The sequence below is a fragment of the Paragemmobacter kunshanensis genome, from assembly GCF_011059185.1.
Taxonomy (GTDB): Bacteria; Pseudomonadota; Alphaproteobacteria; order Rhodobacterales; family Rhodobacteraceae; genus Paragemmobacter; species Paragemmobacter kunshanensis.
Genome location: NZ_JAALFE010000002.1, coordinates 167212 through 221835, shown reverse-complemented (window position 1 = coordinate 221835; position 54624 = coordinate 167212). Strand labels below are relative to the sequence as shown.

Below are 54624 nucleotides of genomic sequence, written 5' to 3'. Positions count from 1 at the left end.
GTTTTCAGCGTGCGTTGCAAGGTCCGTTTATCCCGGTCTCGTTTCTTTGTCTGCCCGTCAGGCGCGGCCCCGAACGCATCCAGGATCAGGGCCAGTCTCGCGAAGTCTTAGCTAATTTGCTGCAGTTGCGAACTCAACTCACTCTTTGTGACGGAGTGTGACAAAGGCAGCATTTCGCCAAGCCATTGCTTTCAAAAGAAAAACCCGGCCATATCCGGCCGGGTTTCGCGAATTGTTTCAAGGCTTATCGTAAACCGTCAGTTCGCCTGGCGCCGCAGGAAGGCCGGAATCTCGATCCGTTCCTGATCCGCGCTCAGTTCGGGCTCGTCATCATAGCCCTGCACCTGCGGCTGCTGGCGCACCGCCGCGCCCTGGCTTTCGCCATGGCCGCCACCCGCCATCCGGTTGATCAGCGATCCGATCCCGAAGCGCGGACGCTGGGCCTCGGCGGGCTTGGGGGCCGGGGCATGCACGCGCGGCTGCGCGGCCATCGGGCGCGGCGCCTGCGCCGCGACGCCCGGGGCCTTGCTCACCGCCGCCTGAAGGCGGGCCAGCGCTTCCGGGGTCGGGGTTCCCGGCGCACGCGGACGCGGCGCGACAAAGGCCGCGGCATCCTGATCCATCGGCGGGGTCGGGCGGGCCTGCTGCACCGGCGCGGGCTGCGGGCGATAGGCCGGGGGCGGCAGGTCATCGGCCATGTCCTGCTCGGGCGCAGGCTCGAAGGCCGGGGCCGGATCGAACAGCGAAGGCTCCGGCGCGGCCTGCGGCTGCTGCATCACGGGCTCGGGCTGCGGCGCGGGCGCGGGGGCCGGCATCGGGGCCGGGGCCACATGCTGCACCGAAACCGGCACCTCGCGGCGCGGTTCCTGCGCGGGCTGCAACGGCGCGGCCATGCTGCGGCGGGCCACCGGGGCCTCCTGCTTGGCGGCCTTGCTCACATCGATGCCCGTGGCCACGACCGACACGCGGATCGCGCCTTCCATCGTCTCGTCCAGCGTGGACCCCACGATGATGTTCGCTTCCGGATCCACCTTCTCGCGGATGATATTGGCCGCCTCGTCCAGTTCGAACAGCGTCAGGTCATAGCCGCCGGTGATGTTGATCAGCACGCCCTTGGCGCCGTTCAGGCTGATCTCGTCCAGCAGCGGGTTGGCAATCGCCTTCTCGGCCGCCTGAACCGCGCGGTCATCGCCCTGCGCCTCGCCGGTGCCCATCATGGCCTTGCCCATCTCGTCCATCACCGCGCGCACGTCGGCGAAGTCGAGGTTGATCAGCCCCGGCCGCACCATCAGGTCCGTCACACCCTTCACGCCCTGATACAGCACGTCATCGGCCATGGCGAAGGCCTCGGTGAAGGTCGTCCGCTCATTGGCCAGGCGGAACAGGTTCTGGTTCGGGATGATGATCAGCGTATCGACAACCTTCTGAAGGGACTCGATCCCCTCTTCGGCCTGCTTCATCCGCTTGGAGCCTTCGAACTGGAAGGGCTTGGTGACCACGCCCACCGTCAGCACGCCCAGCTCCCGCGCCGCCTGCGCGATGATCGGGGCCGCACCGGTGCCGGTGCCGCCACCCATCCCTGCCGTGATGAAGCACATATGCGCCCCCGCCAGGTGGTCGACGATCTCCTCGATCGTCTCTTCCGCCGCCGCCGCGCCGACCTGCGGCCGCGCACCCGCGCCCAGCCCCTCGGTCACCTTCAGGCCCATCTGGATCCGCGCATGCGCCCGGCTGTGCTTCAGCGCCTGCGCATCGGTATTGGCCACCACGAACTCGACGCCCTCAAGCTGCTTGTCGATCATGTTGTTGACGGCGTTGCCACCCGCCCCGCCCACACCGAACACGGTGATCCGCGGCTTCAGCTCATCCTGCTGAGAGGTCATCATGAGATTCAGGGTCATCGCCACTCCGCCTGCTGTTCGTTGAGCCGCCGTCTTTTGCCGTCCGGCCATTGGTCGCGCCTGTCCCGGGCGCAGGAATCCGAATTTATCCACGATTCTATCCACAAGGGCGCATCAGGTCACGCGAAAAACGCAAAACTGCCACAAAATATGGGGCAGCGCCCGCAACTTTAAGCGGGATTTCGCCGTCAGCACTGCATCTCGGGTTTACCAGTTGTCCTTGAACCATTTGAACGCCCTCTTCAACGAACGCGCCGGGTAGCGCTCACTCGGAATCTCGAAGTCCCACCACTCGTCCTGCGGATGCGCCGCGAACAGGCACAGCCCCACCGCGCTGGCGAAGGCCGCGCCCGTGGCGGCCTGCGGCAGGCCCTGCACGCGCAGCGGACGGCCCAGCCGCACCTGCTGGCCCAGGATCCGCGCCGCGAGGCCATCCAGCCCCGGGATCTGGCTTGCGCCCCCCGTCAGCACGATCTGCTGGCTCGGCAGATATTCGAACCCCGCCGCATCCAGCCGCACCCGCGCCTCTTCCAGGATCTCTTCCACCCGCGGCCGCATGATCCCGATCAGTTCCGTCCGGCTGATCTGGCGGCGGTCCTTCTCCCAGTCGCCGCTTTCCCCGCCGATCTCGATCATCTCGCGGTCATCCATGCTGGTGGCATGAATGCCGCCATGCTTGGTCTTGATCTTCTCGGCCATGGCCAGCGGGATCTGTAGCCCCTTGGAAATGTCCGACGTCACATGATCCCCGCCCAGACGCACCGAATCCGCATAGATCATGTGCTTCTTCATGAAGATCGAGATGCCGGTCGATCCGCCGCCCATGTCCACACAGGCCGCCCCCAGTTCCTGCTCGTCCTCCACCAGGCTCGACACGCCCGACACATAGGCGGAAGAGGCAATCCCGGCCAGTTCCAGATCACAGCGCTTGATGCAGTACAGCAGGTTCTGCACCACCGCCCCGTCAACCGACAGAAGATGCATGTCACAGGCCAGCCGGTTGCCGATCTGCCCGCGCGGATCGCCAAGGCCCGTGCGATGGTCCAGCGCGAAATTCACCGGCTGCGCATGCAGCACCTCGCGCCCCGGCCCAAGGTCGGGCACATCGCAGGCCGCCAGCACCCGCGCCACATCCTGCTCGGTCACCACCGAATCCTGCAGATCCCACTCGCCCGCCAGCCCATAGCTGCGCGGCTCGGCGCCCGAGAAACAGGCGATCACATGATCCACCCGCACATTGGCCATCTTCTGCGCCGCCTGCACCGCCGTCCGGATCGCGCGCTCCGTCTCGTTCATCACGGCGATCTCGCCGAATTTCACACCGCGCGACCGCGTCGTCGCCGCCCCGATCACCCGGAACGAGGATTGCCCTGCCATCGGCCCCACGCCATCCACCTCGCGCAGCCGCTCCGGCCCGTCAAAGCGCAGGATCAGACAGGCGATCTTCGATGTCCCCACATCCAGCACCGCCACCACGCCGCGCTGCATGGCCGCCCGCCGCATGTGCCGCATCGCCCGCTGGGATTCGTAAAGGCCCGTCATAATTCGCTCCCGCTCACATCAATGCCCTGTGCCTTGCGATGCTCGTTCAGCGCGAATGGCGCCAGCCGCAGCACGGGTCTCTTCTCGTTTCTCAAATCCACACTCAGCACATCCCGCGCCAGCAGGTCCTCGGCCTTGTCCAGCGCCATCAGCCGCTCCACCGCCGCCACCGCGCCCGTCTCGGGCAAAAGCACGCGCTGGTTGCGGTCCAGCACCAGATCCCAGCGCCGCTCACCCATCCGCACCAGGCCCCGCACCCGCGGCAGGATCGCCTGCGCCGCGGCAAAGATCTCCAGCGCCTCGCCCGTCGCCGCCGCGGCACCCTCGCCCGCGATCAGCGGCAGGTCGGGCCGGTCCGTCCGCGCCGCCAGCCCCGCCACGCGATGGCCCGCCTCGTCCAGCATCTCCAGCCGCTCGTCCATGCGCCAAACCAGCACCGGCATCCGCTCGGTGATCAGCACCTGCAACACGCCCCCCGACCGCACGCGCAATTCCGCCCGCGCCACGGCATCCAGCCCCTCGACCCGCGCCCGCACGGCATCAAGGTCGATGTCAAAGGACGACAAGGGCAGCTTCAGCCCGATCCGGTCGCGGATCGCGTCGGTCAGTTCGGGCGACGCCCCCTCGACCGAGACCAGACCCACCATGAATTCCGGGCGGCTCTGGAAGGCCTCCTTCAGATCGCCATAGGCCCCCGCGATGGCCGCGCGCCGATCCGCATCGCTCGCAAACAGGCCCACCGCCGCCGCCAGCAGAAAGACCGGCAGCCCCACCCGCGCCAGCACCCGGAATTGCGGTGTCAGCCACAGCCGCTGCATCCGGTAAGCCCAGCGCGACGGCGCCGGATCGCGGCGCGGCTGGCGATGATAGACACGCGGCTCGGGCCTTATCGATTGCACGATGCATCCTCCACGATCCACCGGCACAGCTCCGGAAAGGACAGGCCCACATGCGCCGCCTGCTCCGGGCTCAGGGAAGTCGGCGTCATCCCCGGCTGGGTATTCGTCTCCAAAAGGATCAGCCCCGCCAACCCCCGCGCCTCGTCCCAGCGGAAATCCGTCCGGCTCAGCCCCCGGCAGCCCAGCGCCCGATGCGCCCGCAGCGCGTAATCGAGGCAGGCCGCCTCGATCTCGGCCGGAATGCGCGCGGGCAGCTCATGGCGGCTGCCGCCGGGCTTGTATTTCGCGTCATAGTCATACCAGCCATCGGTGATGATGTCGGTCACGCACAGCGCCCGGTCCCCCAGCACGCTCACCGTCATCTCGCGCCCCGGCGCATAGGTCTCCACCATCACCTGCGCGGGCATCTCCGCCGCCAGCCGCGGCGCGTTCGACCCCGGATGCACGATATAGACGCCGACCGAAGACCCCTCGTTCACCGGCTTCACGACATAAGGCGCGGCCAGCACATGCCCCGCCTCCACCGCCTCGCGCGGCACCACGACGCTTTCCACGCAAGGCAGCCCCGCCGCGCGATAGGCCTCCTTCGCGCGCTGCTTGTCCATTGCCAGCGCGGAGGCCAGCACCCCCGAATGCGTATAGGGAATGCGCAGCCATTCCAGCATCCCCTGCACGCAGCCATCCTCGCCCCAGCGGCCATGCAGGGCGTTGAAACAGACATCAGGAGAGATCTCGACAAGGCGCGCAGCCAGATCGAGGCCGCAATCGACCTCGACAACCTCATATCCCGCCTCACGCAGTGCCTTGGCGCATTCACGCCCCGTAGACAGAGAGACCTCCCGCTCTGCGGAAAGCCCACCCTTCAACACCGCCACAAGGGGGACGCTTCTGCCCGAACCGCCCGCCATTTACGCCTCAAACCCCGGGTCTTGCGCCCGATTTTCATCTATTCCGCCGCCGGTTCCCCGACGCGCATGATTTCCCATTCTAGCGTGATCCCGCTGTGTTGGAAAACCCTTTTTCGCACCTCTTCGCCCAATCCTTCCAGATCGGCGGCCGTCGCCCCGCCCGCATTGATCAGGAAGTTGGAATGCATCTCGCTCATCTGCGCGCCCCCCCGCCGCGCACCGCGCATTCCGGCCTCGTCGATCACCTTCCAGGCCTTCAATTCATGCGTGTCATCCGAGCGCCCGGTCGAAGACCGCCCCAGCGGATTGCGGAAGGTCGACCCCGCGCTGCGCTCCTTCGTCGGCTGGCTCGCATCGCGCTTGGCGATCTGCTCGGCCATCCGCGCCTCCAGCGCCTCAGGCGCGCCCCGCTCCGCGCGGAACACCGCCGCCACGATCACCCATCCCTCGGGCAGGGTCGATTGCCGATAGCGCAGATGCAGGTCCGCCGCCGGGATCGTCACCATATCCCCCGCCCGCGTCACCGCCCGCACTTCCAGCAGGTGATCGGCGACATAGCTGCCATAGCAGCCCGCATTCATCCGCACCGCGCCCCCGATGCTGCCGGGGATGGTGCGCAGGAAGGTCAGGTCCAGCCCCGCCTCGGCCGCCCGCCGCGCCACATGCGCATCCAGCGCCGCCGCCCCCGCCGTGACCCTGTCCCCCTCGACCGAAATCCCGTTGAACCCCCGCCCCAGCCGGATCACCACGGCGCGCAAGCCCCCGTCGCGCACGATCAGGTTCGATCCCACCCCCATGGGAAAGACCGTCACCCCGGGGTCGAGGTCGCGCAGGAAGGCGGCAAGATCGGCCTCATCGGCAGGCTGGAAGAGGGCATCCGCAGGCCCGCCCACGCGCAGCCATGTCAGATCGGCCAGCGGGCGCGCTTCGGTCAGGGTGCCACGGGGGATGGGATAGTTCTGTGCCATGCCGTCTCCTACCCGCGCCCTGCGCCCGAATGCAAGCCGCGCCAGGCCGGGATGTCCGGGAACCGGGGGGGTGCGGGGGGGGCCACTGGCCCCCCCCGCCCTGACCCGGCCGAGGGCGGGGGGGCATGCGCCCCCCCGCACCCCCCCTATTCCGCTGGCTCTGCGCCCTTCCGGCGCAGCCAGCGCACCAGATAGATCACCGGCCAGCGCAGCACGCTCGCCCCCGCCGCCAGCATCACCATCCCCCAGATCGGCCCGGCCATCCAGGTCACCCAGCCCAGGATCGGGATCCCCACCGCGATCAGCGCAAAGGCAAAGCGCCAGTGCTGGTCCCGGCTCGGCAGCATGGCGATCACATTCGCCACGATCAGCCAGAGAAACGCCGCCCCCAGCGCCCAGATCATGCCGCAGCCCCCATCAGCCGCGCGGGCAGCCCGTTGGCCCAGGCCGAAATCGTGCCCGCCCCAAGGCAGACCACCATATCCCCCGGCCGCGCCTGTTCCTTCACCAGCCGCGCCAGATCCACCTCATCCGTGATCCCCCGGGCATGACGATGCCCATGCGCGATCAGCCCCGATATCAGGTCATCGCGCGATGCCCCCGGAATGGGATCCTCGCCCGCCGCATAGACATCGGCAATCGCCACCACATCCGCCTCGTTGAAGCAGGTGCAGAACTCCTCGAAGAGGCTACTCAGCCGCGTATAGCGATGCGGCTGATGCACCGCGATGATCCGCGCGCCGGGCGTGCCCGCCACAGCCTGCCGCGCCGCCTTCAGCACGGCGGCAATCTCCACCGGGTGATGGCCGTAATCGTCGATGATGGTGACGCCCCCCACCTCGCCCACGCGGGTGAACCGCCGGTTCACCCCGCCAAAACCGGCCAAAGCCTCGCGGATCTCGTCCTTCTTCATCCCCAGATGCCGCGCCACGGCAATCGCCGACAGAGCGTTGGAGACATTGTGATCCCCCGGCATCGGCAGCGTGCACCCCTCGATCATCGCGCCCTCCCCTTCATTCTGAAGGAGAACGTCGAAATGGGCCTTTCCATTCCGATAGGACAGATTCACCGCCCGCACATCGGCCTGCGCGTTGAACCCGAAGGTCACGATCCGCCGATCCGTGACGCGGCCCACCAGCGCCTGCACCTCCGGATGATCCGTGCAGCAGACGGCCAGCCCGTAGAAGGGAATGTTCGACACGAAATCGAGGAAACCCTTCCTCAGCGCGTCGAAAGACCCCCAATGCTCCATATGTTCGGGGTCGATATTCGTGACGATCGCAATCGTCGCGGGCAGCTTGTTGAACGAGCCGTCAGACTCATCCGCCTCCACCACCATCCACTCGCCCGCACCGGCCCGCGCGTTCGATCCATAGGCATGGATCACCCCGCCATTGATCACCGTAGGGTCGAACCCGCCCTTGTCCAGCAGCGTCGCCACCATCGTCGTGGTGGTCGTCTTCCCATGCGTCCCGGCAATCGCGATGTTGGATTTCAGCCGCATCAGCTCGGCCAGCATCTCGGCCCGCCGCACCACCGGCAGCTTGCGCCGCCGCGCCTCTTCCAGCTCCGGGTTCCCCTTCTTGATGGCCGAGGAAATCACCACCACCGCCGCATCCCCGATATTCTCGGCCTTCTGCCCCTCGAAGAACCGCGCCCCCAGCGATACCAGCCGGTCGGTGATCTTCGATGCCTTGCTGTCCGATCCCTGCACCGGATAGCCCAGCGTCATCAGGACCTCGGCGATCCCCGACATCCCGATCCCGCCCATCCCTACGAAATGAATGGGGCCCAACTCCATGGGAAGCTTCGTCGCCGCGTTCATGTCGAAATTCCCTTCGCCAGTTCCTCGACCAGCGCCACCAGCCGCTCGGTCGCATCGGGGCGCCCCTGCCCCAGCGCATGCTGCGCCATGGCCACCGCCCGGTCGGGCGAGGCCAGAATGGCCCCCATCTGCGCGCAGAGCGTTTCGGGGTCAAGCAGCTTTTCCGCAATCAGAACCGCTGCCCCCGCGTCAACCAGCCCGCGCGCATTGGCCGTCTGATGGTCCCCCGTCGCCGCCGCAAAGGGGATCAGCACCGCAGGCCGCCCGATCACGCTGATATCCGCCACGGAAGAGGCGCCCGACCGGCTGATCACCAACTGCGCCTCCGAAAGCCTGCGCGGGATGTCGCGAAAGAACGGCTCCACTTCGGCCATGATGCCCGCCGCCTCATAGGCGGCCACGACGCGCGGCAGGTCTTCTTCCCGCGCCTGATGCGCCACGCGCAGGTACCGCCGGATGCCCTCGGGCAGGGCCGCCACCGCCGCAGGCACCACATCCGAAAGGATGCGCGCCCCCTGCGACCCGCCGATCACCAGAAGGCTCATCGGATAGTCACCGGGCGGAATATACCCCGCCGCTGCCCGCTCCAGCACCGCCGCGCGGACGGGGTTCCCGGTATGGATCCCCTCCACCCCCGCAGGCAAAGCCGTGGGCCATGTCCCGCAGGCAACCCGGTCCACCCGGCGCGCGAAAACCTGATTGACCCGCCCCAGAACCCCGTTCTGCTCATGGATCATCCGGGGCCGCCGCAGCACCCATGCGGCGGACAAAGCCGGGATCGTCGGATAGCCGCCAAACCCCACCACCACCGCAGGCCGGTCCCGCAGCATCCCCAGAACCGCCGACAGCACGCCCCCCGCGATGCGGAACGGCACCGCCAGCCTGGCCAGCGCGCCACCACGCGCAAAGGTGGCCGAAGCCACCTCTTCCACCTGCACCACATGGGGAAACCCGCCCGCATAGCGCGCGCCGCGCGCATCGGTGGACAGCTTCACCCGCCACCCCCGGCGCACCATCGCCTCGGCCAGCGCCTGCGCGGGGAACATGTGCCCCCCCGTTCCCCCTGCCGCGATCAGGAGAAGCGGCCCCGCCATCAGCGCCCGCCCCGCCCGAAGATATCGCCCATCTTGCCCTGCGGCCGCATCCGCGTCATCGCCAGCAGCGCGCCCGCCGTGATCCCGGCGGCAATCACCGAAGACCCGCCATAGCTGACAAAGGGCAGCGTCATCCCCTTGGCGGGCAGCAGCCGCACCGCCACCCCCATGTTGATCATCGCCTGTACGCCAAAGATGCAGGCCAGCCCCGTCCCCGCCAGCCGGATGAAGGGATCCCGCTCCTTCGTCAGCCGCATCAGCGACCGCACCACCACCGTGGTATAAAGCGCGATGATCACAAGGACGAGGATCAGCCCGTATTCCTCTGCCGCCACCGCGATGATGAAATCGGTATGCGCATCGGGCAGCGACCATTTCACCTGCCCCTCGCCCACGCCCACCCCGAAGAACCCGCCCTCCTGGATGGCATTGGTCGCATAGCCAAGCTGCGTGCGCGGGTCCAGATCGGGCGTCAGGAAGCCGTCGATCCGCCGCGCGAAATGCTCGCTGCTCTCATAGGCGGCGAACCCGCCCACCACGACCAGCCCCACCACGATGGCAATCAGCGTCATCGGCGCGCCCGCCACGAAATAGACGACACCCCAGCCGAACAGCACCAGCGCCGCCTGCCCGAAATCGGGCTGCATCGCCAGAAGCCCCACCACCACCATGGCGATGGCGAAACTCGCTGTCTTGCCGGGCGGCCCGTTCAGATCGAAACTCGCCGCCATCAGCCAGGCCACCACGATGATGAAGCCGGGCTTCAGGAATTCCGACGGCTGGACCGAGGCGAAGCCGAAACTGAACCAGCGCACCGCGCCCTTGCCGAAATCCGTGCCGATGAAAGGCAGCAGGCAGATCGCCACAAAGGCCAGCGCAAAGCCCATCACCCCCACCCGCCGCACCATCGCGGGCGTCATCATCGAAATCCCCAGCATCACCGCCATGGCGATGCCGCCAAAGAAGGCCTGCCGCTGCACGTAATAGAAAGGCTCCAGCCCGTTCCGGCTTGCCAGCGGCACGCTCGCGGCAAGGCCCAGAAGCAGCCCGATCCCGAACAGCACCATGATGCAGGTCATCGACCACTTGTCGATTGTCCGCCACCAGCGGGGAAGAACAGGCTCCGTCACCCGTGAGGGCATGGAGCCATAGACCATCTCAGTCATGGTTGATACGCCTGTCGCCTGCACTGCTCGATGCCCGTTTCGCCGGGCTTGTCGGAAACTCTAGCCCAAGTTTCCGAATCATGCCAGCGCAAAGCACCGCCGATTCCCCGCCGATTCGGCCGCGCCGCACGGCATCCGGACCGGGGCCGGAAAGGGGGCAGGAACGCAAACCGCCGCCCGAAGGCGGCGGTTCCGATCCCGTCTCACGCACGGCCCTTCAGCGGGCGACCAGCACCGAACAATGCGCCCGGCCCGACACATCCGCCGCGACCGATCCCAGCATCAGCCGCGACAGGCCGCGCTTGTCGCCGGTGCCCATCACGATGCAGTCATAATGCCCCGTCTCGGCATATTGCACGATCGACGGCCCCACCTCGCGCGCCACCAGCTGCACCATGTTCGGCGCCGCATGGCCCAGGCTTTTCGCCAGCGCCTCGGCATCGCCAAGGATCCCGGCCACCTGATCGTCGCTCCAATGATTGATGCGCGGGCTGCGCCCGGTGCCATGGGCCACATTGATCAGGCAGATGCTGAGCGAGGCCCCGTATTTGCCCGCCAGTTCGACAGCCCGCTCCAGCGCCAGCGTCGCATGTTCGGTCCCGTCCACCGGGCACAGGATTTTCTGGAACATGTCTCGATCCTCCGATTGTCCATGCAGGCAGCCTATCCGATCCCGCCGCCCCCCGCCTTGATGCAGGTCAGGCGGTTCCGCCAGAACCGACACCCAGGCGCCGCCATGTCCATCGTCACAAGACGCGCGGCAGAACCTCCCCGAATTCTCTTCATGCACACCTTCTTGCCGTCAGAAATAGGATGGCAAAACCGATAGAAACGGAGCCTCACAACGATCAAACACGCTGCCGCGACAGGGCTAGAAGCGGGCGGTGCGTTCCATGCCGTGGGCAACGTTCCCGACGCACCGATGCGATCAAGGCCTTTGACACATCAATGCACCACAACTATCACAAAAGCTTGACCAGCCCTTAACCCATGTGTGTTTTTATGCGGAAGTCCGCCGAACTCGTGCTCAGGTTCATCTTGGACATTGTCTTCGGTATCTTGGGCTTTATCGTTGTCGGGCTGGCTGCTCTGGCGCTCGGGAAGTTCGTGAAATGGATCGACTCCTTCGACGTCGTGCCAAGCTGGATCATCAAGACCATGATTGCGCTGGAATATGGTCTGTTTATTGCAGATGGGATCGCATTTGCGTTCCTCGCGTTCATGTCGACCGTCAAGTTCATCGCAGCCGTCTGGAGAGATCGGAATGAGCCGCATTAAAAAGCGTGTCGCACACGGCAAGAAGATCGCAAGACCCCCGACCAAGCCGAAACGGTACGCAAAGGCCGACGGGCCGAAGAAGGACGTCGGAACCTTTTTTTTCCGGGGGGTTGTGGCAGACGAGCTCGACTATGCAAAAGACATGTTCCTCATGCCATTTCTTACGGTCAAGAAGGCGGTGGTTTCAGGTCTGCAGAGAAACGCTCTCGAGATACAGAAGTACCGCAGGCGGGCTCCCAAGACGGGTGGTGACATGATGAACAAGTCAGGCAATTGACCTGCGGCTTATGCCTCGTGGCGCCGGTGTGAACACGGATCGAAGTTGATCCTCGGTCGCACGGCCTCACCCCGCCAAAAGCAGGCCCGACCAATGGTCAGTCCAGGTCTCGCTTTCCCGCGCGTGACGACGCTATCGGGCATACGAACAACAAGTCGCAATCGACTCCGATCAAAAGGAGCACCTTGCCAAGGCCCATTCCGGATGATCGGGCCTGGTTGTCTCTGACCATGCCCCAACGACCATGCCCCGACTCACCCGCCTGTTCTCAAAGCCCATTAACCTTAACGCGCCCTGACCAGCCCGCACGTCTGCACAGCCGTCTGCACTGGCTGTCTGCACCGGGCGCGGCACTGCCAAAAGCCGGAAATCCCGGAAATTTATCCTGCGTCCGCAGGGGGTTGGCCCAGAACCGCGGCCACCTGCGCCATGAAATCCTCGCCCCGTTTCTCGAAGTTCGGATACTGGTCGAAACTCGCCGCCGCGGGGGCCAGCAGCACCACCTCGCCCGGCCCCGCCTCCGCCGCCGCCCGCGCCACGGCGCGCGCCATGGTCTCGCAGATCTCGTGCGGCAAGTCCCCGATCTGCAAGGCAAAATCCCGCGCCGAATGGCCGATCAGATAGGCTTTCACCACCGAACCCAGCAGGGGCTGCAGGGCAGCGATGCCGCCCTCCTTGCCCATGCCCCCGGCAATCCAGCGGATTTTATCGAATGCCTGCAAGGCCTTGGCGGCCGAATCCACATTCGTGGCCTTGCTGTCATTGACGAAGCGCACGCCGCCCCGTTCGCCCACCAGCTGGCTGCGATGCGGCAGGCCCGCAAAAGACCGCAACCCCCCCTCGATCTCCTTCGGGCCAAGGCCCAGAGACCGGCAGGCCGCATAGGCCGCGCAGGCGTTCTGATGGTTGTGCGCCCCCGGCAAGCCCTTGATATCCCTCAGGTCTATCGCCGCCACCTGCCGCCCCTTGCGCCATTCCGCCAGAAAGCCCTTGCGCGCGAAAACCGCCCAGCCGAACCCTTCCAGCTTCGTCCCGGAAGACACCCGGATCACCCGGTCATCCGCCGCGCCCTCGCCCGTCTGATCGGCCAGGAACCGCCCCTCCACCTCATCCACCCCGATCACCGCGCGGTCCGGCCCGCCTTCCGAAAACAGCCGCCGCTTGGCCGCGAAATAGCCCCCCATCCCGCCATGACGATCCAGATGATCCGGAGAAAGGTTCGTGAAAACAGCAACATCCGGGGTCAGGGCGCGGGCAAGCTCCGTCTGGTATGAAGACAGTTCCAGCACCACCACCTCGCCATCCCGCGCCGGGTCAAGGTCCAGCACCCCCCGCCCGATATTGCCTGCCATCTGCACCGGCCGCCCCGCCTCGTCCAGGATGTGCCGGATCAGCGCGGTCGTGGTGGATTTCCCGTTCGACCCCGTCACCGCCACCACCCGCGGCGCCTGATCGAACCCGTCCCACGCCTTCGTGGCAAAGCTGCGGAAGAACAGCCCGATGTCATTGTCCACCGGCACCCCCGCCTCCATCGCCCGCGCGATCACCTTGTGCGGTGCGGGGTAAAGGTGCGGAATCCCTGGGGAAACCACCAGAAACGCCACCCCCTCCAGCGCGCCGTTCCGGGTCAGATCCGTCATCGCGAACCCTTCCGCCTCGGCCTTGGCACGGCTCTCCGGGCTGTCATCCCACAGCAGCGCCTCCGCCCCCCCGGCCAGCAAGGCCCGCGCCGTGGCAAGGCCCGACCGCCCCAATCCCAGCACCGCCACCTTCCGCCCCTGCACGCCCTGAACCGGGATCATCGCACCACCTCCGCCAAATCCGCCCCCATGGGATAGGAGAATCCGGTCCGAAGGAAAAGCCCACCCCGGACAAGCCCCCCCTTCGTCCCGGCCCAAATACCCCCTTCACCGGCCCGTCCCCCCCCCCGCCTCAGCCCCCCCGTCAGGGGTGAAACCCCGGCGGAGCCAAGCGGCGCAGGCCGCGCAGGCGACCCAAGGGACTTGCGCGCGCAGGCGCGCTCCGCAGGAAAACCGCCGCCCGCCTTGCGCGCCGCGCGAATAAGGTATCTCCTCCCCCCCATGCCCGATACCCTTCCCCCCTTCGCCCAGCGGATGGATCAGGTCCGTCCCTCCGCCATCCGCGACCTCCTCGCGCTCGGCGCGGATCCCGCCATCCTCTCCTTCGGCGGCGGCTATCCCGATGCCACGCTCTTCCCGAAGGCGCTGCTTCAGGATGTCTTCCGCGACGCCATCGCCGATCCCTCCGGCGATCCGCTGCAATACGCCCCTTCCGACGGCCTGCCGAAACTGCGCGCCCAGATCGCGGCCCTGATGACGGCCGACGGCACCCCCACGGCACCAGAAGACGTTCTCATCCTGCAGGGCTCCCAGCAGGGGCTTGATTTCGCGGCGAAAATGCTCGTCAACCCCGGCGACACGATCCTTGTCGAAGACCCCACCTTCCTCGGCGCGCTCATCGCCTTCGCCCCCGCCCAGCCCCGCTATGCCGCGATCCCGATGGATGCAGACGGCATGGATATGGATGCGCTGGAGGCCGCGCTGCGCGCCACGCCCTCCGCCCGCCTGCTCTACACCGTCCCCGATTTCCAGAACCCGACCGGCGCCACCCTCTCGCTCCCCCGCCGCCAGCGCCTGATCGACCTCGCCAACCGCCATGATCTCATCGTGCTGGAGGACACACCCTATCGCCACATCCGTTTTGCGGGCGACGCGCTCCCCACCCTGAAATCGCTCGATACCCAGGGCCGCGTGATCCATCTCGGCAGCTTCTCCAAGATCCTCGTCCCCGCGCTGCGCATCGGCTGGGCCGTGGCCGCGCCCCCGCTTCTTGAGAAACTCTCCCTCCTCAAGGTCGCGGCAGACACGCAAACCTCCACCCTCAACATGGCCGCGACCTCCCTCTTCCTCGAACGCCACGACCTCTGGGCGCATGTCGCCACCCTGCGCGCCGCCTATGCCCGCAAGAAAGAGGTGATGCTGCAGGCGATCCGCCAGCACTTCCCGCAAGAGGTGACCGTGACCGATCCGCAGGGCGGCCTCTTCACCTGGGCGCGCTTTCCGCAAGGCTTTGACGCGACTGCCTTCCTGCGCGACCATGCCCTTCCCAAGGCGCGCGTGGCCTATGTCCCCGGTGGCACGTTCTTTGCCACCTCCCCGCAACCGAACCACGCCCGCATCAACTTCTCCGCCCAATCCGAAGACCGCATCCGCACCGGGATCGCCGCCCTCGGCCACTGCCTGAAGGACCATCTCTCATGCCCGTGACCCTGCATGCCGAAACCCTCCCCGCCGCGCCGGACCTCTCAGGCTGGGCCACGATCCCCACAGCCATCGCCATCGACACCGTCCCCGGCGCGCGCCAGATCGACCCCGACATCCGCCCCCTGCGCCCCGCAGGGCAGCAACCCCGCCTGATGGGCCGCGCCATCACGGTGGATTGTCGCGCCCCCGATTTCGGCGCCGTCCTCCACGCGCTCGACCTCACGGGTCCCGGCCATGTCCTCGTCATCGCCGCGCGCGGCCACCGCGACCACGCGATGATCGGCGACATCCTCTCGGGCCACTTGCGCGACAAGGGCGCATCGGGCGTCATCGTCGATGGCGCGATCCGCGACACGGGCACCATCGGCCAATGGGACGATTTCGCCGCCTTCGCCCGCCACATCACCCCGCGCGGCCCCACCGGCGCCACCGAGGGCGGCGTCAACGGCCCCGTCACCTTCGCAGGCACGATCATCCATCCCGGCGACCTGATCCTCGGCGATGATGACGGCCTCGTCTGCCTCCCACCCGAAACATGGCAGGCAGGCCTCGCCCCCGCCCGCGCCAAACTCGCGCTCGAGGATACCTGGACCCGCGCCCTGCGCCAAGGTACGGCGGCACAGGCCTTCTCCCTCGCCGCCCCCTTCCGCCGCTGACGCCGTCAGCCCAATTTTTCGCAGAAAAATCGCCCCTACCGCTCCAACAAGAGCGCCGTGCCGATCCCCCCGGCGGCGGCAATCGCGCACAAAGCGAACCCCGCCTCCAGATCCTGGAAGGCCCGCACCGCCAGCACCGCGCCCGAGGCCCCGATGGGATGCCCCCGCGCCAGCGCGCCGCCCTTCCGGTTCACCTGCAAAGGGTCCAGCCCCGCCCCCTCCACACAGGCGATGGCCTGCACCGCATAGGCCTCCATCACCTCCGCCAGCGCCAGTTCCCCCGGCCCTGTCCCTGCCCGCCCCATCACCTCCCGCATCGCGACCAGTGGCGCCAATCCCGGCTCCCAGGGCACCGATCCCCGCGTCGCCCCAGCCGCCAGACGGCAGGCCCGCGCCGCCCCCGCCGCCACCCGCTCCGACACCACAAGGACGAAGGCCGCCGCATCCGCCGCCACCGCCGCCGTGGCCGCCGTCACATCGCCCGCCACCACCTTCGCCCGCGCCGCCAGCGCAGGCGTCAGATCGCGCGCAAAGGCATCCCGCCCCACACCCGCGACCGGCACGATCTCGCCACCCAACTCCGCGATGCGCGCCTTGCGATGGCTTTCCACCGCCCATGCCTCTGCCCGCGCCCGCGCAATCCCCAGACGGCGGCCCAGCGCATTCGCCGCCTCCGCCATGTCCGGGTCGCGCTCCGGCCAGGGGGTGAAGGGCGCGGCGTCATAGGGGACCTCCGCCCCCGGCATCCGCCGCTCGGGCCGTTGCGAATGGCTCTCCACCCCGCCCGCGATCACGACCTCCGCCATCCCCGCGCCGATCAGCGCCGCCGCCACCAGCACCGCATCCAGCCCCCCCGCGCATTGCCGGTCAAGGCTCAGCCCCGCCACCCGCTCGGGCAAGCCCGCCGCCAGCGCCACCCGCCGCGCCGGGTTCCCGCCCGGCCCTATGGCATTGGCCAGCACGATCTCATCCACCTGCCCCGGCGCAATCCCCGCAGCCTCCAGCAGGGCGCCCACGACGGGCGCGCCCAATTCCTCCAGCGACAGGTCCCGAAAGGCCCCGCCGCGCGGCACCACCGCCGTCCGCTTCCCCCCGATCAGAAAGACGCCCATCCCGCCCCCCGTCCCGAAGGCGCAATGAATGCCCCTTCATCTTGGCCCAAATACCCAAAAGACGCTGCCACGGGCGCGCGGCTCCGGCCTTCGGGAACAGAGGCCCTCACAACCCCGCCTCCGCCGCGATGCGTGTCAGGTCCGTCTTGCCGCTGGCCAGTTCCGGCCACTCCTCCCGCCAGATCACCGCCTTCGGCGCCTTCAGCGGCCCAAGCCGCTGCCGCGCCGCGCGCAGGATCTCCGCCTCGCGCCCCGCATCGCCCAGCATCACCGCCACCAGCACATGTCCCCGCATCAGGTCCGCCTTGGGCAGCACCGCCACCCGCCGCACCCCCGGCAGACCCGCCAGAAACACCTCGATCTCCTCGGGAAAGACATTCTGATCCGCCACCGTCACCATCCGGCCGACCCGCCCCGCCAGATACAGTTCCCCCCGCTCCATCCAGCCCATCTCGCCCACCGACAACCACCCCCCCTGCCGCAGCGCGGGCATCCCCCGCCCCCCGGCATAGCGGTCGCACAGATAGGGCGACTTCACCCAGATCTCCCCCACGCCGCCCCGCCCCAGCACCACGCCGCCCGGCGACCGGACGACCAGCCTCACACCGGGATAGGGCCGCCCCACGCTCCCCTCGGCACAACTCGCATCGGTCAGCGTCACGAAAGAGGCTTCCGCCGCGCCATAGAATTCCCGCACCTCCGCCCCTGGCGCGATGGACGCCAGGGCCGCGCGCAGCACGGCGTCCAGCTTCGATCCCCCCACGATCACCCGCCGCAGCGCAGGCAGCGACGCAGGCCCCGCCTCCACCATCAGCCGCAATTGCGCAGGCGTCGCATAAAGCACCGCCACCTCCCGCGCCCGCAAGGCCGCCACCTGCGCATCCGGGCGCAGCCCCGCCAGAAGATGCACCTCCGCCCCCAGACAGGCCCCCTCCAGCGCCCCGTACAACGACAGCGAATGCACCATGCGCCCCGGTACCGCGACCCGCACCCCCGGCCCGATCCCGAACAGCCCCGCATTCACCGCGAAACTCGCGCACCAGCTCCTCTGGCTGCGCCGGATGCGGCGCGGCAGCCCCGTCGATCCCGATGTCAGCGTCTCGAAGACAGGCCGCCGCCCCGCCTCCGGCGCGGGCATCTCTTCGGCCCCCACCCGGAACGGCAACCCCGCCGCCCCCCGCGCCAAGGCCGCCGCCACCGCCGCCCCACAAGGCGCAGGCGCGATCACCGCCGCATCCGCGACGGCAGCAGGCCGCACCTCCGCGCCATCCGGCCCGTAAAGGCGCGCATCGGGATGCCAGCGGAACCTGTCCGGTATCGCCACCCGCCGCGCCGCCCCCTGCACCATGGGCCGCTACTCCGGCCGGAACCGCGCCGAAAGCCCCCGCGCCGCCTGCGCCAGAAGCGAGATATCCATCCCCACCGCCGTGAAGGTTGTCCCCCAGTCCATGCAGCGCCGCGCAAAATCGGGGTCCGGGGTCAGGATGCCCGCAGGCTTGCCCGCCGCCACGATGGCCCTTATGGCCCCCTCGATGGCCGCCACCACTTCGGGATGGCTGCTATTGCCCGGATGGCCCATGCTGGCGGCAAGGTCGGCCGGCCCGATGAACAGCCCATCCACCCCATCCACCGCCGCAATCTCGGGGATGCGCGTCAGGGCCTCGGCGGTTTCCACCTGCACCAGCAGGCACAATTCCTCTTCCGCCCGCGCGTGATAGCCCGCCACCTGCCCAAAGACCGAAGCCCGCGTCATCCCGGCCACGCCCCTTATGCCGCGCGGGGCATAGCGCATCGCGGCCACCGCCGCCCGCGCCTCCTCGGCCGATTGCACATAGGGGATCAGCAGCGTCTGCGCGCCAAGGTCCAGAAGCCGCTTGATCAGCACCACGTCATTCGACGCAGGCCGCACCACCGCCTGCGTCCGATAGGGCGCCATCGCCTGCATCATCGGCAATGTGTCGGGCACATCGGTCACCGCATGTTCGGTATCGATCACCACCCAGTCATAACCGCAGGTCGCGAGCAACTCCGTCACCAGCGATCCGGGAATGGAATTCCACAACCCGATCTGCTGCCGCCCGTCCTTCAGCGCCCGCTTGAACCGGTTCTGCGGCAACATCATTTCGCCACCAGCGTCTTCATCCGCCGCAGCGCCAAGAGATAGCCCTCGACCCCACAGCCCGCAATGACGCCTTCGGCGCGGAGCGAGACATAGGAATGATGCCGGAAGGACTCGCGCTTGTGGATGTTCGAGATATGCACCTCGATCACCGGCCCGTCAAAGGCGTTCAGCGCATCCAGAATGGCAATCGACGTATGCGTCAGCGCGCCGGGATTGATGATCACCCCCGCCCCCTCGCCCCGCGCCTGATGGATCCAGTCGATGATCTGACCCTCGTGATTGGATTGGTGAAACCGGATGGTCATGCCCAGTTCCTCGGCGAGCGAGGCGCAATCCTCGGCCACATCCTCCAACGTCGCGCGGCCATAGATTTCAGGCTGTCGCAACCCCAGCAGGTTCAGATTGGGACCGTTCAGGATGTAGATGGGCTGTGCCACGGTTGCGGCTCCTTGGATGCGTTCGCGGGAACGTTAATCGCGCCCCGCCCCGCCCGCAACCTCTGCCCGTCAGCGCTCTCGGACGGCCGCCGAAATCCAGCGGCGCGGGCATGCGCCCGCACGGCTTTTGTCTCGCCTGCGCGCATGCGCGCTTCGGCTCGGCTGATGGGGGCGCTGCCCCCAAACCCCCGGAGTGTTTAGACCAGGATGAAAGGCCGCCCGCCCTTCGCCATCCTGAGCCTTGACAGAAAACAGCCTCTGCGCCCTCACTGGACCTGTGCAATCAGGAAAGGTGCCCGCCATGTCGGCCATGCAAGAGCTCTTGAACCTCTACCACAGCGTCGGACGGCCGGTTCCCGGCCAGGAACAAGCCGAACATGGACCCAGGGATGAGGGAGAATTCCGCCAGACCGTCCGCGCCATCGCAAGGACACTTCCGGATGACCAGCTTTCACAAGTGATCAAGGCCTATGGCGCTGTCCCGCCAAACGAAAGAACCTCGCTGCAACAGGACCTGCTCAAGGAACTTGGGGATGAACTTCACAGCCGCACTGTCCCCAATCCAAGCCCCAGCCCGTCCCCCGGCAATTGACCTGATGTCCTGCCGAAAGCGTGCAAGGGAAGGCCTGCAAAAATAGGCGCCCGCCCCCATCGCGATCCTTGGTCACCACCTGCGGGAGCCGTGCAGGTCGGCAATCGTGGATCAGGAACGGACGCCCAGTCAGCCACTCCTCTGGGGACAGAGAAGTTCCGTCAACCCCTTAGGCAACCTTCTCCAGCGCCACCTCCGGGGTGATCCCCAGCGCGCGCACCACCGCCTGCGTCAGATGCGGACGGTTCAGCGTGTAGAAATGCAGGTCCTCCACGCCCCCCTCGATCAGCCGCGCGCACAGCGTCGTGCATTGCGTCAGCGCCAGCAACTCCTCGCGCCCGTCGCGCGCCGCCACCCGGAACCCCTCATCCAGCGCCGCAGGCACCTGCGCCCCGCAGCGGGCGGCGAACTTCTTCGCCCCCTCCCAGCTGATGATCGGCAGGATGCCCGGAATGATCGGCACGTTGATCCCTGCCTTCACGCAGGCATCGCGGAAGCGGAAATAGGTATCGGCATTGAAGAAGAACTGCGTGATCGCGCTCGTCGCCCCCGCATCCACCTTGCGCTTCAGATGCTCCACATCCGCCCCCGCAAAGCCCGCATCGGGATGCGGCTCAGGGTATGCCCCGACGCGGATCTTGAACTTCCCCGTCCGCGCCAGCGCCTCCACCAGCTCGACGCTCGACGCAAACCCCTCCTGATGCGCCGTGAACCGCTCCGCCCCCTTGGGCGCATCGCCGCGCAGCGCCACGATCTCCGTCACGCCCGCCGCCGCATAGGCTTCGGCAATCTCCAACGTCTCGGCCTTCGTCGCATCGACGCAGGTCAGATGCGCCGCGACGTTCAGCCCGTAATTCCGCCCGATCGCCCCCACCGCCTCATGCGTCAGCTTCCGCGTCGTGCCACCGGCGCCATAGGTCACCGACACGAAGGACGGCTTCAGCGGCGCCAGCATCTGCACCGTCTCCCACAGCCGGAAAGACGCATCCAGCGTCTGTGGCGGAAAGAATTCGAAGCTGATGCGCGGGGTCGACATGGTCACTCTCCATCCTTGATGCCCCCTTGTCGCAAATCCCGTGATGTGAGACAAATTCATAATACTCATCATCAACATGAAATCCTCGCATAACCATGCATCTCGAATTCCGCCACCTCCGCACCATCCGCGCCATCCATCAGGCGGGTGGCCTCGCCCGTGCCGCCGAAATCCTGAACATGACGCAATCCGCCCTCTCCCATCAGGTGAAGGGGCTGGAAGATCAGGCGGGGATCGAGCTTTTCGTCCGCCGCTCCAAACCCATGCGCCTCTCCGCAGCGGGCCTACGCATGCTCAAACTCGCCGAACGCATCCTGCCGGAAATAGACGCGCTGGAAGAGGAATTCCGCGCCCTCAAATCCGGCAAGACGGGGCGGCTTCACATCGCCATCGAATGCCACGCCTGCTTCGACTGGCTCTTCCCCGTGCTGGAACAATTCCGCCACGCCTGGCCCGAAGTGGACGTGGACATCCGCGCGGGCCTCGCCTTCGACGCCATCCCCGCGCTGTTGCGCGAGGAGGTGGACCTCGTCATCTCCTCCGACCCCCTTCGCCTCGACGGGGTGGTCTACAACCCGCTCTTCGACTACCACCCCACCTTCGTCGCCTCCAAGGACCACCCGCTGGCCTCGAAAGACTGGATCGGGGCCGAGGATTTCCGCGACGAAATCCTCATCACCTACCCCGTCAGCCGCGACAAGCTGGACGTCTTCACCGAAATCCTGACACCCGCCAAGATCGAACCCCGCGGCCAGCGCCCGGTGGAACTGACCGCCGTCATCCTGATGCTGGTGGGATCGAACCGCGGCGTGGCCGTCCTGCCCGACTGGGTGCTGCGCGACATCCGCAGCAACGCCGATTACATCACGCGGCCGTTGGGCCCCAAGACGATCACCCGCCGCCTCTACGCCGCCACGCGCCAAGAGGATGCCGCCAAACCCTTCATGGCGCATTTCCTGCGACTGGGCCGCACCGAACCCGTCAAACTCCAACGCGGCTGAAGCGGTTTTTGACGCAAAAACCGCGCCGGAATTTGACACAAATTCCGGACCCCATACCTTCCGCATCCCCCCGATTTCTGCGTGCAGAAATCGTCGCGAAATCTGCGTCAGATTTCGCCTCCCCGACCCCGCTCCCGTGCCAAAGTCGCCGCCTCCACCTCCGCCAGCCGCCGCAAGGCCCCCTCCACCCCCGACCGCCGCACTTCCCGCTCCCAGACCCGCCGCGCGCTCACCGCCGACCACGGCAGCGCCGCCTTCTTCAGCCACAACCGCAGCGGCGCAGGCAAAGCGTCATGTGCCGCCATCGGACAACCCGCGCGCCACCGCGCCTTGGGCGACCGCAGGTTCCTCATGCCGCCCGCCACAGCGGGAAGGGATCCGCCATCCCCTCCCATTCCCATGGCGCGAAATCCTCCGCCGTGACCAAGGCCCCCTCCAGCGCCGCCACGATCGCCGCACGGTCCATCCCATGCCCGATGAAGACGATCTCCTGCCGCCGATCCCCCCAAGGCTCCGACCACACCGCCTGCACCGAGGCCAAGCCCTCGCCCCCCTTGGGCCAGCGCGCCTGCGGCACCGCCGCCCACCACCGCCCGAGGGGCGACACCGAACTCACCGCCCCGGCCAGCGAAAACTCCGCCGCCCAATCCGGCCGCGTCGCCAGCCAGAAATGCCCCTTCGCCCGGATCACCCCCGGCAAATCGCCATTCAAAACGCCATGCACCCGCGCCGGATCGAAGGGCCGCCGCGCGCGAAAGACGAAACTCTCGATCCCGTATTCCTCGCTCTCCGGCACATGGGAGGCAAAGCCGTAAAGCTCCTTCGCCCAGAGCGGATGCTCTGCCGCCCGGTCGAAATCGAACAGCCCCGTCCCCATCACCGCGCCCAAGGCCACCGCGCCGCGATCCACCTCGATCACCCGCGCATCCGGGTTCAGCGCCGCGATGATCTTGCGCGCCGCATCCACCCGCGCGGGTCCCGCATCGCTGACCTTGTTCAGCACGACCACGTTGGAAAACTCGATCTGCTCCACCAGCAGATTGACCAGCGTGCGCCCGTCCCCTTCCGGCACCTCCACCCGCACTGCCAGGAAATCGTGGCTGGAAAAGTCGCGCAGCAGGTTCACCGCATCGACCACCGTCACCATCGTATCCAGCCGCGCCACATCCGACAGGCTCACCCCCTCTGCATCGCGGAAATCGAAGGTGGCGGCCACCGGCAGCGGCTCCGAAATCCCGCTCGATTCGATCAGCAGATGGTCAAACCGCCCCGCCTCGGCCAGCTTGCGCACCTCCGACAGCAGGTCGTCGCGCAGCGTGCAGCAGATGCAGCCATTGGTCATCTCGACCAGCTTCTCCTCCGCCTGATGCAACTCCGCCCCCGCGCGGATCAGATCGGCATCGATATTCACCTCGGCCATGTCATTGACGATGACCGCCACCCGCAGCCCCTGCCGGTTGTTCAGTACATGGCTCAGAAGCGTGGTCTTTCCGGCGCCAAGGAAGCCCGAAAGCACGGTCACGGGCAGGCGGTTGTCTCTCTCGCGGGCAGCGGGCATGGGCGACTCCGTAATGTTATACTATTACATATCTGCCTCAAACCCTCCGCCCCGTCCAGCCCCAACCCGGACAGAATTCGGGGCGGCCCGAAGGACCGCCCCGTTAAACCGCTTGAAATCCGCGCCTGGAAGGCGCGCTCCCCCCGGATCAGAACAGGTCGAAATCCGCAGCTGTCAGGCTGGTCACCCCGGTCAGCGTCGCCACCCAGACGGCGGCCGCGCCGCCGGTCCCGTCGGCATCCCAGAACAGCCGGTCAGTGGCGTCGTTGAAGAAGAACCAGGACTGCCCGCTGCCACCCGCAGAGGTGCCGTTCTGGAACCGCAGCGTGCCATCCATCCCGGCGAAATCGCCAGTGGCAAAGGCCAGACGATCCACGCCCGAGACGAAATCCGTGATCGTGTCGCCAAAGGGGTTCGACCCGTCCCAGCTGTCAAAGACAAAGACATCCGCATCGGCACCGCCCACCAGCCGGTCACGCCCGGCCCCGCCATTCAGCGTGTCATCGCCCGCCCCGCCAGACAGCGTGTCGGCCCCCTGATCCCCGTAAAAGGAATTGTTCGCCGCATTGCCGGTGAAACTGTCGGCACGCCACGTGCCCCAGAGGTCTTCGATACTGCTCAGGGTTTCGATATTGCCGAAGCCGTCATTGCGCACCTGCCCGCTGGTCCGCGCCAGATTGACCACTGCCCCGCTTTCCACATTGTCCTGCCAGAAATCCACCGCATCCCGGCCCGCGCCGCCACGGATGTCATCCACCCCTTCGCCACCCGCAAAGGTATTGTCGGCCGCATTGCCGATCAGCACGTCATTCCCTGCCGTGCCGATGACCCCTTCGATATTGCTCAGCCGGTCGGTATTGCCCCAGCCATCGGTGGCAAGGCCAGTGGCCAGATTGACGTTGACCGCAAGCATCCCGCCCCATTCGTGATCCCTGTCATAGCGGACCCAGTCATCCCCCCCGCCGCCATTGATCGTGTCATTCCCGCGCAGACCCATGAACTGCTCATCCTCGGCCGATCCGGTGAACCGGTCCGCCATCCGCGATCCCTGAACCCGCTCGATGGACGAGATCGTATCCGTGCCCCCCCAACTGTCGGTCACCACGCCCGTGCCAAGGTTGACGATCGCCCCGCGATAGGCCGTGCCATCCCAGAAGGTTTCGGTCAGCGAATAGGTGTCGCGCCCGTCGCCGCCAAAGATCGTGTCATTGCCCGCGTCGGCCTTGATGTAATCCGATCCGCCCCCGGCATTGATCAGGTCATTGCCGGTATTGCGCCCACCGATGAGGTCATCGCCATTGTCCGACCCGTTGATCGTGTCATTCCCCGCAAGCAGCAGCGAAAACAGGTCAAACCCGTCTCCCGGACGATAGAACCCGTTCCTCATCCAGCCGAACACGAAATGATCCAGATCCGTCAGTTCCACCGTCAGGCCGGTCATCGTCATCCAGACTTGCCCGTTTACCTCCAGCGTCAGCGACTCGACGATCCCGGTCAGGGGCGGACCGCCACCTTCCACCGGGTCCTCATAGAACGTAAAGCCCGTGCCAGTGACCGTGATTGTCACCAATCCCGGGTCTCGCATCACGGACAGGGAAACCTGCGTTTCGGAGACGACCGGATCCACCTCCAGATTCGGATCCGAGAAATCGAACTCGAACAGATCCGGCAGGTAGTAAAGATCCGAATTCGCAGCGTTCGTATAGGTAACAACGGCCATGTTGCGCACTCCCAAACTCATTAACCACTGCAGCGCAAGCTACCCCTCGGCGCACCCACTGCCAAGCCTTTTCCCGCTTCCCCCTTCCCTTCCCCCCCGCCCGCGTGTAATGGCCCTTCCCTGATCCCAAAGCCCGGAGCCCCTGCAATGCAAGGCAGCGCGAACCTCAACCTGATGATCAAGGCCGCCCGCAAGGCTGGCCGTTCGCTCGTCAAGGATTTCCGCGAGGTGGAGAACCTTCAGGTCTCGACCAAGGGCCCCGGTGATTTCGTCTCCAGGGCCGACCGCGAGGCAGAGCGGATCATCAAGGAAGAACTCATGGGCGCCCGCCCCACCTATGGCTGGCTGGGCGAGGAAACCGGCGGCCAGGACGGGCAGGATCCCACCCGCCGCTGGATCGTCGATCCGCTGGACGGAACCACCAACTTCCTGCACGGCATGCCGCATTGGGCCGTCTCCATCGCGCTGGAACACAAGGGCGAGATTGTCTCTGCCGTCGTCTATGACGCAGCCAAGGACGAACTGTTCTGGGCCGAAAAGGGCGCAGGCGCCTGGATGAACGACCGCCGCATGCGCGTTTCCGGCCGGCGCGAGATGCATGAGGCGGTCTTCGCCACCGGCATTCCCTTCGGCGCGAAATCCACCCTGCCCGCCATGCTGCAGGATCTGGCCCGCCTGATGCCCGCCTGCGCAGGCGTCCGGCGCTGGGGCGCAGCGGCGCTCGATCTCGCCTATGTCGCGGCGGGCCGCTACGATGGCTTCTGGGAACGCGAACTCAGCGCCTGGGACATCGCCGCCGGGATCCTTCTGGTGCGCGAGGCGGGCGGCTTCGTCTCGGCCATCCGCGAGGGCGACGATCCGCTGGAGAAGGGCGCGCTGATCTGCGCCAACGAGCCGCTCTTCGAACCCTTCCGTCGCATCATCCGCGGCGCCTGATCCTATCCCCAGGGCCCCGGGCCGCCCCGCCGGACGCGCGGGATGGAACTGCGCGCCACGCGATAGACCGCTTCGGGATGCGGCGGCGCGCCCTGCGTGCGCGCCCAGAATCCCGGCCCCCCCCGGCGCAGCCACAGGGGCAGGCACAGCGCCAGCCCGGCGACGAACCCGCCGGCATGGGCCCAATAGGCCACCCCGCCCACATCGGCAGGCGTCATCGCCCCGTTGAAAAGCTGCAGGCCAAACCAGACCCCCAGCATGATCCAGGCCGGGATGGGGATGACGCGGAAGAAGATGACGAAAAAGAACAGCACATCCACCTTCGCCCGCGGAAACAGCAGCAGATAGCCCCCCATCACCCCGGCAATTGCGCCCGAAGCGCCCACCATCGGGATCGTTGAGGCAGGCTCCGCCGCGAATTGCAGCCCCGCCGCCGCCAGCCCCGACAGCACATAGAAGCCGAGAAAGCGGCCATGGCCCATCTCGTCTTCCAGATTGTCGCCGAAAACGTAAAGAAACAGCATGTTGCCCGCCAGATGCATCCAGCCGCCATGCAGGAACATCGAGGTGACAAAGGTGGCCATCCCCTCGCCCGCAGCGATCCGCGCCGGAACGAGGCCCCAGTCGAAGAAGAAGCGCGCAAGCGCCATCTCGGATGGCAGGGCGAACCAATAGGCCAGAAAGACCAGAACGTTCACGCCGATCAGCAGGCGCGTGACATGGGGCACCCGCCCGGAAGGATTGTGGTCGCGGATCGGAAACATGCGCGCAGCGTCCCGCAGCCCGCCGCCGCCGTCAAAGCGAAAATTCCCCTGCGAAGACTTTTCCCCCGATCTTTCTGCGAAAGATCACACCGGATCCTCGCAGAAGATCCTGCCCTGCCCGCCTATCCCGCCACCTCCATCAGAAGTTGCGCATTCCCGCCCGAGGCGGTGGTATCGATGCAGACATGTCGCTCCAGCCGGGCATGGCCCGCATCCGGCGCGCCGCCGATCAGCGGCAGGATCGGCCCCTTCCGCCCGGCCAGCGCCTGCGCATAGGCACGGCCCGGCCCGGCCTCGCCCCACCAGATCGCGCCCGAAATCCCGTCCATCCCAGCCAGATCCCCAGGGGCGAGCGAGGGCGCCTCGACCGCCTGCCCGCCCAGCGCCCGGATCGCCGCCGCCTGTGCCGCAGCAGCCGCCGCCGTCGGGCCAAGGCAGATCACCGGATCGCGCGCCAGCGTCGTCAGACGGTTCGATTCGCCCGTCGGCCCCGGCAGGTCGTGGCTTTGCGGGCCCGCCGCCGGGCCAAGCCGATGCAGCGCCAGCGCCACATCCTCGACCCTTGCCACCTGATCCGCCCCCGTCACCACCGGCATGTCGGCCCGCGTGAAGCGCGTCAGGTAATCCGGCCCCCCCGCCTTCGGCCCGGTGCCCGACAGGCCCTCGCCGCCAAAGGGCTGGCTGCCCACCACGGCCCCGATCTGGTTGCGGTTCACATAGGTGTTGCCCACGCGCAGACGCTCCACGATCCGCTGCACCCGGTCGTCGATCCGCGTATGCAGGCCGAAGGTCAGGCCATAGCCGGTTGCATTCACCGCCTCGACCACCGCGTCGATCTCGTCGGCGCGAAAGGTCGCCACATGCAGCACCGGGCCGAAGATCTCGCGCGTCATGGACGCGATCCCGGGCACGCGGATCACCGCGGGCCCGATGAAGGTGCCGCCCGCAGGCGCAGGCAGTTCCTTGATCACCCGCCCCTCGGCCCGCGCCGCCGCGACATGGGCGGCAATCCCCGCCGCCGCCTCGGCGTCAATCACCGGCCCCACATCGCAGGCCAGATCCCAGGGATTGCCCAGCACCAGTTCATCCATCGCGCCCGACAGCATGTCCAGAACCGTCCCGGCCACATCCTCCTGCACATAAAGGCAGCGCAGCGCCGAACACCGCTGCCCCGCCGACTGGAAGGAGGAAGCAAGGATATCCCGCACCGCCTGCTCGGGCAGGGCGGTGGAGTCGACCAGCATCGCATTCAACCCGCCCGTCTCCGCGATCAGCGGCGCGGTCGGATCCAGATGCTCGGCCATCGCGCGGCGGATCATCAGCGCGGTTTCCGTCGATCCGGTAAAGCACACGCCGCCCACCCGCGCATCCGACGTCAGCGCCCGCCCCACGACCGGCCCATCCCCCGGCAAGAGCTGCAGCGCGGTGACCGGAACCCCCGCCCGATGCATCAGCCCCACCGCAAAGCCCGCTATCAACGGCGTCTGCTCCGCCGGTTTCGCCAGCACCGCATTCCCCGCCGCCAAGGCCGCCGCAATCTGCCCGGTAAAGATCGCCAGCGGGAAATTCCAGGGCGAGATGCAGGTGAACACCCCCCGCGCCGGCGCCGTCAGCCCCGCCGCCCCATCGGCGTAATAGCGCAGGAAATCAACGGCCTCCCGCAACTCCGCCACCGCATCGGCCAGCGTCTTGCCCGCCTCCCGCGCCAGCAGCGCGAAGATCGGCCCGAACTCGGCTTCATATAGGTCTGCCACCTGCCGCAACACCGCCGCCCGTTCCGGCGCCGCCGCAGCCCAAGGCTCGGCCAGCCGCAGCGCCGTATCCACATCCGGCGCGCCCGCCTGCACCACATGGCCCACAAGATCGCCCGTCGCCGGGTTCCGCACCTCGACCCGCAGCCCCCCAACAGGCCGCCCCGCCAGCATCGGCCCCGCCTCGAACTGATGCGTCGCGTAAGGCGCGCGGCCTTCCTCGATCGCCGCCAGATGCCCCGCATCCGTCAGATCGAACCCGCGCGAATTCACCCGCGCCCCGAACAGCGCAGGCCCCGTCTTCAACGCCGGATTGGCAACCGCCGCCATCCCCTCCATCGCCGTCAGCGGACAGGCCGCCACCACCTCAGGCGGCACCTCGTCATTCACGATCTGATTGACGAAGGACGAATTCGCCCCATTCTCCAACAACCGCCGCACGAGATAGGCCAGCAAGTCCCGATGCGCCCCGACCGGCGCATAGATGCGGCACCGCGTCCCCTCATCCGTCAGCACCAGATCATGCAGCCGCTCGCCCATTCCGTGCAGCCGCTGGAACTCGAAGGCCCGCTTGTCGGTCGCCATCTCAAGGATCGCCGCGACCGTATGCGCGTTGTGCGTGGCAAATTGCGGATAGATGCGATCCGTCATGCCCAGCAGCTTCCGCGCATTGGCGATATAGGACACATCCGTCGCCTGCTTGCGGGTGAACACCGGGAAGCCATCCAGCCCCAGCACCTGCGCCCGCTTCACTTCCGCGTCCCAATAGGCGCCCTTCACCAGCCGCACCATGATCCGCCGGTCCAGCCGCTCGGCCAGCGCATGAAGCCAGTCGATCACCGCCCCCGCGCGACGGCCATAGGCCTGCACGACAACCCCGAAACCGTCCCATCCGGCCAGCGACGCATCCGACAGCACCGCCTCGATCACCTCCAGCGACAGCGCCAGACGGTCCGCCTCTTCGGCATCAATGTTGAAGCCCAGCCCCGCCGCCTTCGCCAGCCCTGCCAGCGCGCGGACCCGCGGCACCAGCTCCGCCATGACCCGCGCGCGCTTCGCGACCTCGTATCGCGGATGCAGCGCCGACAGCTTCACCGAAATCCCCGGATTGGCGCGGATATCCGCGCCCTTCGCCGCCGCCGCAATCGCCGTGATCGCCTTGGAATAGGCCAGATGATACCGCCGCGCGTCCCCTTCCGTCCGCGCAGCCTCCCCCAGCATGTCATAGCTGTAGGTATACCCCTTCGCCTCCAGCTCCTCCGCCCGCTTCATCGCGGCCTCGATCGTCTCGCCCAGAACGAACTGCCGCCCCATCTCCTTCATCGCCTGCGCCACCGCGCGGCGGATCACCGGCTCGCCCAACCGCTTCACGGCGGCGCGCAGATGCCCCACCACGCCGGGCTCCCGATCTTCAAGCACCTTCCCCGTCAGCATCAGCGCCCAGGTGGAGGCATTGACCAGCGAAGACGCCGACTTGCCCAGATGCCGCCCCCAATCGCTTGGCGCGATCTTGTCCTCGATCAGCGCATCCATCGTCTCGGCATCCGGCACGCGCAGCAGCGCCTCGGCCAGACACATGAGCGCGATCCCCTCCTCGGTGGACAGCCCGTATTCGGCAAGGAATACCTCCATCAGCCCCGGCTTCACCGACTCGCGGATGCGCCGCACCAGCCCCGCCCCCGCCGCCGTCACCCTTGCCCGCGCCGCCGCGTCCAACCCGGCCTCCGCGATCAGCGCGCTGAGCAGCGCCGCCTCGTCGGCAAGGCTCTCCAACTCGATCACGGTCCTTGGGTCGGCGGGAATGTCGCGGGGCATGGGCTTTTTCTCCTGTTTGGCCCATGATAACGCAAGACTTGCGGGCGGTTCTCCCGAACATGGCCCATCCCGCAATCCTTTCGCCCGCATTCAAGGGGGTTTTCATGGCAAACGACCGCATCCCGATCGACCGTTTCGACGAGGCGATCCTGCGCATCCTTTCCACTGACGGCCGCATCAGCGCCACCGAACTTGCCCGGCGCATCGGCCTGTCGAAATCCCCCACCCAGGCGCGCCTCAAACGGCTGGAGGAAACCGGCATCATCACCGGCTATCGCGCCCTGCTGGACCCGATCCGCATGGGTCAGGCCCATGTCGCCTTCGTCGAGGTGAAACTGTCCGACACCCGCGAAGCCGCGCTTCAGGCCTTCAACAGGGCGGTCCTTGCGGTGCCAGAGGTGGAACAGTGCCACATGATCGCCTCGCGCTTCGACTATCTGCTCAAGGTCCGCACGGGCGACATCCAGGAATATCGCCGCGTTCTGGCCGAACGCATCAGCGCCCTGCCCCATGTCGCCTCGACCTCCACCTATGTGGCGATGGAGGCGATAAAGGAATTCACCTGACGCGGCCCAACCGGCGCAAGCAGGCCGGAAAATACCCCTTGCGCCGCCCCGCCTGCCACACTATCACGCCGCTACGGAGTGCGGGCGTAGCTCAGGGGTAGAGCATAACCTTGCCAAGGTTAGGGTCGTGAGTTCGAATCTCATCGCCCGCTCCAGTTTCTCGAAAATCGGCATGACCACGTGGCCCGGGCCAGACGGCCCGAAGCGCGGCGGTTCATTCCAGCCGGAAAGCCGCGCTGCCCTTGCTGCCATCCGCGCGCGAAAAGATCAGCGCCGCGCGCTTGCCCTCGATCGACATCAGCGCCTTGCCCTTCACGTCATCCGAACAGGCCAGCGGAAAGCGCACGGCATCGCCCCGCTGTGCGGGATGGGCGAAAAGCCCCTCGCAATGCCAACCGAAGGCGCTGCTCACCCGCACCTCCACCTGATCCGAAGACACCGCCCGCGCCGAAACCGCATCGCCCGCAAGCGCCGCGCCCAGGCCCGCCACCGTCATCGCGATGCTGGCCATCAACACATTGGTCCGCTTCATCTTTCCGCCCCCGCCTCTGTCGCGCACCTTGCTGGCCGCCGATTATGGCACCAGCAGGGCACAGCCGGGGCAATCCGGTCAAGCAAGCCCGCGCCGCCTAGCCGCCGAAGGCGACTTTCCGCCCTGCCGCCTGCCGCGCCGCGCGGATTTCCGCCTCTGGCAGGCCCGTATCCGTGGTCGCCACCCGCTCGCGCGCCTGCTGGATCAGCCGCCGGGGATTGCCGCCGACAAAGGGCGCATGCACCGGCACCCCCACCACCAGATCGGGCGCAGGGATCCCCAGCAGACGATAGGCCTCCCACATCTGCCCCTGCGCCGCCTGCAGGGCCATCTGCAACTCCACCGGATCGGGCCTTTGCCCGCGATCCAGCACCGCCACGAAATCCCCGCTTCCGGCATAGGCCAGCCGGTAATGCGCGCCCGGACATTCCTCCAGGATCACCGAGGCCGCCTCGGACAGGAAATCGAAGTAATCCACCCGCTCCAGATTGGCATAGGCCCACAACGCATTGCGCAGCCGGAAGCACAGCACCACCGTCCCCGGCAGGCCTGACCAGCCCAGCGACATCAGGTGGTTTTCCAGCGCCAGGTAATCCACCACCCCATCCTCGGCATTGGGCAGCACCGCATCCTCGAAACGGAAACTGAATTCCGGCTGGGCCTGGATCGCGCGCATCTCGGATTCCAGCCGCTCGCTGCGTCGTCGCTCCTTCAGCACCCGCTCCACCATGGACAGCCGCGCCCCCAGTTCGACCGTCTCCAGCGGCTTGTTCAGGAAATCGTTCGCCCCCGCCGCCAGCGCCTCCTTCACCCGCCCGCGTTCCTTGACCGAGGACACCATGATGATCGGCGTGGCACCATGCGCCCCGGTCGCGCGCAGGGCCGCGCAAAGCTCCGCCCCGGTCATCCCCGGCATTTCCAGATCCAGCAGGAAGACATCCGCCTCGATCCGCCCCAGAACAGCCAGATCCGCAACCTTCACCGGATCGCCATAGGTCGTCACCTCGGTCCGGCCTTCCGCGCGCAGGAATTCCGTCAGGATCGACAGGAAGATCGGATCGTCGTCGACACAGACAATGCGCATGGGTCCTCCAGAACCCCGGGGGTCGGAACAGGGTCATCCACAAAGAGAGAACGGCAGCGCACCCACCCGTTAAAGTGGAGAATGCCGGGTTTTCCACAGATATTTCACCCCAGTTCCGCCGCTGATGGGGAACGAGGGCCACCAGCCGCTCACAGTTTTGCGAATGGTTCTCATTCCAATTGACTTTTGCGAAGCGTTCTCACATCTTCCATCCAAGGCGCGGGGCATCCGCAATCCCCCGCGCCGCCGCAGGACCATCGCCATACAATGGGAAACGCCCGCATCATGACGATCACCCGCCGCAGCCTTCTCGGTCTTCTCGCCGCCGCGCCTCTGGCGCGCAGCCCCGCCTTCGCCGCCGCCCCCGCTTCCATCACCGCCACCACCGGCATGATCGCCGATATCGCCCGCCGCCTGACCGGGGCCGAGGTGACCGCGCTTCTCGGCGCGGGGATGGATCCGCACAGCTACCGCCCGACGCGGTCTGACATCCTCGCCCTGTCGCGCGCCGATGTGATCCTCTGGCACGGCCTCAACCTCGAGGCGCAATTCGCCGACGTCCTGTCCGAACTGGCCAGCCGCCGCCGCGTCGTGGCCCTGGCCGACAGCCTGCCCGCCGACCGGCTGCTCTCCGACCCGCTCTATCCCGACCGCCCCGATCCCCATGTCTGGTTCGATCCGCGCCTGTGGTCCGATGTCACCCGCCACGCCGCAACGACCCTCGCCGAAGCCGGCTTCGCGACCGAAGAGCCCGCCCGCCTGTTCCTTGACGAAATCGCCGCCCTCGATGCCTATGCCGGGCAGGTGCTGCAGACCGTGCCGGAAGACCGCCGCATCCTTGTCACCGCGCATGACGCCTTCGCCTATTTCGGCCGCGCCTATGGCTGGCAGGTCGAAGGCATCCAGGGCATCTCGACCGACTCCGAGGCGGGCCTCGCCCGGATCGCGGAACTGGTGGATCTGCTGGTGTCCCGCCAAATCCCCGCCGTCTTTGTCGAAAGCTCGGTCTCCGACCGGGCCATCCGCGCCCTGATCGAAGGGGCCGAGGCGCAGGGCCACACCGTCCGCATCGGCGGAGAGCTGTTTTCCGATGCGATGGGGCCCGACGGCAGCTATGAAGGCACCTATCCCGGCATGATAGATCACAATGTCACCACCATCGCCACGGCCCTTGGCGGCACCGCCCCGCCCCGTGGCATGGCGGGCAGGCTCAGCGCGGGGCTTTGACCATGGCCCCAGCCGACAGCGCCACACCCCTGCCCGAAATCGCCCTCGCCCTTTCGGGCCTCAGCGTGGCCTATGGCGGCATGCCGGTGGTCGAGGCTGCGACGGCGCGCTTTCCGGCGGGCTCCATGACCGCGATCATCGGCCCAAATGGCGCGGGCAAGTCGACGCTCCTCAAGGCCGCGCTGGGCCTTGTGCCTGCCCTCGCGGGCGAGGTGCGCGCCTTCGGCCAGCCCGTCGCCCGCGCCCTGCCCCGCATCGCCTATGTCCCCCAGCGTGCTGCGGTGGACTGGGATTTCCCCGCCCGCGTCATCGACGTGGTGCAGATGGGCCTTTATCGCCAGACCGGCCCTCTGGGCCGCCTCACCCCCGACCTGCGCGCCCGCGCAGAGCAAAGCCTTGCCGATCTCGGCATGGCCGATTTCGCCCAGCGCCAGATCGGCGCGCTGTCCGGCGGCCAGCAACAGCGCGTCTTCCTTGCCCGCGCCCTGGCCCAGCAGGGCGATCTGATCGTGCTGGACGAACCCTTCGCCGGTGTCGATGCCGCGACCGAGGCCGCGATCATCGCCGTCCTGCATGGCCTGCGCGCCCGGGGCCGCACCGTCATCGCCGTGCATCACGACCTGTCCACCGTGCCCGCCTATTTCGACCGCGTCCTGCTGCTCAACCGCCGTGTCATCGCCGAAGGCCCCACCTCCACCACCTTCCACCGCGACCGCGTGGCCGAGGCTTATGGCAACCAGCTTCTCACCGCGATCCCCGCCTGACGATGCCCCAACCCGAATGACCGAAACCCTGCTTCAGGCCCTGTTCTTCCAGGCCGGCTACAATGCCGCGCTGGTCAGTCTGGGCGCGGCGCTGCTCGGCCTTGCCGCAGGCGCGGTCGGGGCCTTCACCACCCTGCGCCGGCGCGCGCTGGTTTCCGACGCGATGGCCCATGCCACCCTGCCCGGCATCGGGCTGGCCTTCCTGGCCATGGCCGCCCTCGGGGGCGATGGCCGTGCCCTGCCGGGCCTTCTGGCCGGGGCGGCGCTGTCGGCCGCACTCGGCCTGATCCTGCTGCAGGCCCTGTCCAGCCGCACCCGCCTGCCCGAGGATGCCGCAACCGGCGCCATCCTGTCGGCCTTCTACGGCGCAGGCATCGTCATCCTGACCGTGATCCAGAATGTCGGCATCGGCCGCCCCGCCGGGCTGGAAGGCTTCCTGCTCGGCTCCACCGCCGGGATGCTGCGCGCCGATGCCCTGCTGATCGCGCTGGGCGGGGCGCTGCTGCTGGGCCTGCTGGCCAGCCTGCGCCGCCCGCTGGCCATGACGGCCTTCGATCCGGTCCATGCCCGCATGATGGGCATCGACACCCGCAGCACCGACCTGATGCTGCTTCTGATGACGCTGGCCTGCGTCCTGCTGGGCCTGCGCGTCGTCGGGCTGATCCTGATCGTGGCCCTGCTGATCACCCCGGCCCTTGCCGCGCGGCTCTGGTCGGATCGCATCGGCATCGTGGCCCTCCTCGCCGGCCTGATCGGCGCGGCGGCGGGCCATGTCGGGGCGGCGCTCTCGCTCGCGCTGCCGGATCTGCCCACCGGCCCGGCCATCATCCTGCTGGCCTTCGCGGCCTTCGTGATGTCGGCACTGCTGGCCCCCGGGCGCGGCCTGCTGTCCCGCCTGCGCCGCGCGCATGCGCGACCCGGGGTCTGATCCATGCTGGCCGAGTTCCTCGCCCTCACCCTGCCGCCCATGCTGATCGCCACGCTGGCTTCGCTGGTCTGCGCGCTGCCCGGCAATGTCCTGCTCCTGCGGCGGCAGGCCATGCTGGGCGATGCCATGTCCCATGTCGTGCTGCCCGGGATCGTGGCGGCCTTCCTGCTGACGGGTTCCGCCTCCGGGCCGGTCATGCTGGGCGGTGCGCTGGCCGCCGCCGCCCTGTCCGCCCTGATGATCGAGGCAATCCGCCGCACCACCCGCGCCGATCCCGTCGCCGCCATGGGCGTGACCTTCACCACCCTCTTCGCCACCGGCGTCCTGTTGCTTGAGGTTTCGGGCGCATCGGCGGTGCATCTCGATGTCGAACACGCCCTTTACGGCAATCTCGAAGGACTGATCTGGCTCGATGGCACCGGCTGGGCCGCGCTGGCCGATCCCGCGGCGCTTGCCGGGCTGCCCGTGGAACTGCCCGCCCTCGCCGCGGCCCTGGCCGCCATGGCACTGGCCTTCGCGCTGATCTGGCGTCCCTTGGTGATCGCCACCTTCGACGAAGGCTTCGCCGCCAGCCTTGGCATTCCCACCCGCCTCATCTCTGCCGGGCTGACCGGACTGACCGCGCTGGCCGCCGTCTCGGCCTTCGCCGCCGTCGGCTCCATCCTGACCATCGCCATGCTGATCTGCCCGCCCGCCGCCGCCCGCCTGCTCACCGACAGCCTGCCCCGGCAGGTCGTGCTCTCGCTGGTCATCGCGGCAGCCTCGGCCATCCTCGGCACCCTCGCCGCGGGCTATCTGCCCCCCGCCCTCGGGCTTGGCTTCACCGTCTCGGCCGCGGGCAGCATCGCCACCCTGTCGGGCCTCTTCCTCGGCCTTGCCGCCACCTTCGGCCCCCGCCGCCACGCCCCCGGCCACCCAGCCGGGCGCCGGTCCGGGCCATCCGTCTGACAGCTTTGCAAAACCCGGCCAAGCCCCTATAAGGCGGCTCGAAATCCTACGGAGTTGGTGATGCGCCAGGTCGAAATCCACCGCAAGACCGCCGAGACGGAAGTCGCGGTCGTCCTCAACCTCGACGGCATGGGCCTTTACGACAACCATACCGGCGTCGGCTTCTTCGACCACATGCTCGACCAGCTGTCGCGCCATTCGCTGATCGACCTCACGGTCAAGGCCGATGGCGACCTGCATATCGACGATCACCACACGGTCGAGGATTGCGGCATCGCGCTCGGCCAGGCGCTGGCGCAGGCGCTGGGCGACAAGCGCGGCATCCGCCGCTATGGCCATTTCAACCTCGCCATGGATGATGCGCAGGTGGCCTGCGCGCTCGATCTGTCGGGGCGGCCCTTCCTTGTCTGGAACCTGCCCTTCCCCAGCCAGAAGATCGGCCGCTTCGATACCGAACTGGTGCGCGAATTCTTCCAGGCGCTGGCCACCCATTCCGGCATGACGCTGCATGTCGATCTGATCCATGGCGTGAACAGCCACCACATCGCCGAGGCCGCCTTCAAGGCCGTCGCCCGCGCCCTGCGCATGGCGGTCGAACCCGACCCCCGCGCCGCAGGCACCCTGCCCAGCACCAAGGGCGCGCTCTGATCCGATAAAACCCGGGGGGCGCAGGAATTTCCTTCGGAAACCTGCACCCCCTGACCCCGCCCGAAGCGCCCATGCACGAAAACCCCCGGCGGAGCCCGAGATGACCCTGACCGTCCTTGTCGACTATGACAGCGGCAACCTGCATTCCGCCGAAAAGGCCTTTCAGCGCATGGCGGCGGAAACCGGCGGCGGCACGGTGATCGTCACCTCGCGCCCCGAAGACGTGGCCCGCGCCGACAGGATCGTCCTGCCCGGCGACGGGGCCTTCCCCGCCTGCCGCAAGGCGCTGGGCAGCTATGGCGGCCTGTTCGAGGCGATCGCCGAAGGCGTGGCGCAGGGCAAGCCCTTCCTCGGCATCTGCGTGGGCATGCAGATGCTGGCCAGCTGGGGCCGCGAATACGAGGATACCCCCGGCTTCGGCTGGATCGCGGGCGAGGTGACGCGCATCACCCCCGCCGATCCCGCACTCAAGGTGCCGCATATGGGCTGGAACGATCTGGTCATCGACCAGGCCCATCCCGTGCTGGCGGGCATCGCGACCGGCGATCACGCCTATTTCGTGCATTCCTACCAGTTCCGCGTAGAGGATCCCGCGCATCGTCTGGCCCATGTCGATTATGCCGGGCCGATCACCGCCATCGTGGGCCGCGACAACATCATCGGCACCCAGTTCCACCCCGAGAAATCCCAGGCCACCGGCCTGCGCCTGATCGGCAACTTCCTGCGCTGGACGCCCTGAACCAGGGCCGCAGGCACCCCATTCCCCGCTTGCCGCGCCGCACCATCGCCCCCATCATGGCCCCGTTCCCGGTTGCCGATGGTTCCCCATGCCCTGTGCCCTGTTGCCGCCTGCCCGCCTCAGCCTTGCCGCCCTGATCCTGCTTGCGGCCTGCGGGGCCTCTCCCGCCCCCGCCTTCTTCGGCGCCACCCGCCATGACGTGCAGATCGACGGACGTGCCTTCACCGTCTTCCGCAAGGAAAACCGCGTCGAGGTGATCCGCCTCGGCTATGCCCGCCCGGCCGAACGCGAAGCCATCCCCGAACAGATGCTGCGCGCCGTGGCCAAGGCCACCGGCTGCACCCCGGTCGAGGCCAGCTTTCAGGGCGACAGCGGCGAAAGGCGCGGTCGCATCCGCTGCTGAGCGCCGGAACGCGAAAGGGGCGCCAGCCTGCGCCGCGCCCCTTCCCTGTTCTTCCCCCTGTCCGGGGCGGTTACTGCAACCGCTTCCAGGTGCCGCCATTTCGGCAGATGCCCAGCACGCAGCCCTTCACCGTCAGGCCATTGCCCTCAAGGATCATGTAGGAATTATAGGTCTTGTCCCGATCCGGCGACCAGACCTTGCCATCCTCGTAAGTGCCGTCGCCCTTGGCAACCATGTCCCAGACGATCTTGCGCCCCACATTCTCGCTTTCGATCTGCGCGCCGGCGCCATCGAAGGCCTTGATCAGCGTGCCGCAGAAGGCCGGGCCGCAGGGCTTCACCTCGATATGGCCGAAATTGCCATTGTCATCCGGCGCGGTCTGCCACACGCCCTCGACCGGGTCCGCCGCATGGGCCGCACCCGCCAGCGCAAGGCAGGCCGCCGCCGCCAAAGTCATCATCCGTTTCATGGGGCCGATCCTCCCTGATATCCCCGTCCTGCCGCCATCTTCTCCAAGCCCCGCCGCCGATCAAGCCTGACGTTGGGTCGCGCCCCCCTTGCCCTGCCTGTCGCCCCGTGCCAAAGGGCCGCAAGACGATGGGAGACCCGCCATGATCCTCTACCCCGCGATCGACCTGAAGGATGGCCAATGCGTCCGCCTCCTGCGCGGCGAGATGTCCGCCGCCACCGTCTTCGGCGATGATCCCGCCGCTCAGGCCGCGAAATTCGTGGCGGCAGGCTGCGAATGGCTGCATCTGGTGGACCTGAACGGCGCCTTCGCAGGCCAGCCCGTCAATGCGGCAGCCGTCGAGGCGATCCTCGCCCGCGTCACCGTTCCCGCCCAACTCGGCGGCGGCATCCGCGACATGGCCACCATCGCCATGTGGCTGGAAAAGGGCCTCTCGCGCGTGATCCTGGGCACCGTCGCCGTGGAAAACCCCACGCTGGTGCGCGAAGCCGCCCGCGCCTTCCCGGGCCGCGTTGCCGTCGGCATCGACGCCCGCAAGGGCCGCGTCGCCACCAAGGGCTGGGCCGAGGAAACCGACGTCATGGCCACCGACCTCGCCCAGAGCTTCGAGGATGCAGGCGTCGCCGCCCTGATCTACACCGACATCGACCGTGACGGCGCCATGGGCGGCCCGAACCTCGAGGCGACCGAGGCGCTCGCCCGCGCCGTCACCATCCCCGTCATCGCCTCCGGCGGCGTCTCCCGCATGGAAGACCTGATCGCCCTCCGCGACACCGGCATCATCGCCGGCGCCATCTCCGGCCGCGCCCTCTATGACGGTGCCATCGACCTCGCGGCGGCGCTCAAGGCCCTCAAGGCCTGAACAGCACCAACCCCACCCCGGCCCTGCGCCGGGGCCACGGCCAGACGATGGCAATGACAAAGGCATCCCCCCGCGCTGCCTCGCGCAGGACCGCTGCCGAGTTCAGCCCCGAACCCGATACCCCATACCCCACCCTTCCACCTGTCCTCGCGTCCAACCTTCCGCCGCCCAACCGCCCAACCGCCCAACGGCGCTCAAGGCCCTCAAGGCCTGAACAGCACCAACCCCACCCCGGCCCTGCGCCGGGGCCCCGGCCAGACGATGACAATGACAAGGGTATCCCCTCGCGCTGCCTCGCGCAGGACCGCTGCCGAGTTCAGCCCCGAACCTGATACCCCACCCTTCCACCTGTCCACGCGTCCACCTGTCCACGCGTTCAACCTTCCAGCTGCCCAGGAGCGGATCACCCTCCAACGCCCACCACAAGCGAAACGCGTTAACCTTAACACATCACACGTTAACCTTAAGGCCCCCCCCCTCCTTCATCTTGGCCCCAAATACCCCGGGGGTGCGGGGGCAGGCCCCCGCTCCGACGTATCCCCGAAGACAGCGTTCGAAAAACCCGCTACGTTGCACCAATGCGCACCGCCTATATCGTCCTCGGTTCCCTTCTGTTCCTCTGCCTGCTTCCGGTGCTGGTGGCCCTCGCCGCCCTGGCCCTCACCGGCCCCATGGGCTGTACCTCCGACGGCCCCGCCCTCAGCAATTGCACACTCTTCGGCACCGACTGGTCCGGCGCGATGACCATGGCGACGATGCTGCACTGGCTCGGCATCGTCACCCTCCCCTTCGCCGCCCTCTTCGCCCTCACCCTGCTCCTGCTGGCCCTCGTCCACCTGATCCGCACCCTGCGGCGGTGATTGCTGGTTTCACTGCCACGGCGCAGGCCCGGTCAATTCCATCTGACCGAATACATTCTCCCTGTGCCAGCGCAGGTTCTCCGGATGCGGGCGGTTGCGCTCTTCCGATGGCAGCAGGAGTTTGCCGCCTGGATGGATCAGCCGATCCACCACTTCGTGCGGAACCTTGTTGCGCGACACCAGCACCGACCCGTCATCCGCCACCGACAGAAGCCCCCGGTCGAACATCCAGTGCAGCGTCCCCGACAATGCCAACCCGTTACGCACCGAGTCGCTGCCCTGATGCTCTACAGGCCGGATATGCGCCGCCTGCACCTCCGGCCTCCCGCCACCATTGCGCAGCCGCAACCCGGACAGCGCGCAGCGGTAATCATAGGCCTCGCGCACCTTGCGCCGGAACGCCACGTCCCGATAGGGTCGGTTGGTCAGCCGCTCGATCACTGGCCTTTCAAAGGGCACCGCATCGCCACCCTCCAACACGCTGCGCGGCTCATAACGGCGTGCTTCAATGTCAATGAGGTCCTGCGGCAACCCCTGCGACACGATCGCCGCGAACTCACCATCAGGCAGTCGCCGCACGGCCAGTTGCTGCACACCGCCTGATTTCACGGTTCCATCATCGGCCATCAAGGCAGATTCCCAACTCCGCCCCTCCCGCAATCGTGGCACATCGCGGTCAAAAGGCAGATAGGACCCCGGTTCGATAAGCGCCAGAAACCGCCCCTCCACCCCCGGTTTGGGAATGACCTGCCGGATCCTTGCCACCGCGAAGTAGCCGCGCGGTCCCGCCTTGACGGGCTCATAATAGACCACCCAGTCGCCGACACCCTCCTGCACCGCCTTCAGATAGGCGCGAGGGAAGTCGTAGACCCGATCAGGCTCATCCTCGTAAATCGAGTCCGCCTTATGCAGAAGCACCAGCTTGACCATGGAACCAGGAAATCGCAAAGCGCGGAATTAGCAAGGGAAACTGTATCACCTACCCCCGCACCCCCCGCCACAAAAGCCACAGCCACAGGCCCAACCCGACCAGCCCGCTCCCCCAGGCAATCGGGACATTCACCCCCACCCCGCCGAACTGCGCCCAGGCCGGCACCACCAGCAGTGCCGTCACGACAGGGGCCAGCACAAGGGCCAGGGCCCGCCCCCAGGCCACAGGCGGCCCGAACAGATCGCCTCCGCCCGCGCCCAGCCGCCCCATCGTCCAGACCGTCGCCCCCACCATCACCGGCCAGAGCAGCCGCAATGGCGCAGGCGCAAGCACCCAGCCCACCAGCCAGAACGCCACTATTCCCCCCGGCGCCACCCACAGCCACCACCGCCCCCAGCGCAGTTCCGGCAGCCGCGACAGCACCCCCAGCGCCACCCCGGCCCCCAGCCCCGTCAGCGCGAGATAGGCCATCAGCCCTGCCACCCCCGCCAGAACCTTGCCCTCCAGCGGCCAGTAAAGCCCCCAGACCGCACCGAACAGGCCCAGCACCATGAGCCCCAGGCCCTGCCCCCAGACAGGCCCCCGCGCCAGCGCCAGACCGCCCCCCAGCGCGCAAAGCCCCGAAATCAGCGCGTGCCAGGCCAAGGGCGTCCAGACCAGTTGCAGCGGAAAGGCATCATACATCGTGCCCACCACCGCCCCCTCGATCCCGAACCCCAGAAGCGCCCCGCCCAGAAAGGCCGCCCGCCATCCCCGTAGCCCTGACCAGATCACCGCCGACAGCGCCGCCCCCGCCGCCAGCGAATAGACCAGCCAGGTGACCGCAAGCTCCACCATCCGAAGATCAGGCGCGGGCGTCGTCCAGAACATGTTCTCGCTGGCCCAGACCGCAATCCAGCCCAGACAAAGGCTCGCCACCAGATAGGCCAGACCGTCACGCATACCCTGCCCCTCGCTACCCACTGGCCCTTTGTGCAACGCAGCGCTAGAAGGCCGCAAGCTTTCCGGTGGCACCCATGCTCAAGACCCGCATCATCCCCTGCCTCGACGTGGCCGATGGCCGCGTGGTGAAAGGCGTGAATTTCGTCGATCTCCGCGATGCCGGCGATCCGGTCGAGGCCGCGCGCGCCTATGATGCCGCTGGCGCGGATGAGCTTTGCTTCCTCGACATCCATGCCACCCATGAAAACCGCGGCACGATGTTCGACCTCGTCACCCGCACCGCCGAACAGTGCTTCATGCCCCTCACCGTCGGCGGCGGCGTCCGCACGCCCGAAGACGTGCGCGCCCTCCTGCTGGCGGGGGCGGACAAGGTCAGCTTCAACTCCGCCGCCGTGGCCGATCCCGACGTCGTGGCCCGCAGCGCCGACCGGTTCGGCAGCCAATGCATCGTCGTGGCCATCGACGCCAAGACCGTGGCCCCCGGCAAATGGGAAATCTTCACCCATGGCGGGCGCAAGCCCACCGGCATCGACGCGGTCGCCTTCGCCCGCACGGTCGCCGCCAAGGGCGCGGGCGAAATCCTGCTCACCAGCATGGACCGCGACGGCACGCGCGCGGGCTTCAACCTTCCCCTTACCCGCGCCATCGTGGATGCCGTCCCCATCCCGGTCATCGCCAGCGGAGGCGTCGGCACCCTCGACCACCTCGTCGAAGGCGTCACCCTCGGCGGGGCCTCCGCCGTGCTGGCCGCCTCCATCTTCCATTTCGGCGATTTCACCATCGCCCAGGCCAAGGCCCATATGGCCGCCGCCGGCATCCCGATGAGGCTGACATGACCACGCTTTCCCGCCTCGCCGCCACGATCCAGGCCCGCAAGGGTGCCGACCCGGAGTCAAGCTGGACAGCCAAGCTCCTCTCCAAAGGCCCCGAGAAATGCGCCGAGAAATTCGGCGAAGAAGCGGTCGAGGCCATCATCGAGGCCGTGAAGGGCGACCGTGCGAAACTGACGGCAGAGGCGGCCGATGTCCTCTACCACCTCCTCGTCATGCTGGCCGCCCGCGACGTGACGCTGGATGAGGTGCTGGACGAGCTTGACCGCCGCGAAGGCACCTCCGGCCTTGCCGAAAAGGCGGCGCGCGGCTGACCCGCGCACCGCCCGCATCAGATCACAGCAGGAAATCCGCCCGGTCCAGTTGCGACAACTGGACATCCGCCAGCGTGATCGAGGCACCCGCCGACAGCGTCAGCACCACGTCATCCCCCACCTGCCGCGCGCCGTTCAGGATCGCCGTCAACTCGCGCCCCGAGAAGCCATCCAACTCGATCCGGTCCACCCCATCGGTGAAATCGGTGATCAGGTCGCGCCCGTCGCCACGCCGGAATTCGAACAGATCCGCCCCGCTGCCGCCGGTCAGCGTGTCATTGCCGCGCCCACCGACGAGGATGTCATCGCCCGCCCCGCCATCCAGCCGGTCACTGCCACGCCCGCCATCAATGTCGTCACGGCCATCCTCGCCCCAGAGGCTGTCATTGCCGTTGCCGCCATCCATGTCGTCATTGCCCGCGCCGCCGCGCATCTGGTCATTGCCCCCGCGCCCGTCCATGTCATCGGCAAAAGCCGTGCCGATCAGCACATCGGCGCGGCCCGTGCCGTCGATGTCGCGCCCAGGCCCCCCGGTGACGGGCGGCTCGCTCGGCGGCTCATTGGGCGGCACGGTGGGCGGCATCGGCCCCGACCCGCCCCCGAAACCACGGAAATCCGCAAGATCCAGATCCGCCAGACGGAAATTCTGCAAGGTGATCGACCGCCCCGCCCCGAGGTCAAGGACAGCATCCCCCCCCACCTGCCGCGCCGCGCCGATCAGCGCCTCCACGGCCGATCGCCCGAAGCCGTCGATCTCGATCCGGTCCACCCCATTGGTGAAGTCGGTGATCACGTCGCGCCCGCTGCCGGGATAGAATTCGAAGATATCCGCCCCGGCCCCCCCGGTCAGCACATCATCCCCCGCACCGCCATTCAGCAGATCGTTGCCCTCGCCGCCGAACAGGCTGTCATTGCCCGCCCCGCCGTCCAGATCATCCGCCCCGGCCCCGCCCTCCAGCAGGTCATCGCCGCGCCCGCCGTCGATCTCGTCATTCCCGGCCAGACCGAACAGCCGGTCATTGCCGATGCCTCCGTCGATTTCGTCATTGCGGGCCGTTCCCATGCGCACCATGCCACTCATACCGATACAGTCCTCTCTCCCGAAACACACAGATCAGACGATCCCCGCCTGCGCCCAAGGCGCCAAGGCCGCGACCGCAACGACAAAACCGCGCCGCGCCATGCCATCATCGGCTTGAACGGGGTCTTCGGGCAGGGTCCCGCCCCGCACCCGCCAGGCAGGCCCGCGCAAGGCCAACCCGCTCCGCCAACTCGCACCAATCACATGCGCAACACGCAGTCCGGCAGATCGGAATGCCCCGCCCCGCCCACAAGGCCGGGGCAGCGCGGCTGACGAAAATGTCAGAATGCCGCCTCAGGCCGTGATGATCCCCCCGCCGCAGGCAAAAGGCGCGGGGTTTCCCCCGCGCCTTCGCCCAGTGCCGGACCGTCCGGAAAAAGGATCAGAAGAAGCCCAGCTTGTTGGGGTTATAGCTGACCAGCATGTTCTTGGTCTGCTGATAGTGATCCAGCATCATCTTGTGCGTCTCGCGTCCGATGCCGGATTGCTTGTAGCCGCCAAAGGCCGCGTGCGCGGGGTAGGCGTGATAGTTGTTCACCCAGACGCGGCCCGCCTCGATGTTGCGGCCAAAGCGATAGGCGCGCGTCCCGTCGCGCGTCCAGACACCGGCACCAAGGCCGTACATCGTGTCATTGGCGATGGCCAGCGCCTCGGCCTCGTCCTTGAAGGTGGTCACGCTGACGACAGGCCCGAAGATTTCCTCCTGGAAGACCCGCATCTTGTTGTGGCCCTTCAGGATGGTGGGCTGGATGTAATAGCCCTGCGCGATATCGCCATTGAACCGCGCGGCATCGCCGCCCACCAGAACCTCGGCCCCTTCCTCGCGGCCGATGGTGAAATAGGACATGATCTTGTCATGCTGCTGCTTCGATGCCTGCGCGCCCACCATGGTGGCCATGTCGCGCGGATCGCCCTGCTTGATCGCCTTCACCCGCGCGATGCAGCGCGCGATGAATTCCTCATAGATGTCTTCCTGAATCAGCGCCCGCGACGGGCAGGTGCAGACTTCGCCCTGGTTGAAGGCGAACAGCACGAACCCCTCCACCGCCTTGTCGAGGAAGGCATCATCCGCCGCCATCACGTCCGAGAAGAAGATGTTGGGCGACTTGCCGCCCAGTTCCAGCGTGACCGGGATCAGGTTGACGGTGGCCGCCTCCATGATCTTGCGCCCCGTCGCCGTCGATCCGGTGAAGGCGATCTTGGCGATCCGGTTCGACCGCGCCAGCGCATTGCCTGCCTCCGCGCCCAGACCGTTGACGATGTTCAGAACCCCCGCAGGAAGCAGGTCGGCGATCAGTTCTGCAAGAACCATGATCGCCGCCGGGGTCTGTTCGGCGGGCTTCATCACGATGCAATTGCCCGCCGCCAGCGCCGGGGCCAGTTTCCACGCCGCCATCAGGATGGAAAAGTTCCACGGGATGATCTGCCCCACCACACCCAGCGGTTCGTGGAAATGATAGGCCACGGTGTCATGGTCGATTTCCGACATCGTGCCTTCCTGGCTGCGCAGGACACCGGCGAAATAGCGGAAATGGTCCACCGACAGCGGAATGTCTGCATTCACCGTCTCGCGGATCGGCTTGCCGTTGTCCCATGTCTCGGCCATGGCCAGAAGGTCGAGGTTCTCTTCCAGACGGTCGGCGATCTTCAGCAGGATATTCGACCGATGCGCCGCGCTGGTCTTTCCCCAGGCTTCCTTCGCGGCATGGGCGGCATCCAGCGCCTTCTCGATATCCTCGGGGCCAGAGCGGGCCACCTCGCAGACCTTCGCCCCGGTGATCGGGGTGATGTTGTCCATATAGCGCCCGGCCACCGGCGGCACGAAGGCCCCGCCGATGAAATTGTCATAGCGGGCGCGGAAAGGCGAACCGGCCGTCGTCTCGGACTGCGTCATCACGTTCATGGGATATCCTCCTCGGGGTTGGACCGCCTCCTCGCGGCCTTGCACCAACCCTGCGCCCACCGCCTGAGTCGCACATCCCGCCCCCGGGCGATGGCCCGCCCCACCTGTCGCAACCCTGCGACAGGTCAGCCCCGAAAAATGCCGCAGCCATCCCGGTCGCTTCCCGGCTCTGCCCGCGCCACCTGCCCCGCCGCCAGCAGGGTAAGGATCGCCAGCAGCGCAAGCACGGCCACCCGCAGCCGCCGCGGGCCGCTCCGGTCCCCCGTCTCCGACAGGCATTTCGCCACACGCCGCGCCATGAACATCCCCCCTGCGCCGGTTCGGACCTGGATCCCGCCCGACGCGACTCGATATATTCCACGAAATATATCGCAGCTTCACCCTGCACCGTCCAGCCGCCCCCGAACCGACACGGATATTCCCCACAGAAAATATCGCTTGCCAATCCTCGCCCCTCCGACTGATATATCCGTCAAACCATATCGACAGGAGGACCCATGCCCCGCCCGCTCATTTCCGCCCTCGCCTCCACCCTCGCCCTGGCCCTCGCCACCCCCGCCGCCGCGGATGAGGTGGTCGTCTTCGCCGCCGCCTCGATGAAGACCGCCCTCGATGCCGTCGCCGCCGATTTTCAGGCCGCAACCGGCCATCAGGTGACCATCAGCTATGGCGGCTCCAACGCACTGGCCAAGCAGATCATCGAAGGCGCGCCCGCCGATATCTTCCTCTCCGCCGCCGTGAACTGGATGGACGAGGTGGAAAAGGCCGGCCTCATCGCCGATGGCACGCGCCGCGATCTCTTTGGCAATACCCTTGTCCTGATCGCCCATGGCAAGGACGCCGCCCCGGTCGAGATCGGGCCCGGCCTCGATCTGGCGGGCCTGCTGGCCGGGGGACGGCTGTCCATGGCCATGGTCGATGCCGTGCCCGCCGGGCAATATGGCAAGGCCGCGCTGGAAAGCGTCGGCCTCTGGCCCTCGGTCGAAGCCTCGGTCGCACAATCCGAAAACGTCCGCGCGGCCCTGACGCTTGTGTCCACCGGCGAGGCCCCACTCGGCATCGTCTATGCCACCGATGCCGTCGCGGATGACAATGTCACCGTCATCGGCACCTTCCCGGCGGACAGCCACAAGCCGATCACCTATCCCGGCGCGCTGCTGACCAACGCCGCCGATACCGCCGACCGCGCCTTTCTTGACGCCTTGTCGTCGGATGCGGGCGATGCGAAATTCGCGGAACAGGGTTTCGCGATCCTGAACTGATCCCTCACCCAAGGCGGCCCCGAAACGGCATGACAGACTGGCTCACCCCCGATGAATGGCGCGCCGTGGCCCTGTCGCTGCGCGTCTCCTTCTGGGCCACGCTGATCAGCCTGCCGCTCGGCATCTTCATCGCCTATGCGCTGGCCCGCTGGAATTTCTGGGGCAAGCAGATCCTGAATGGCATCGTCCATCTGCCGCTGATCCTGCCGCCCGTGGTGACGGGCTACCTTCTGCTTGTCACCTTCGGGCGCAAGGGCAGCATCGGGCAGTATCTGGATCAATGGTTCGGCATCGTCTTCGCCTTCCGCTGGACGGGGGCCGCCCTGGCCGCCGGGGTCATGGCCTTTCCCCTGATGGTGCGCGCCATCCGCCTGGCGATCGAGGCCGTGGATCCCCGTCTCGAACAGGCCGCCGCCACGCTGGGGGCCTCGCGGACCTGGGTCTTTGCCACCGTCACCCTGCCGCTCATCCTGCCCGGCATCATCGCAGGCGCCATCCTCGCCTTCGCCAAGGCGATGGGGGAATTCGGGGCCACGATCACCTTCGTCTCCAACATCCCCGGCCAGACCCAGACCCTGCCCTCGGCGATCTATGCCTTCCTTCAGGTGCCCGGCGGCGAAGGCAATGCCGCCCGCCTTGTCTGGATCGCCATTGCCATCGCCATGCTGGCCCTGCTCGCCTCGGAATGGCTGGCCCGCCTGGTCGCGCGCAGGATCTCGGGCCAATGACGCTGCATCTGTCGCTGACCCACCATTTCCCGGGCTTCACCCTGCAGGTGGCCTTCGATGCCCCCCCTGGCGTGACCGCGCTTTTCGGGCGCTCCGGCTCTGGCAAGACCACGGTGATCAACGCCGTGGCGGGCCTCCTGCGCCCCGATCAGGGGCGCATAACCGCCAATGGCACCGTGCTTCTGGATACCGCAACCGGCCGCGACCTGCCCGCCCATCGCCGCCGCATCGGTTATGTCTTTCAGGATGCGCGCCTCTTTCCCCATCTGACCGTGCGGCAGAACCTGCTCTACGGTCGCTGGTTCGCCCCCCGGCAGGCCGCGCCCGGCAAGGCCGCCGATTTCGCCCGCATCGTCGACCTGCTCGACATCGCCCCCCTGCTCGACCGCCGCCCCGCCGCCCTTTCAGGCGGCGAGAAAAGCCGCGTCGCCATCGGCCGCGCCATCCTCTCCGACCCACGCCTTCTGGCCCTGGACGAACCGCTCGCCGCGCTGGACGAGGCGCGCAAGGCCGAAATCCTGCCCTATCTCGAACGCCTCCGCGATGAGCTGCACCTGCCCATCCTCTATGTCAGCCATGCCATGGCCGAGGTGGCCCGCCTCGCCAATACCATCGTCCTGATGGAGGCGGGCCGCGTCACCGCCGCAGGCCCCACCGCCGCGATCCTTTCTGATCCCGCCACCGCCCCCGGCCTTGGCCTGCGCGAGGCGGGCGCGCTGCTCGCCGCCCGGATCGACGCGCACGAGGCCGATGGCCTCACCCGCCTCTCCAGCGCGGCAGGCCCGCTCTGGCTGCCCCGCGTGGCCGCCCCGCCGGGAACCCCCCTGCGCATCCGCATCCTCGCGCAGGATGTCATGCTGGCCACCACCCGCCCGCAGGAGATCTCGGCGCTGAACATCCTGCCCGCCACCATCCGCGACATCCGCCCCGGCGATGGCCCCGGCGCGCTGGTGCGCCTCGATGCCGGGGGCGAGACGATCCTCGCCCGCATCACCCGCCGCTCGGCGGATGCGCTGGCCCTTGCCCCGGGCAAGCCGGTCTTTGCCATCCTCAAGGCCGTCTCCGTCGCGCAGGAAAGCGTGGGCCGCGACGGCTGAGCGGGTTCAACCCGGCAGCGTCACGATGATCGGCCCGCCCCGCGTCGCAACGACGGTATGTTCATACTGCACGACCGGCGCCCCGGGCGCGCTGAACAGCGTCCAGTCATCCGCCTCTCCCTGCACCGCCATATGCCCGCCCAGCGACAGGAAGGGCTCCACCGTCAGGACCATCCCGTCCCGCATCCGCCGCCCATCCCCCCGCGTCGGCCATGTCGCGATCTCTTCGGGATATTCATGCAGCGCCCGGCCCACGCCATGGCTCGCCAGATTGCGGATCAGCGTATAGCCCCGCGCCTCGGCAAAACGGCCGATGGCCTTGCCGATCCCCGCGATGGGCCGGTCATGGCCCACCTGCGCGATCCCGATCTGCATCGCCCGCCGCCCGTCCCGGCACAGCCGCTCCAGCGCGGGCGCCACCGCGCCCAGACGAAAGCTCGCCCCCGTATCGGCAAAGAACCCATCGCGCGAGGCCGACACGTCGATATTGACCAGATCCCCCGCCGCCAGCCTGCGCCCGCCCGGAATCCCATGCGCGATTTCCTCGTTCACGCTGATGCAGGTCGCGCCGGGAAAGCCATAGGTCGCACGCGGCGCCGGGATAGCCCCCGCGCGCTCCAGCAACTCCTGCCCGATGGCATCAAGCTCGCCCGTCGTCATGCCCGGCTCCATCGCCCGGGCCATGGCCTGCATCGTATTGGCCACGATCCGCCCGATCGCCCGCAGCCCCTCCAGCTCGTCCTGATGCGTGATCGTCATTCCGACCCCTTTCCGATGGCTCCCGCGCCCCAGCCAGGGCCGTCCTACAAGGGACACTGCCCGTCATCGCCCAGAAGGACAAGGCAAAGCCACCCCCCAGCCCCGGCCATCGCCTTTATCCCGGGAACAGCCCCGCCAGATATCTGTCCAGATGCTGCGCCCACAGGGCAGGCTTGAACAGCAGCGCATGCCCAGCCGGGGCGGAAACGAACACCCCCTGCCCGCCAGCCGCGCGAAAGCCGTCGAAATTGGCCCGGCAATGCCCGATGCTGTAATAGGGGTCATTCCGCCCGTGCAGCCAAAGCGTCGGGATGCCCGCCGCCCCGCCGCGCGCGAACAGGGGCGGGTTCACCGCCACATGCGCCGGGCAGGCCTGTCCAAGCCAGCCCCCGTTGAAATTGACGGCCCCGCCATAGACGCCTGGCCGCATCCCGGCATGGGCGATGGCAAGGATCCCACCGCGCGACACCCCGCCGACGACAAGGCGGCCCCGGTCGGCATCCGGCAGAAGCGGCAACGCGCCCAGCACGGCATCCAGATCCTCGACCGCCCGCTCGAACCCCGCCAGCGCCACCCCCGCCTCGCAGGAATAGCCCGAACCATCCGCCGCCAACCCCTCGCCATAGGCCCCGCCCGATCTGCCTCGCCCCCGGCGCTGCGGAAACAGCGTCATCCATCCCAGCCCCGCCAGATGCCCCGCGATCACCGCCGGGCTGATCGACCGCCGGAACATGGCGGGGTTCTGCCCTCGCCCGGTCGATCCATGGTGGAAGATCATCGTGGGAAAGGGCCCCTTTCCCGCGGGCCGCGCGATGACAATCTCCAGCAGCACCCCCGCCTCCAACGACGGCACGAAGACCCGCTCCAGCCCGGACCGCCGGCTCATGCCCGCCCCGGTCCCGCCCCGCCTTCGGGCGCCAGCGCCGGGCGCGGGCGTCCGGCCAGTTCCACCGCCGCATTGGCCCCGATCCCCGTCATGCACAACAGCCGCACGATGATCTGGTCCGAGGCACTTGCAGGCACCTGCCCGGTGGTGATCGCAAGGCCCGCCCCGATCAGCGCATGCGAGGTCAGCCGCCAGACCAGATCCGCATTCGATACTTCGAACCGCCCGGCCTGCGAGGCCAGCCGCAGGTCGCGGATCGCAAAGGGCCCCATCATCCGGAACAGCGCATCCGCGATCACCTCGGATCGGTGCAGCATCTGCGCCCAGCGCACATCCCCGGTTGCGGTATCCAGCACGGTGCGGATGCCATAGGCATAGACCTGGGCCGGATCCTCGAACCGGTCCGTCACCGCCTGGATGCGCAACGCCAGATCATGCATCAGCGTCTCCAGCACCGCGATGGCCAGCTCATCCTTCGACTTGAAATAGTTGTAGACGGTCCCCGCCCCGACATCGGCCCGGTCCGCGATTTCCAGCATCGTCGCGGCTTCCACGCCCTTTTCCGTCATGATGTCCCGCGCCGCCGCCACCAGAGCATCGCGATTGCGCCGCTGCCTGCGGGCCACGCGCCCCTCGGCCGGGGCCTGCTGATCACCATCTTCATTCATATCCGAATCATATTCACTTTCTCGCCCGACCTCAACACAGGGCCAGTTCCGCAACCCGACCCAGCCTTTTCAAGCACTTGCGCAACCTCCGGCAGGGTCCATCCGAAAACTTGACGACAGTTCATTTTTGATGAACGATCATAAAAGACTGATCGTCACACAACGAAGCGATCATTAGGACCGTCCGGCCACCGGCCCGACCCAGGGAGGAAAACCATGAACCGCATTCCGGGCGTCGACAGCATCGACGCCGATGTCGCCATCGTGGGCGCAGGCCCCGTCGGCACGCTGCTTGCCATCCTGCTCGCCCGGCGCGGCAAGCGCGTCACGCTGATCGAACGCTGGTCGCAGCACTACGCCCTGCCGCGCGCCGTGACCTATGATCACGAAATCGCCCGCATCCTTGCCACGCTGGGGATCGATTCCGAAAACGACCCGGCGATCAGCTTCCATGACGAGCTTTACTACTGGAAAACCCGCGACAGGCAGGATCTCCAGATCGTCGACTGGCAAAGCCAGTCCGCCTCGGGCTGGCGCGTGCGCTACTGGTTCAACCAGCCGATGATGGAACAGCGCCTCCTCGCCATCGCCGCCGGCCTGCCCGAAATCACCCTTCTGCGCGGCTGGCAGGGGATCGGCCTGCAACAGGATGCAACCGGCGTCACCCTCTCGCTGCAACGCAACCCCGAAGAATGCGGCCCCGATGCCGAAAGCCGCAGCCTGCGCGCGCGCTTCGTCGCCGGGACCGACGGCGCCAACAGCTTCGTCCGCGAGGCGCTGGGGATCGAGAACGAGGATCGCGGCTATTTCTTCGACTGGCTGATCCTCGACATGATCCCGCATTTCGACTACGTCGCCAGCCGTGGCGGCGAACCGGCGCAATGGCAGCTCTGCGATCCGGCCCGCCCCACCACCATCGTCCCCGGCGGCCCCGGCCCCGTTCCGGGCGGCCCCGCCCGGCGGCGGTGGGAGTTCATGGTGCTGCCCGGCGAATCCGCGCATGATCTGCAGAAACCCGAACGCGCCTGGGAATTGCTGGCGCCCTGGGGCCTGACGCCCGACAATGCCACCCTCGAACGCAGCGCCGTCTACCGCTTTCAGGCGCGCTGGGCGCGGCAATGGCACAAGGGACGCTGCCTGATCGGCGGCGATGCGGCCCATCTCATGCCGCCCTTCGCGGGTGAAGGCATGTGCGCGGGCATCCGCGATGCCGTGGCGATGGCCTGGCGGCTGAACGGCATCCTCGAAGGCCGCTTCGGCCTTGATGTGCTGGACAGCTACACCTCCGAACGCATCGCCCATGCCCGCCACTACATCGACTTCAGCCAGGAACTCGGCCAGATCATCTGCATCGCGGACGAGGCCACCGCCGCCGACCGTGACGCCCGCATGATCGCCGATCTTGCCGCGCGCGGCGGCACGCCCGTCCCCACCGATATCTGCCAGTTGGGCCAGGGGGCCTGGTGCGCCGACAGCCCCCACGCAGGGGAGCTTTCGGTCCAGGGCGTGGTGGAACGTGACGGCCGGAAGGGCCGCTTCGATCAGGTCGTGGGCCAGGGCTGGGTCCTGCTCGGGCATGGCGTCGATCCGCTTGCCGCCCTGACGGAAACCCAGCGCCGCCAACTCGCCGGGCTTGAGGGCACAGGCATCCGCCTTGCCGCCGCGGGCGACACCGGCGATGCCGTCGATGTCGAAGGCACGATGGGCCGCTGGCTGGATCGCATCGGCGCGCGCTACGTGCTGATCCGCCCCGATTTCTACGTGGCCCTCACCGCCGACAGCCCCGAAACGCTGCAATCCCGCTTCGCCCGGGTGATGCAGGCGCTCCATTTGCGCACGGATCAGGCCATCGCCGCGGAATGAACCACAGGCAGCCCGCCAACTATATACCCCAAAGGCATGTAGCGGCGGGTTCATGCGATCAAATGTGTCGGGATGGCATCGTAGCATCCCGGCAGTCGCCAAGGCCCGCCCGTCCGGAGGAGACGGACAAGCCACGGGCGGAACACCGCCGTCGTGACAGACATCACCCAAGGGAGGACAGGAATGATCACTCGTCGCAGACTGTTGAAATCCGGCGCTGCCTTTGCCGCCGCCACCTCGTCGGGCCTCGCGCTGCCCGCCTATGCGCAGGCGAGGAAACTGAAGATCGGCTATGTCAGCCCGCAGACCGGCCCGCTTTCGGCCTTCTCCGCCGCCGACAGTTTCATGGTGGAGAAATTCCTCGCCTCGGCCCCCGGCCTGGGTCTCGATGTCGAGGTGATCGTCAAGGACAGCCAGTCCAACCCCAACCGCGCCGCCGAAGTCGCCAAGGAACTGATCAGCCGCGATGAGGTGAACCTGATCCTTGTCGCCTCCACGCCCGAGACGACGAACCCCGTCTGCTCCATCGCCGAACAGGAAGAGATCCCCGTCATCTCCACCGTCGCCCCCTGGCAGCCCTGGTTCATCGGCCAGCAGGGCAATCCCGGCGACCCCTCCACCTGGCAGGAATTCGATTACGTCTACCACTTCTTCTGGGGGCTGGAGGACAACATCGCCACCTTCATGA

General features: G+C 67.5%; 57 protein-coding genes and 1 tRNA gene (2 of these 58 cut by a window edge). 25 read left to right on the top strand and 33 right to left on the bottom strand.

Going from position 1 to position 54624, the window contains the following annotated elements:
- From lpxC to G5V65_RS03455, 11 genes are all read right to left on the bottom strand, one after another.
- Nucleotides 1-20 carry the beginning of a UDP-3-O-acyl-N-acetylglucosamine deacetylase gene (gene lpxC / locus G5V65_RS03505; RefSeq protein WP_165047108.1) on the bottom strand. 901 nt of this gene lie to the left of the window's left edge, so the window shows 20 of its 921 coding nt (coding positions 1-20); its start codon is at nt 18-20; the stop codon falls past the left edge of the window.
- A 237-nt stretch (nt 21-257) separates the two neighbouring features.
- A complete protein-coding gene (gene ftsZ / locus G5V65_RS03500; RefSeq protein WP_165047107.1) occupies nt 258-1901 on the bottom strand; it encodes a cell division protein FtsZ in 1644 nt (547 codons plus the stop codon).
- 207 nt (nt 1902-2108) lie between these two features.
- A complete protein-coding gene (gene ftsA, locus G5V65_RS03495; protein WP_165047106.1) occupies nt 2109-3443 on the bottom strand; it encodes a cell division protein FtsA in 1335 nt (444 codons plus the stop codon).
- The gene (locus G5V65_RS03490; protein ID WP_343162812.1) at nt 3440-4342 is read right to left on the bottom strand and encodes a cell division protein FtsQ/DivIB; all 903 of its coding nucleotides are present in this window, start codon (nt 4340-4342) and stop codon (nt 3440-3442) included. The genes ftsA and G5V65_RS03490 overlap by 4 nt, the downstream gene beginning before the upstream one ends.
- Complete coding sequence (locus G5V65_RS03485) at nt 4330-5250, bottom strand: D-alanine--D-alanine ligase (RefSeq protein ID WP_165047105.1); 921 nt, start codon at nt 5248-5250, stop codon at nt 4330-4332. The genes G5V65_RS03490 and G5V65_RS03485 overlap by 13 nt, the downstream gene beginning before the upstream one ends.
- Nucleotides 5251-5288: 38 nt before the next feature.
- On the bottom strand, nt 5289-6218 hold the full coding sequence (gene murB, locus G5V65_RS03480; RefSeq protein WP_165047104.1) for a UDP-N-acetylmuramate dehydrogenase: 930 nt from the start codon (nt 6216-6218) through the stop codon (nt 5289-5291).
- Between the two features lie 146 nt (nt 6219-6364).
- Nucleotides 6365-6622 (bottom strand): DUF2484 family protein, encoded by a 258-nt coding sequence (locus tag G5V65_RS03475; protein WP_165047102.1) that lies wholly within the window; start codon nt 6620-6622, stop codon nt 6365-6367.
- Nucleotides 6619-8043: a UDP-N-acetylmuramate--L-alanine ligase gene (gene murC / locus G5V65_RS03470; RefSeq protein ID WP_165047101.1), complete on the bottom strand. Its 1425-nt coding sequence runs from the start codon at nt 8041-8043 to the stop codon at nt 6619-6621. Before murC ends, G5V65_RS03475 begins: the two co-directional genes overlap by 4 nt.
- Nucleotides 8040-9137 (bottom strand): UDP-N-acetylglucosamine--N-acetylmuramyl-(pentapeptide) pyrophosphoryl-undecaprenol N-acetylglucosamine transferase, encoded by a 1098-nt coding sequence (locus G5V65_RS03465; RefSeq protein ID WP_165047099.1) that lies wholly within the window; start codon nt 9135-9137, stop codon nt 8040-8042. Before G5V65_RS03465 ends, murC begins: the two co-directional genes overlap by 4 nt.
- Nucleotides 9137-10303, bottom strand: coding sequence for a peptidoglycan glycosyltransferase FtsW (locus G5V65_RS03460; RefSeq protein WP_165047097.1), 1167 nt, complete (start codon nt 10301-10303; stop codon nt 9137-9139). The genes G5V65_RS03465 and G5V65_RS03460 overlap by 1 nt, the downstream gene beginning before the upstream one ends.
- A gap of 217 nt (nt 10304-10520) precedes the next feature.
- Nucleotides 10521-10934, bottom strand: a complete 414-nt coding sequence (locus G5V65_RS03455) for a universal stress protein (RefSeq protein ID WP_165047096.1) — start codon at nt 10932-10934, stop codon at nt 10521-10523.
- A 371-nt stretch (nt 10935-11305) separates the two neighbouring features.
- Between G5V65_RS03455 and G5V65_RS03450 the strand changes: the two genes are divergently transcribed.
- Both G5V65_RS03450 and G5V65_RS03445 read left to right on the top strand, forming a co-directional pair.
- Nucleotides 11306-11581 carry a hypothetical protein gene (locus G5V65_RS03450; protein ID WP_165047094.1) on the top strand — a complete coding sequence of 92 codons (276 nt, stop codon included), beginning with the start codon at nt 11306-11308 and terminating at the stop codon, nt 11579-11581.
- Nucleotides 11568-11858 (top strand): hypothetical protein, encoded by a 291-nt coding sequence (locus G5V65_RS03445; protein ID WP_165047092.1) that lies wholly within the window; start codon nt 11568-11570, stop codon nt 11856-11858. Before G5V65_RS03450 ends, G5V65_RS03445 begins: the two co-directional genes overlap by 14 nt.
- Nucleotides 11859-12238: 380 nt before the next feature.
- On the opposite strand, the gene murD is transcribed toward G5V65_RS03445, so the two are convergent.
- Entirely contained in the window at nt 12239-13660 is a 1422-nt protein-coding gene (gene murD / locus G5V65_RS03440; protein WP_165047091.1) for a UDP-N-acetylmuramoyl-L-alanine--D-glutamate ligase, read from the bottom strand.
- A 279-nt stretch (nt 13661-13939) separates the two neighbouring features.
- Between murD and G5V65_RS03435 the strand changes: the two genes are divergently transcribed.
- On the top strand, nt 13940-15145 hold the full coding sequence (locus tag G5V65_RS03435) for an aminotransferase-like domain-containing protein (RefSeq protein WP_206526644.1): 1206 nt from the start codon (nt 13940-13942) through the stop codon (nt 15143-15145).
- Nucleotides 15136-15798: an RraA family protein gene (locus G5V65_RS03430; protein ID WP_165047089.1), complete on the top strand. Its 663-nt coding sequence runs from the start codon at nt 15136-15138 to the stop codon at nt 15796-15798. Before G5V65_RS03435 ends, G5V65_RS03430 begins: the two co-directional genes overlap by 10 nt.
- A 35-nt stretch (nt 15799-15833) precedes the next feature.
- Here G5V65_RS03430 and G5V65_RS03425 read toward each other — a convergent pair whose 3' ends face one another.
- The 4 genes from G5V65_RS03425 to aroQ all read right to left on the bottom strand — a co-directional run bounded on the left by G5V65_RS03425 (nt 15834) and on the right by aroQ (nt 19469).
- Nucleotides 15834-16910, bottom strand: a complete 1077-nt coding sequence (locus G5V65_RS03425; protein ID WP_165047088.1) for a thiolase family protein — start codon at nt 16908-16910, stop codon at nt 15834-15836.
- Nucleotides 16911-17016: 106 nt separating this feature from the next.
- Entirely contained in the window at nt 17017-18258 is a 1242-nt protein-coding gene (locus tag G5V65_RS22615) for an AMP-binding protein (RefSeq protein WP_165047086.1), read from the bottom strand.
- Between the two features lie 6 nt (nt 18259-18264).
- The gene (locus G5V65_RS03415; protein ID WP_165047084.1) at nt 18265-19032 is read right to left on the bottom strand and encodes an aldolase/citrate lyase family protein; all 768 of its coding nucleotides are present in this window, start codon (nt 19030-19032) and stop codon (nt 18265-18267) included.
- Nucleotides 19029-19469: a type II 3-dehydroquinate dehydratase gene (aroQ, locus tag G5V65_RS03410; RefSeq protein ID WP_165047082.1), complete on the bottom strand. Its 441-nt coding sequence runs from the start codon at nt 19467-19469 to the stop codon at nt 19029-19031. Before aroQ ends, G5V65_RS03415 begins: the two co-directional genes overlap by 4 nt.
- Nucleotides 19470-19770: 301 nt before the next feature.
- Between aroQ and G5V65_RS03405 the strand changes: the two genes are divergently transcribed.
- Nucleotides 19771-20061: a hypothetical protein gene (locus tag G5V65_RS03405; protein WP_165047080.1), complete on the top strand. Its 291-nt coding sequence runs from the start codon at nt 19771-19773 to the stop codon at nt 20059-20061.
- Nucleotides 20062-20230: 169 nt separating this feature from the next.
- Here G5V65_RS03405 and metF read toward each other — a convergent pair whose 3' ends face one another.
- The gene (gene metF / locus G5V65_RS03400; protein ID WP_165047079.1) at nt 20231-21097 is read right to left on the bottom strand and encodes a methylenetetrahydrofolate reductase [NAD(P)H]; all 867 of its coding nucleotides are present in this window, start codon (nt 21095-21097) and stop codon (nt 20231-20233) included.
- Between the two features lie 95 nt (nt 21098-21192).
- Between metF and G5V65_RS03395 the strand changes: the two genes are divergently transcribed.
- Nucleotides 21193-22098, top strand: a complete 906-nt coding sequence (locus G5V65_RS03395) for a LysR family transcriptional regulator (RefSeq protein WP_165047077.1) — start codon at nt 21193-21195, stop codon at nt 22096-22098.
- 107 nt (nt 22099-22205) lie between these two features.
- On the opposite strand, the gene G5V65_RS03390 is transcribed toward G5V65_RS03395, so the two are convergent.
- The 3 genes from G5V65_RS03390 to G5V65_RS03380 all read right to left on the bottom strand — a co-directional run bounded on the left by G5V65_RS03390 (nt 22206) and on the right by G5V65_RS03380 (nt 25376).
- Nucleotides 22206-22403 carry a DUF6525 family protein gene (locus G5V65_RS03390; RefSeq protein ID WP_165047075.1) on the bottom strand — a complete coding sequence of 66 codons (198 nt, stop codon included), beginning with the start codon at nt 22401-22403 and terminating at the stop codon, nt 22206-22208.
- A gap of 44 nt (nt 22404-22447) precedes the next feature.
- A complete protein-coding gene (locus tag G5V65_RS03385) occupies nt 22448-23656 on the bottom strand; it encodes a GTP-binding protein (RefSeq protein WP_165047073.1) in 1209 nt (402 codons plus the stop codon).
- A gap of 148 nt (nt 23657-23804) precedes the next feature.
- Complete coding sequence (locus tag G5V65_RS03380) at nt 23805-25376, bottom strand: calcium-binding protein (RefSeq protein ID WP_165047072.1); 1572 nt, start codon at nt 25374-25376, stop codon at nt 23805-23807.
- A 147-nt stretch (nt 25377-25523) separates the two neighbouring features.
- Here G5V65_RS03380 and G5V65_RS03375 point away from each other — a divergent pair, with 147 nt between their 5' ends.
- Nucleotides 25524-26312: an inositol monophosphatase family protein gene (locus tag G5V65_RS03375; RefSeq protein ID WP_165047070.1), complete on the top strand. Its 789-nt coding sequence runs from the start codon at nt 25524-25526 to the stop codon at nt 26310-26312.
- 2 nt (nt 26313-26314) lie between these two features.
- On the opposite strand, the gene G5V65_RS03370 is transcribed toward G5V65_RS03375, so the two are convergent.
- Both G5V65_RS03370 and putA read right to left on the bottom strand, forming a co-directional pair.
- Complete coding sequence (locus G5V65_RS03370) at nt 26315-27076, bottom strand: rhomboid family intramembrane serine protease (RefSeq protein WP_165047068.1); 762 nt, start codon at nt 27074-27076, stop codon at nt 26315-26317.
- Between the two features lie 122 nt (nt 27077-27198).
- Nucleotides 27199-30642: a bifunctional proline dehydrogenase/L-glutamate gamma-semialdehyde dehydrogenase PutA gene (putA, locus tag G5V65_RS03365; RefSeq protein ID WP_165047067.1), complete on the bottom strand. Its 3444-nt coding sequence runs from the start codon at nt 30640-30642 to the stop codon at nt 27199-27201.
- Between the two features lie 104 nt (nt 30643-30746).
- Here putA and G5V65_RS03360 point away from each other — a divergent pair, with 104 nt between their 5' ends.
- A complete protein-coding gene (locus G5V65_RS03360) occupies nt 30747-31208 on the top strand; it encodes an Lrp/AsnC family transcriptional regulator (protein WP_165047065.1) in 462 nt (153 codons plus the stop codon).
- A gap of 80 nt (nt 31209-31288) precedes the next feature.
- Nucleotides 31289-31363 (top strand) — tRNA-Gly (locus G5V65_RS03355).
- A 59-nt stretch (nt 31364-31422) separates the two neighbouring features.
- Here the strand turns inward: G5V65_RS03355 and G5V65_RS03350 are convergent.
- Together G5V65_RS03350 and G5V65_RS03345 are read right to left on the bottom strand one after the other, a co-directional pair.
- Entirely contained in the window at nt 31423-31740 is a 318-nt protein-coding gene (locus G5V65_RS03350) for a hypothetical protein (protein ID WP_165047064.1), read from the bottom strand.
- A gap of 97 nt (nt 31741-31837) precedes the next feature.
- Nucleotides 31838-32824, bottom strand: a complete 987-nt coding sequence (locus G5V65_RS03345; RefSeq protein ID WP_165047062.1) for a response regulator — start codon at nt 32822-32824, stop codon at nt 31838-31840.
- Nucleotides 32825-33109: 285 nt separating this feature from the next.
- Between G5V65_RS03345 and G5V65_RS03340 the strand changes: the two genes are divergently transcribed.
- From G5V65_RS03340 to G5V65_RS03310, 7 genes are all read left to right on the top strand, one after another.
- Nucleotides 33110-34051, top strand: a complete 942-nt coding sequence (locus G5V65_RS03340; protein ID WP_165047061.1) for a metal ABC transporter solute-binding protein, Zn/Mn family — start codon at nt 33110-33112, stop codon at nt 34049-34051.
- A gap of 2 nt (nt 34052-34053) precedes the next feature.
- A complete protein-coding gene (locus G5V65_RS03335) occupies nt 34054-34815 on the top strand; it encodes a metal ABC transporter ATP-binding protein (protein ID WP_165047059.1) in 762 nt (253 codons plus the stop codon).
- A 16-nt stretch (nt 34816-34831) separates the two neighbouring features.
- Nucleotides 34832-35743, top strand: a complete 912-nt coding sequence (locus tag G5V65_RS03330; RefSeq protein WP_165047057.1) for a metal ABC transporter permease — start codon at nt 34832-34834, stop codon at nt 35741-35743.
- 3 nt (nt 35744-35746) lie between these two features.
- A complete protein-coding gene (locus G5V65_RS03325) occupies nt 35747-36691 on the top strand; it encodes a metal ABC transporter permease (RefSeq protein ID WP_165047056.1) in 945 nt (314 codons plus the stop codon).
- A gap of 60 nt (nt 36692-36751) precedes the next feature.
- Entirely contained in the window at nt 36752-37339 is a 588-nt protein-coding gene (hisB, locus tag G5V65_RS03320; RefSeq protein WP_165047054.1) for an imidazoleglycerol-phosphate dehydratase HisB, read from the top strand.
- A gap of 100 nt (nt 37340-37439) precedes the next feature.
- Nucleotides 37440-38078 (top strand): imidazole glycerol phosphate synthase subunit HisH, encoded by a 639-nt coding sequence (hisH, locus tag G5V65_RS03315; RefSeq protein ID WP_165047052.1) that lies wholly within the window; start codon nt 37440-37442, stop codon nt 38076-38078.
- Nucleotides 38079-38166: 88 nt separating this feature from the next.
- Nucleotides 38167-38481, top strand: coding sequence for a hypothetical protein (locus G5V65_RS03310; RefSeq protein WP_165047051.1), 315 nt, complete (start codon nt 38167-38169; stop codon nt 38479-38481).
- Nucleotides 38482-38551: 70 nt separating this feature from the next.
- On the opposite strand, the gene G5V65_RS03305 is transcribed toward G5V65_RS03310, so the two are convergent.
- A complete protein-coding gene (locus G5V65_RS03305; RefSeq protein WP_165047049.1) occupies nt 38552-38950 on the bottom strand; it encodes a DUF2147 domain-containing protein in 399 nt (132 codons plus the stop codon).
- Between the two features lie 142 nt (nt 38951-39092).
- Between G5V65_RS03305 and hisA the strand changes: the two genes are divergently transcribed.
- Together hisA and G5V65_RS03295 are read left to right on the top strand one after the other, a co-directional pair.
- The gene (hisA, locus tag G5V65_RS03300; protein ID WP_165047047.1) at nt 39093-39812 is read left to right on the top strand and encodes a 1-(5-phosphoribosyl)-5-[(5-phosphoribosylamino)methylideneamino]imidazole-4-carboxamide isomerase; all 720 of its coding nucleotides are present in this window, start codon (nt 39093-39095) and stop codon (nt 39810-39812) included.
- Between the two features lie 578 nt (nt 39813-40390).
- Nucleotides 40391-40672, top strand: a complete 282-nt coding sequence (locus G5V65_RS03295; protein WP_165047046.1) for a hypothetical protein — start codon at nt 40391-40393, stop codon at nt 40670-40672.
- A gap of 9 nt (nt 40673-40681) precedes the next feature.
- Here the strand turns inward: G5V65_RS03295 and G5V65_RS03290 are convergent, their stop codons facing one another.
- The gene (locus G5V65_RS03290; RefSeq protein ID WP_165047044.1) at nt 40682-41602 is read right to left on the bottom strand and encodes an HNH endonuclease; all 921 of its coding nucleotides are present in this window, start codon (nt 41600-41602) and stop codon (nt 40682-40684) included.
- Nucleotides 41603-41651: 49 nt separating this feature from the next.
- Entirely contained in the window at nt 41652-42545 is an 894-nt protein-coding gene (locus G5V65_RS03285; RefSeq protein ID WP_165047043.1) for a hypothetical protein, read from the bottom strand.
- 74 nt (nt 42546-42619) lie between these two features.
- On the opposite strand from G5V65_RS03285, the gene hisF reads away from it, so the two are divergent.
- Nucleotides 42620-43381: an imidazole glycerol phosphate synthase subunit HisF gene (gene hisF / locus G5V65_RS03280; protein WP_165047041.1), complete on the top strand. Its 762-nt coding sequence runs from the start codon at nt 42620-42622 to the stop codon at nt 43379-43381.
- Nucleotides 43378-43689 (top strand): phosphoribosyl-ATP diphosphatase, encoded by a 312-nt coding sequence (locus G5V65_RS03275; RefSeq protein ID WP_165047039.1) that lies wholly within the window; start codon nt 43378-43380, stop codon nt 43687-43689. The genes hisF and G5V65_RS03275 overlap by 4 nt, the downstream gene beginning before the upstream one ends.
- 22 nt (nt 43690-43711) lie before the next feature.
- On the opposite strand, the gene G5V65_RS03270 is transcribed toward G5V65_RS03275, so the two are convergent.
- From G5V65_RS03270 to G5V65_RS03260, 3 genes are all read right to left on the bottom strand, one after another.
- Nucleotides 43712-44770 (bottom strand): calcium-binding protein, encoded by a 1059-nt coding sequence (locus G5V65_RS03270; RefSeq protein WP_165047038.1) that lies wholly within the window; start codon nt 44768-44770, stop codon nt 43712-43714.
- Between the two features lie 382 nt (nt 44771-45152).
- Nucleotides 45153-46673, bottom strand: coding sequence for an aldehyde dehydrogenase (gene adh / locus G5V65_RS03265; RefSeq protein ID WP_165047036.1), 1521 nt, complete (start codon nt 46671-46673; stop codon nt 45153-45155).
- A gap of 125 nt (nt 46674-46798) precedes the next feature.
- Nucleotides 46799-46972 carry a hypothetical protein gene (locus G5V65_RS03260; RefSeq protein WP_165047035.1) on the bottom strand — a complete coding sequence of 58 codons (174 nt, stop codon included), beginning with the start codon at nt 46970-46972 and terminating at the stop codon, nt 46799-46801.
- Between the two features lie 198 nt (nt 46973-47170).
- On the opposite strand from G5V65_RS03260, the gene modA reads away from it, so the two are divergent.
- From modA to modC, 3 genes are read left to right on the top strand one after another with little or no spacing between them, the layout of a single operon-like run.
- Nucleotides 47171-47935, top strand: a complete 765-nt coding sequence (gene modA / locus G5V65_RS03255) for a molybdate ABC transporter substrate-binding protein (RefSeq protein WP_165047033.1) — start codon at nt 47171-47173, stop codon at nt 47933-47935.
- Between the two features lie 29 nt (nt 47936-47964).
- A complete protein-coding gene (modB, locus tag G5V65_RS03250; RefSeq protein WP_165047031.1) occupies nt 47965-48663 on the top strand; it encodes a molybdate ABC transporter permease subunit in 699 nt (232 codons plus the stop codon).
- Complete coding sequence (modC, locus tag G5V65_RS03245; RefSeq protein WP_165047030.1) at nt 48660-49760, top strand: molybdenum ABC transporter ATP-binding protein; 1101 nt, start codon at nt 48660-48662, stop codon at nt 49758-49760. The genes modB and modC overlap by 4 nt, the downstream gene beginning before the upstream one ends.
- Before the next feature lie 6 nt (nt 49761-49766).
- Here modC and map read toward each other — a convergent pair whose 3' ends face one another.
- From map to G5V65_RS03230, 3 genes are all read right to left on the bottom strand, one after another.
- Complete coding sequence (gene map, locus G5V65_RS03240; protein ID WP_165047028.1) at nt 49767-50519, bottom strand: type I methionyl aminopeptidase; 753 nt, start codon at nt 50517-50519, stop codon at nt 49767-49769.
- Between the two features lie 115 nt (nt 50520-50634).
- Entirely contained in the window at nt 50635-51405 is a 771-nt protein-coding gene (locus tag G5V65_RS03235; protein WP_165047026.1) for a dienelactone hydrolase family protein, read from the bottom strand.
- Nucleotides 51402-52073 carry a TetR/AcrR family transcriptional regulator gene (locus G5V65_RS03230; RefSeq protein WP_165047025.1) on the bottom strand — a complete coding sequence of 224 codons (672 nt, stop codon included), beginning with the start codon at nt 52071-52073 and terminating at the stop codon, nt 51402-51404. The genes G5V65_RS03235 and G5V65_RS03230 overlap by 4 nt, the downstream gene beginning before the upstream one ends.
- Nucleotides 52074-52289: 216 nt before the next feature.
- On the opposite strand from G5V65_RS03230, the gene mhpA reads away from it, so the two are divergent.
- Together mhpA and G5V65_RS03220 are read left to right on the top strand one after the other, a co-directional pair.
- Nucleotides 52290-53936 (top strand): bifunctional 3-(3-hydroxy-phenyl)propionate/3-hydroxycinnamic acid hydroxylase MhpA, encoded by a 1647-nt coding sequence (mhpA, locus tag G5V65_RS03225; protein ID WP_165047023.1) that lies wholly within the window; start codon nt 52290-52292, stop codon nt 53934-53936.
- Nucleotides 53937-54119: 183 nt separating this feature from the next.
- Nucleotides 54120-54624, top strand: partial view of an ABC transporter substrate-binding protein gene (locus G5V65_RS03220; protein ID WP_165047022.1) — the start only. Its footprint extends 773 nt past the window's final position; 505 of the gene's 1278 nt are visible here — the first part of the coding sequence; it begins with the start codon at nt 54120-54122; its stop codon lies off the right edge, out of view.

What these genes read in the sequence shown, in the direction of transcription:
- G5V65_RS03380 (WP_165047072.1), bottom strand. Translation starts at nt 25,376, where the DNA reads ATGGCCGTTGTTACCTATACGAACGCTGCGAATTCGGATCTTTACTAC.
- G5V65_RS03270 (WP_165047038.1), bottom strand. Translation starts at nt 44,770, where the DNA reads ATGAGTGGCATGGTGCGCATGGGAACGGCCCGCAATGACGAAATCGAC.
- G5V65_RS03445 (WP_165047092.1), top strand. Translation starts at nt 11,568, where the DNA reads ATGAGCCGCATTAAAAAGCGTGTCGCACACGGCAAGAAGATCGCAAGA.
- G5V65_RS03390 (WP_165047075.1), bottom strand. Translation starts at nt 22,403, where the DNA reads ATGGCGGCACATGACGCTTTGCCTGCGCCGCTGCGGTTGTGGCTGAAG.
- modA (WP_165047033.1), top strand. Translation starts at nt 47,171, where the DNA reads ATGCCCCGCCCGCTCATTTCCGCCCTCGCCTCCACCCTCGCCCTGGCC.
- mhpA (WP_165047023.1), top strand. Translation starts at nt 52,290, where the DNA reads ATGAACCGCATTCCGGGCGTCGACAGCATCGACGCCGATGTCGCCATC.
- G5V65_RS03375 (WP_165047070.1), top strand. Translation starts at nt 25,524, where the DNA reads ATGCAAGGCAGCGCGAACCTCAACCTGATGATCAAGGCCGCCCGCAAG.
- hisA (WP_165047047.1), top strand. Translation starts at nt 39,093, where the DNA reads ATGATCCTCTACCCCGCGATCGACCTGAAGGATGGCCAATGCGTCCGC.
- putA (WP_165047067.1), bottom strand. Translation starts at nt 30,642, where the DNA reads ATGCCCCGCGACATTCCCGCCGACCCAAGGACCGTGATCGAGTTGGAG.
- G5V65_RS03290 (WP_165047044.1), bottom strand. Translation starts at nt 41,602, where the DNA reads ATGGTCAAGCTGGTGCTTCTGCATAAGGCGGACTCGATTTACGAGGAT.
- adh (WP_165047036.1), bottom strand. Translation starts at nt 46,673, where the DNA reads ATGAACGTGATGACGCAGTCCGAGACGACGGCCGGTTCGCCTTTCCGC.
- G5V65_RS03260 (WP_165047035.1), bottom strand. Translation starts at nt 46,972, where the DNA reads ATGGCGCGGCGTGTGGCGAAATGCCTGTCGGAGACGGGGGACCGGAGC.
- G5V65_RS22615 (WP_165047086.1), bottom strand. Translation starts at nt 18,258, where the DNA reads ATGGTGCAGGGGGCGGCGCGGCGGGTGGCGATACCGGACAGGTTCCGC.
- G5V65_RS03425 (WP_165047088.1), bottom strand. Translation starts at nt 16,910, where the DNA reads ATGGGCGTCTTTCTGATCGGGGGGAAGCGGACGGCGGTGGTGCCGCGC.
- G5V65_RS03230 (WP_165047025.1), bottom strand. Translation starts at nt 52,073, where the DNA reads ATGAATGAAGATGGTGATCAGCAGGCCCCGGCCGAGGGGCGCGTGGCC.
- G5V65_RS03405 (WP_165047080.1), top strand. Translation starts at nt 19,771, where the DNA reads ATGTCGGCCATGCAAGAGCTCTTGAACCTCTACCACAGCGTCGGACGG.
- G5V65_RS03370 (WP_165047068.1), bottom strand. Translation starts at nt 27,076, where the DNA reads ATGTTTCCGATCCGCGACCACAATCCTTCCGGGCGGGTGCCCCATGTC.
- G5V65_RS03275 (WP_165047039.1), top strand. Translation starts at nt 43,378, where the DNA reads ATGACCACGCTTTCCCGCCTCGCCGCCACGATCCAGGCCCGCAAGGGT.
- G5V65_RS03285 (WP_165047043.1), bottom strand. Translation starts at nt 42,545, where the DNA reads ATGCGTGACGGTCTGGCCTATCTGGTGGCGAGCCTTTGTCTGGGCTGG.
- murC (WP_165047101.1), bottom strand. Translation starts at nt 8,043, where the DNA reads ATGAACGCGGCGACGAAGCTTCCCATGGAGTTGGGCCCCATTCATTTC.
- ftsA (WP_165047106.1), bottom strand. Translation starts at nt 3,443, where the DNA reads ATGACGGGCCTTTACGAATCCCAGCGGGCGATGCGGCACATGCGGCGG.
- G5V65_RS03415 (WP_165047084.1), bottom strand. Translation starts at nt 19,032, where the DNA reads ATGATGTTGCCGCAGAACCGGTTCAAGCGGGCGCTGAAGGACGGGCGG.
- G5V65_RS03435 (WP_206526644.1), top strand. Translation starts at nt 13,940, where the DNA reads ATGCCCGATACCCTTCCCCCCTTCGCCCAGCGGATGGATCAGGTCCGT.
- modB (WP_165047031.1), top strand. Translation starts at nt 47,965, where the DNA reads ATGACAGACTGGCTCACCCCCGATGAATGGCGCGCCGTGGCCCTGTCG.
- G5V65_RS03340 (WP_165047061.1), top strand. Translation starts at nt 33,110, where the DNA reads ATGACGATCACCCGCCGCAGCCTTCTCGGTCTTCTCGCCGCCGCGCCT.
- G5V65_RS03295 (WP_165047046.1), top strand. Translation starts at nt 40,391, where the DNA reads ATGCGCACCGCCTATATCGTCCTCGGTTCCCTTCTGTTCCTCTGCCTG.
- map (WP_165047028.1), bottom strand. Translation starts at nt 50,519, where the DNA reads ATGACGATCACGCATCAGGACGAGCTGGAGGGGCTGCGGGCGATCGGG.
- G5V65_RS03450 (WP_165047094.1), top strand. Translation starts at nt 11,306, where the DNA reads ATGCGGAAGTCCGCCGAACTCGTGCTCAGGTTCATCTTGGACATTGTC.
- G5V65_RS03335 (WP_165047059.1), top strand. Translation starts at nt 34,054, where the DNA reads ATGGCCCCAGCCGACAGCGCCACACCCCTGCCCGAAATCGCCCTCGCC.
- G5V65_RS03460 (WP_165047097.1), bottom strand. Translation starts at nt 10,303, where the DNA reads ATGACTGAGATGGTCTATGGCTCCATGCCCTCACGGGTGACGGAGCCT.
- hisF (WP_165047041.1), top strand. Translation starts at nt 42,620, where the DNA reads ATGCTCAAGACCCGCATCATCCCCTGCCTCGACGTGGCCGATGGCCGC.
- G5V65_RS03385 (WP_165047073.1), bottom strand. Translation starts at nt 23,656, where the DNA reads ATGCCCGCTGCCCGCGAGAGAGACAACCGCCTGCCCGTGACCGTGCTT.
- G5V65_RS03235 (WP_165047026.1), bottom strand. Translation starts at nt 51,405, where the DNA reads ATGAGCCGGCGGTCCGGGCTGGAGCGGGTCTTCGTGCCGTCGTTGGAG.
- modC (WP_165047030.1), top strand. Translation starts at nt 48,660, where the DNA reads ATGACGCTGCATCTGTCGCTGACCCACCATTTCCCGGGCTTCACCCTG.
- G5V65_RS03360 (WP_165047065.1), top strand. Translation starts at nt 30,747, where the DNA reads ATGGCAAACGACCGCATCCCGATCGACCGTTTCGACGAGGCGATCCTG.
- G5V65_RS03395 (WP_165047077.1), top strand. Translation starts at nt 21,193, where the DNA reads ATGCATCTCGAATTCCGCCACCTCCGCACCATCCGCGCCATCCATCAG.
- G5V65_RS03325 (WP_165047056.1), top strand. Translation starts at nt 35,747, where the DNA reads ATGCTGGCCGAGTTCCTCGCCCTCACCCTGCCGCCCATGCTGATCGCC.
- G5V65_RS03430 (WP_165047089.1), top strand. Translation starts at nt 15,136, where the DNA reads ATGCCCGTGACCCTGCATGCCGAAACCCTCCCCGCCGCGCCGGACCTC.
- G5V65_RS03465 (WP_165047099.1), bottom strand. Translation starts at nt 9,137, where the DNA reads ATGGCGGGGCCGCTTCTCCTGATCGCGGCAGGGGGAACGGGGGGGCAC.
- G5V65_RS03350 (WP_165047064.1), bottom strand. Translation starts at nt 31,740, where the DNA reads ATGAAGCGGACCAATGTGTTGATGGCCAGCATCGCGATGACGGTGGCG.
- murD (WP_165047091.1), bottom strand. Translation starts at nt 13,660, where the DNA reads ATGATCCCGGTTCAGGGCGTGCAGGGGCGGAAGGTGGCGGTGCTGGGA.
- metF (WP_165047079.1), bottom strand. Translation starts at nt 21,097, where the DNA reads ATGTCGACCCCGCGCATCAGCTTCGAATTCTTTCCGCCACAGACGCTG.
- G5V65_RS03475 (WP_165047102.1), bottom strand. Translation starts at nt 6,622, where the DNA reads ATGATCTGGGCGCTGGGGGCGGCGTTTCTCTGGCTGATCGTGGCGAAT.
- murB (WP_165047104.1), bottom strand. Translation starts at nt 6,218, where the DNA reads ATGGCACAGAACTATCCCATCCCCCGTGGCACCCTGACCGAAGCGCGC.
- G5V65_RS03485 (WP_165047105.1), bottom strand. Translation starts at nt 5,250, where the DNA reads ATGGCGGGCGGTTCGGGCAGAAGCGTCCCCCTTGTGGCGGTGTTGAAG.
- hisH (WP_165047052.1), top strand. Translation starts at nt 37,440, where the DNA reads ATGACCCTGACCGTCCTTGTCGACTATGACAGCGGCAACCTGCATTCC.
- G5V65_RS03330 (WP_165047057.1), top strand. Translation starts at nt 34,832, where the DNA reads ATGACCGAAACCCTGCTTCAGGCCCTGTTCTTCCAGGCCGGCTACAAT.
- ftsZ (WP_165047107.1), bottom strand. Translation starts at nt 1,901, where the DNA reads ATGACCCTGAATCTCATGATGACCTCTCAGCAGGATGAGCTGAAGCCG.
- hisB (WP_165047054.1), top strand. Translation starts at nt 36,752, where the DNA reads ATGCGCCAGGTCGAAATCCACCGCAAGACCGCCGAGACGGAAGTCGCG.
- G5V65_RS03345 (WP_165047062.1), bottom strand. Translation starts at nt 32,824, where the DNA reads ATGCGCATTGTCTGTGTCGACGACGATCCGATCTTCCTGTCGATCCTG.
- G5V65_RS03455 (WP_165047096.1), bottom strand. Translation starts at nt 10,934, where the DNA reads ATGTTCCAGAAAATCCTGTGCCCGGTGGACGGGACCGAACATGCGACG.
- G5V65_RS03305 (WP_165047049.1), bottom strand. Translation starts at nt 38,950, where the DNA reads ATGAAACGGATGATGACTTTGGCGGCGGCGGCCTGCCTTGCGCTGGCG.
- G5V65_RS03310 (WP_165047051.1), top strand. Translation starts at nt 38,167, where the DNA reads ATGCCCTGTGCCCTGTTGCCGCCTGCCCGCCTCAGCCTTGCCGCCCTG.